This window comes from Streptomyces sp. NPDC058534 (assembly GCF_042717365.1).
GTDB lineage: Bacteria > Actinomycetota > Actinomycetes > Streptomycetales > Streptomycetaceae > Streptomyces.
Genome location: NZ_JBHXNW010000035.1, coordinates 43994 through 85255 on the forward strand (window position 1 = coordinate 43994; position 41262 = coordinate 85255).

At 72.0% G+C, this 41262-nt stretch carries 38 protein-coding genes and 1 pseudogene; 21 read left to right on the forward strand and 18 right to left on the reverse strand.

Annotated features, from left to right (window positions below; all coding sequences use genetic code 11):
- Positions 1-148: 148 nt before the first annotated feature.
- The 11 genes and pseudogenes from ACFWR9_RS22020 to ACFWR9_RS22070 form a co-directional block, all read right to left on the reverse strand.
- Positions 149-1366 (reverse strand): FAD-dependent monooxygenase, encoded by a 1218-nt coding sequence (locus ACFWR9_RS22020; RefSeq protein ID WP_383844838.1) that lies wholly within the window; start codon positions 1364-1366, stop codon positions 149-151.
- Positions 1363-2760 carry an MFS transporter gene (locus ACFWR9_RS22025; protein WP_383844841.1) on the reverse strand — a complete coding sequence of 466 codons (1398 nt, stop codon included), beginning with the start codon at positions 2758-2760 and terminating at the stop codon, positions 1363-1365. The genes ACFWR9_RS22020 and ACFWR9_RS22025 overlap by 4 nt, the downstream gene beginning before the upstream one ends.
- A gap of 14 nt (positions 2761-2774) precedes the next feature.
- A complete protein-coding gene (locus ACFWR9_RS22030; protein WP_383844844.1) occupies positions 2775-3533 on the reverse strand; it encodes a YoaK family protein in 759 nt (252 codons plus the stop codon).
- Positions 3530-5353 carry a gamma-glutamyltransferase family protein gene (locus ACFWR9_RS22035; protein WP_383844846.1) on the reverse strand — a complete coding sequence of 608 codons (1824 nt, stop codon included), beginning with the start codon at positions 5351-5353 and terminating at the stop codon, positions 3530-3532. Before ACFWR9_RS22035 ends, ACFWR9_RS22030 begins: the two co-directional genes overlap by 4 nt.
- Positions 5354-5399: 46 nt before the next feature.
- Positions 5400-6525 (reverse strand): annotated as a pseudogene (locus ACFWR9_RS22040) (DUF3500 domain-containing protein).
- Positions 6518-7303, reverse strand: a complete 786-nt coding sequence (locus tag ACFWR9_RS22045; RefSeq protein ID WP_383844848.1) for an alpha/beta fold hydrolase — start codon at positions 7301-7303, stop codon at positions 6518-6520. Before ACFWR9_RS22045 ends, ACFWR9_RS22040 begins: the two are co-directional and overlap by 8 nt.
- Before the next feature lie 234 nt (positions 7304-7537).
- Complete coding sequence (locus ACFWR9_RS22050; protein WP_383844850.1) at positions 7538-8155, reverse strand: TetR/AcrR family transcriptional regulator; 618 nt, start codon at positions 8153-8155, stop codon at positions 7538-7540.
- Positions 8156-8237: 82 nt separating this feature from the next.
- Positions 8238-9386, reverse strand: a complete 1149-nt coding sequence (locus ACFWR9_RS22055; RefSeq protein WP_383844852.1) for a pyridoxal phosphate-dependent aminotransferase — start codon at positions 9384-9386, stop codon at positions 8238-8240.
- Positions 9383-10042 (reverse strand): RraA family protein, encoded by a 660-nt coding sequence (locus tag ACFWR9_RS22060; RefSeq protein WP_383844853.1) that lies wholly within the window; start codon positions 10040-10042, stop codon positions 9383-9385. Before ACFWR9_RS22060 ends, ACFWR9_RS22055 begins: the two co-directional genes overlap by 4 nt.
- Positions 10043-10132: 90 nt before the next feature.
- Positions 10133-10849, reverse strand: coding sequence for a DUF998 domain-containing protein (locus tag ACFWR9_RS22065; protein WP_383844855.1), 717 nt, complete (start codon positions 10847-10849; stop codon positions 10133-10135).
- 454 nt (positions 10850-11303) lie between these two features.
- On the reverse strand, positions 11304-12002 hold the full coding sequence (locus ACFWR9_RS22070) for a TetR/AcrR family transcriptional regulator (protein ID WP_383844857.1): 699 nt from the start codon (positions 12000-12002) through the stop codon (positions 11304-11306).
- A 135-nt stretch (positions 12003-12137) separates the two neighbouring features.
- Between ACFWR9_RS22070 and ACFWR9_RS22075 the strand changes: the two genes are divergently transcribed.
- A complete protein-coding gene (locus ACFWR9_RS22075; protein ID WP_383844859.1) occupies positions 12138-13274 on the forward strand; it encodes an FAD-dependent oxidoreductase in 1137 nt (378 codons plus the stop codon).
- Between the two features lie 65 nt (positions 13275-13339).
- Here ACFWR9_RS22075 and ACFWR9_RS22080 read toward each other — a convergent pair whose 3' ends face one another.
- Positions 13340-13621, reverse strand: coding sequence for an HPr family phosphocarrier protein (locus ACFWR9_RS22080; protein ID WP_383844861.1), 282 nt, complete (start codon positions 13619-13621; stop codon positions 13340-13342).
- Positions 13622-13830: 209 nt separating this feature from the next.
- Here ACFWR9_RS22080 and ACFWR9_RS22085 point away from each other — a divergent pair, with 209 nt between their 5' ends.
- The 4 genes from ACFWR9_RS22085 to ACFWR9_RS22100 all read left to right on the forward strand — a co-directional run bounded on the left by ACFWR9_RS22085 (position 13831) and on the right by ACFWR9_RS22100 (position 19355).
- Positions 13831-16743: a GNAT family N-acetyltransferase gene (locus ACFWR9_RS22085; RefSeq protein ID WP_383844863.1), complete on the forward strand. Its 2913-nt coding sequence runs from the start codon at positions 13831-13833 to the stop codon at positions 16741-16743.
- A 62-nt stretch (positions 16744-16805) separates the two neighbouring features.
- Positions 16806-17402, forward strand: a complete 597-nt coding sequence (locus tag ACFWR9_RS22090) for a DUF5998 family protein (protein WP_161330192.1) — start codon at positions 16806-16808, stop codon at positions 17400-17402.
- Positions 17402-18649: an alkaline phosphatase family protein gene (locus ACFWR9_RS22095; protein ID WP_383844865.1), complete on the forward strand. Its 1248-nt coding sequence runs from the start codon at positions 17402-17404 to the stop codon at positions 18647-18649. The genes ACFWR9_RS22090 and ACFWR9_RS22095 overlap by 1 nt, the downstream gene beginning before the upstream one ends.
- 55 nt (positions 18650-18704) lie before the next feature.
- The gene (locus ACFWR9_RS22100; protein WP_383844867.1) at positions 18705-19355 is read left to right on the forward strand and encodes a thymidine kinase; all 651 of its coding nucleotides are present in this window, start codon (positions 18705-18707) and stop codon (positions 19353-19355) included.
- On the opposite strand, the gene ACFWR9_RS22105 is transcribed toward ACFWR9_RS22100, so the two are convergent.
- On the reverse strand, positions 19344-20183 hold the full coding sequence (locus ACFWR9_RS22105) for a VOC family protein (protein WP_383844868.1): 840 nt from the start codon (positions 20181-20183) through the stop codon (positions 19344-19346). The two genes, ACFWR9_RS22100 and ACFWR9_RS22105, sit on opposite strands and share 12 nt — an antisense overlap.
- A 237-nt stretch (positions 20184-20420) precedes the next feature.
- Here ACFWR9_RS22105 and ACFWR9_RS22110 point away from each other — a divergent pair, with 237 nt between their 5' ends.
- Positions 20421-21272, forward strand: a complete 852-nt coding sequence (locus ACFWR9_RS22110; protein ID WP_383844870.1) for a sulfurtransferase — start codon at positions 20421-20423, stop codon at positions 21270-21272.
- Positions 21273-21546: 274 nt separating this feature from the next.
- Here ACFWR9_RS22110 and sepH read toward each other — a convergent pair whose 3' ends face one another.
- Complete coding sequence (gene sepH / locus ACFWR9_RS22115; protein WP_383844872.1) at positions 21547-22608, reverse strand: septation protein SepH; 1062 nt, start codon at positions 22606-22608, stop codon at positions 21547-21549.
- Positions 22609-23080: 472 nt separating this feature from the next.
- On the opposite strand from sepH, the gene ACFWR9_RS22120 reads away from it, so the two are divergent.
- A complete protein-coding gene (locus ACFWR9_RS22120) occupies positions 23081-23935 on the forward strand; it encodes a hypothetical protein (RefSeq protein WP_383844874.1) in 855 nt (284 codons plus the stop codon).
- On the opposite strand, the gene ACFWR9_RS22125 is transcribed toward ACFWR9_RS22120, so the two are convergent.
- Positions 23859-25196, reverse strand: coding sequence for a D-arabinono-1,4-lactone oxidase (locus tag ACFWR9_RS22125; RefSeq protein WP_383844875.1), 1338 nt, complete (start codon positions 25194-25196; stop codon positions 23859-23861). The genes ACFWR9_RS22120 and ACFWR9_RS22125 overlap by 77 nt on opposite strands.
- Positions 25138-26394 (reverse strand): MFS transporter, encoded by a 1257-nt coding sequence (locus ACFWR9_RS22130; RefSeq protein WP_383844877.1) that lies wholly within the window; start codon positions 26392-26394, stop codon positions 25138-25140. The genes ACFWR9_RS22125 and ACFWR9_RS22130 overlap by 59 nt, the downstream gene beginning before the upstream one ends.
- Positions 26395-26583: 189 nt before the next feature.
- On the opposite strand from ACFWR9_RS22130, the gene ACFWR9_RS22135 reads away from it, so the two are divergent.
- Together ACFWR9_RS22135 and ACFWR9_RS22140 are read left to right on the forward strand one after the other, a co-directional pair.
- On the forward strand, positions 26584-27711 hold the full coding sequence (locus ACFWR9_RS22135) for a ferrochelatase (protein ID WP_383844879.1): 1128 nt from the start codon (positions 26584-26586) through the stop codon (positions 27709-27711).
- Between the two features lie 8 nt (positions 27712-27719).
- Positions 27720-28538 carry an inositol monophosphatase family protein gene (locus tag ACFWR9_RS22140; protein ID WP_383844881.1) on the forward strand — a complete coding sequence of 273 codons (819 nt, stop codon included), beginning with the start codon at positions 27720-27722 and terminating at the stop codon, positions 28536-28538.
- Between the two features lie 520 nt (positions 28539-29058).
- Here the strand turns inward: ACFWR9_RS22140 and ACFWR9_RS22145 are convergent.
- Positions 29059-29232 carry a hypothetical protein gene (locus tag ACFWR9_RS22145; protein ID WP_383844883.1) on the reverse strand — a complete coding sequence of 58 codons (174 nt, stop codon included), beginning with the start codon at positions 29230-29232 and terminating at the stop codon, positions 29059-29061.
- Positions 29233-29669: 437 nt separating this feature from the next.
- Here ACFWR9_RS22145 and ACFWR9_RS22150 point away from each other — a divergent pair, with 437 nt between their 5' ends.
- From ACFWR9_RS22150 to ACFWR9_RS22165, 4 genes are all read left to right on the forward strand, one after another.
- A complete protein-coding gene (locus tag ACFWR9_RS22150; protein ID WP_003993508.1) occupies positions 29670-30323 on the forward strand; it encodes a response regulator transcription factor in 654 nt (217 codons plus the stop codon).
- 6 nt (positions 30324-30329) lie between these two features.
- Positions 30330-31574, forward strand: a complete 1245-nt coding sequence (locus ACFWR9_RS22155) for a sensor histidine kinase (protein WP_383844885.1) — start codon at positions 30330-30332, stop codon at positions 31572-31574.
- Between the two features lie 405 nt (positions 31575-31979).
- A complete protein-coding gene (locus ACFWR9_RS22160) occupies positions 31980-32276 on the forward strand; it encodes a DUF4193 domain-containing protein (RefSeq protein ID WP_003993510.1) in 297 nt (98 codons plus the stop codon).
- Between the two features lie 13 nt (positions 32277-32289).
- A complete protein-coding gene (locus ACFWR9_RS22165) occupies positions 32290-33219 on the forward strand; it encodes a hypothetical protein (RefSeq protein ID WP_383844887.1) in 930 nt (309 codons plus the stop codon).
- A gap of 45 nt (positions 33220-33264) precedes the next feature.
- Here ACFWR9_RS22165 and ACFWR9_RS22170 read toward each other — a convergent pair whose 3' ends face one another.
- The gene (locus ACFWR9_RS22170) at positions 33265-33726 is read right to left on the reverse strand and encodes a DUF3093 domain-containing protein (RefSeq protein ID WP_383844889.1); all 462 of its coding nucleotides are present in this window, start codon (positions 33724-33726) and stop codon (positions 33265-33267) included.
- A gap of 57 nt (positions 33727-33783) precedes the next feature.
- Between ACFWR9_RS22170 and ACFWR9_RS22175 the strand changes: the two genes are divergently transcribed.
- The 8 genes from ACFWR9_RS22175 (at position 33784) to ACFWR9_RS22210 (ending at position 41209) form a co-directional block, all read left to right on the forward strand.
- The gene (locus tag ACFWR9_RS22175; protein WP_383844890.1) at positions 33784-34368 is read left to right on the forward strand and encodes a PaaI family thioesterase; all 585 of its coding nucleotides are present in this window, start codon (positions 33784-33786) and stop codon (positions 34366-34368) included.
- Positions 34365-34916 carry a dUTP diphosphatase gene (gene dut / locus ACFWR9_RS22180; protein ID WP_383844892.1) on the forward strand — a complete coding sequence of 184 codons (552 nt, stop codon included), beginning with the start codon at positions 34365-34367 and terminating at the stop codon, positions 34914-34916. Before ACFWR9_RS22175 ends, dut begins: the two co-directional genes overlap by 4 nt.
- Before the next feature lies 1 nt (position 34917).
- Complete coding sequence (locus tag ACFWR9_RS22185) at positions 34918-35670, forward strand: DUF3710 domain-containing protein (protein ID WP_234958510.1); 753 nt, start codon at positions 34918-34920, stop codon at positions 35668-35670.
- 206 nt (positions 35671-35876) lie between these two features.
- Positions 35877-36572 carry an ABC transporter ATP-binding protein gene (locus tag ACFWR9_RS22190; protein ID WP_383844894.1) on the forward strand — a complete coding sequence of 232 codons (696 nt, stop codon included), beginning with the start codon at positions 35877-35879 and terminating at the stop codon, positions 36570-36572.
- A gap of 120 nt (positions 36573-36692) precedes the next feature.
- Positions 36693-39242, forward strand: coding sequence for an ATP-binding protein (locus tag ACFWR9_RS22195; RefSeq protein WP_383844896.1), 2550 nt, complete (start codon positions 36693-36695; stop codon positions 39240-39242).
- Positions 39236-39952 carry a response regulator gene (locus tag ACFWR9_RS22200; RefSeq protein WP_383844898.1) on the forward strand — a complete coding sequence of 239 codons (717 nt, stop codon included), beginning with the start codon at positions 39236-39238 and terminating at the stop codon, positions 39950-39952. The genes ACFWR9_RS22195 and ACFWR9_RS22200 overlap by 7 nt, the downstream gene beginning before the upstream one ends.
- A gap of 60 nt (positions 39953-40012) precedes the next feature.
- On the forward strand, positions 40013-40411 hold the full coding sequence (locus tag ACFWR9_RS22205) for an OB-fold nucleic acid binding domain-containing protein (RefSeq protein ID WP_376363427.1): 399 nt from the start codon (positions 40013-40015) through the stop codon (positions 40409-40411).
- Between the two features lie 3 nt (positions 40412-40414).
- Complete coding sequence (locus ACFWR9_RS22210) at positions 40415-41209, forward strand: DUF3159 domain-containing protein (protein WP_383844900.1); 795 nt, start codon at positions 40415-40417, stop codon at positions 41207-41209.
- Positions 41210-41262 lie beyond the last annotated feature (53 nt).

Sequence of the window (41262 nt, forward strand, 5' to 3'; positions counted from 1 at the left end):
AATAAAACCCCCCACCCCCCAACCCCAGATACATTATCGTCTCGTGGGCACGCTTTTGTCTATAAGACACAGCGGACACCCCGGTGGGGTGACCGGGGTGACCGGGGCCCCTCCGCTCGGGCAACGGCGCTGTGGAAACCGAGCGGAGTCAGTGGTCGCCGAAGGCGGGCAGGGTGAGGGCCGAATGGGCCGGGCGGGGCTCCGGGGAGGGCATGGCGCTCAGGCTGCGCAGCCGGTCGTTGCGCTGCTCCAGGGCCCGGGCGGTGGTCGGGAAGAGGGTGGCGCCGCCCTGGCCGACCAGGTTCTGGTTCAGGGTCACGAAGTCACGTGTGTCGTGTTCGTAGGCGCCGAAGCCCGCGGCGTGGTCCCGGTCGGCCAGGGAACCGGCGAGCATGTAGGCGCCGACGAGGGCGAGGCTGGTGCCCTGGCCGGTGAGGAACGAGGGCGCGTACGCGGCGTCGCCCAGCAGCGCGACCCTGCCGCTGGACCAGCGGGGCATGCGGATCTGGCCGACCGCGTCGAAGAACACGTCGTCCGCGTCATGGAGGGCCGTCAGGATGCCCGGGACCTCCCAACCGGCGTCGCCGAAGACCTTGGCGAGCAGGTCCCGTTGGGCTTCCGGGTCACCGAAGGCGTCGAAGGGCGGCTCCGGCTGGGCGAAGTTCAGGAAGGCGTGCACTTCGTCGTCGTCCCCCACGGCGTAGACGGCCGCGGCCATGCCGGGGGTGTTCCACATCACGGTCTCGTGGGAGAGGCCGAGGGTGTTGCGCATGGTGAACACGGCGAAGCAGTAGCCGAGGTATCGGTGGAACTGCTCCTCGGGACCGAAGAGCATCTCCCGGGTACGTGAGTGCATGCCGTCCGCGCCGAACACCATGTCGAAGGTACCGCTGCCCCCACCGCGGAAGGTGACGTCGACCCCGTGCTCGGACTGGTCGAGGGTGTCGATGGAGTCGTTGAAGAGGAACTCCACGTCGTCCCGGACCGCCATGTACATAGCGTCCGTCAGATCCCCGCGCCCTATCTCCAGGTCCCGTCCCGCGACACCGCCGGTGACGGCGTGCGGGTGCAGCGAGGTCACCTCGCTGCCGTCCCCGTCCAGGAAGGTGAGCCGGCGCAGGTCGATGTGCGCGTCCCGCAGTCGCGGCAGGATCCCCATCTTCTCCACGACGTCGAGTGCGGTGCCCCGTACGTCGATGGGGTAGCCGCCGCTGCGGAGCGTGCCGGCCTTCTCCACCACGGTGACCTCGAATCCGTAGCGGTTGAGCCAGAAGGCCAGGGCGGGACCGGCGATGCCGGCCCCGGAGATCAGGACCTTGCGCCCAGGTGTGGTGAGCGTGCCTGTCGGTCGGCCGGTGCGGGTCATGCCTTGACTCCTTTGCTCATGGTGCGGGTGACGAACAGGGCCAGCGACACGACGACGCCGGCTATGACGAATCCGGTGACATAGGCCGATTCGGCCGCGACCTTCGACCCGGAAGGGGTTCCGGCGGTGAGCAGCGCACCGCCGAGCTGCCCGCCGACGGCGGAGCCGACCACGCGGCTCACCAGGATCAGGCTGGTGGCGATGCCGGTGTCGCTCTGGTCGACGGCGGTGGCGGTGCTGGTCATCATCGCCGTGACGCACAGGCCGTTGGCCAGCGCGATCAGCACCTTGCCGACGACGAGGTGCCACACCTCGGTGTGTACGGTTGCCACGGCGAGCAGGCCGACGGCCATCATGACGACGCCGGTGTTGACCACGGCACGCGAGCCGAAACGCCGGTCCCCGATCCCGCCGAGCGGCCCGGCCAGCGTCGCGGCGATGGCGCCGGGCAGCAGGAAGAAGCCGATCTCGGTGGCGCCGGCCCTGAACCCGTACCCGTCGCCGCGCTCGTCGAGCAGCTGCGGAATCAGATAGACCGCCATCGTGGTACCGAGGCAGATCACGAACGTCAGCACGCACGCCTTCCATATCGCGGGCCGTGCCAGCATCCGCAGATCGATCATCGGCGAGGCCGCACGCCGTTCGGCCTTCACCCATCCGGTGACGAACGAGGCCAGAACCAGCACGAGGGCGGCGAGCACGAGCGGCTGCGAGCCGACTTCGGGCGCCAGCGCGAGGACGAGCATGAGGGTGACCAGCATCCCGCTCAGGAGCAGCAGGCCGGGCCAGTCGAACCCGGAGTCGTCCGACCGGCCTGGCGGATCGGTCGGCATCAGCCGGTTCACGAGCAGGGTGGCCCCGATGACCGCGATCGTCGGCAGCGCGAACATCCAGTGCCGGGAGAGCTGTTCCGCCACCGGACCGGCCGACAGCATGCCGACCATCGACCCGCCGACGAAGAGTCCGCTGACCACGCCGATGGCCACCTTGGACTCCCCGGCGGGGAGGTGTTTGCGGACCACGATGAACGACAGGGGCAGCGCGCCGATCATCGCGCCCTGCAACACCTGGCCGAGCAGCAGCACGGGCAGGTTCGGGGCCAGGGCGGACACCGTGCCGCCGAGCGAGACCACCGTCATCAGCCGGATCAGGACCTTTTTCCCGCCGTAGCGGTCGCCGAACTTGCCCGCCAACGGGGTGATGAGCGCGCCGGTGATCAGGAGGACGATGCTGAGCAGCGCCCCCTCGGACTGGCTCATGTCCAGTTCGCGTTCCAGGAGCGGGATCGTCGGTGACACCACCGACTCCAGGGCACCGGTGGACAGCGCCAGTATGCCGAGGGCCCCGACAGTGGCCTTCCCGATGGGGACCGGGGGAGCCAGGGTTGTGGTCATGAGCGTCCTTTCCGTCATGGCCGGATGAGGGCCGTCGAAGGAGCGGTCGAAGTCGAAGGAGCGGTCGAAGGAGATCCGGTCGTGGTCGGCGCCACCCGGCCGAGAGCGGTCACCGCGAGCACGACGCAGGCGGCCGCCGCCACCGCGAGGCCCTCGTGCACCCGGCACAGCACCGCTCCGGTGGCCGCTCCGAGGACGATGAGCGTGACGGCGGCGGCCCGGCGCAGGGCAGCTTGGCCGCGGGCCGCGCCCAGCCGGGAGTCCGCCGCGAGGCCGGTCAGCGTGGAGGTCACGACCACCGTGGTGACGTCCTTGACCGCCAGGTGGCGGGCCGTCGCCGCCTGCGCCCCCATCGCCAGGGCGAGCGACGCCGCCATCCACGCGCGTGCGCCGGAGGTGTCGGAGCCGACGACGGCCAGACCGAGTGCCGTCGCGGCCAGGACCAGTCCGACACCGGCCAGCAGCGCCGTGCACCGGCGGCTCCAGCCCGGGGCCGCGGTGCGCAGTACCCGCCCGGCCGTCGCCGCGCCGGCGAGGAAGGACGCCAGCGCCACGACCGGACCGAGCACCGGCAGCCCCGTACCGCCCGTGGCCGCCATGCCGAGGATGACCACGTTGCCCGTCATGTTGCCCGCGAACACCTGGTCGAGGCGCAGGTATCCGACGGCGTCGACGACGCCCGTCGCGAAGGTGAGGGCGAGCATCGGACCGGGCGGCGTCACATGCTGTCGCAGGGGCCGAAGGCCGCGGGTGCGGGCCGCGCGGCCGCTCATCGTCCTGCCGCGTAGCCCTGCGCACCGGGCGGGTTCGCGGCCGCGCGGAGGACGCCGCTGTCCGGATCACGCGTGACGACCGACAGGCGGCCCTGGCTCCAGGGTCCGGAGACGGTCACGTCATGGCCGCGTTCGCGCAGCTCGTCGACGACCGTCCCGCCCGCTCGTGCCTCGATCACCAGCCCCCCGGGCGTCCAGGTCCGTGGCCAGAACGAACTCGGTACCGCGGTGGTGTGGAACGCGGGTGCGTCGATCGCCTCCTGCGGGTCCATGCCCAGCGCCAGCGTGCGCACCAGGTAGATCAGTTGCCACTGGTCCTGCTGGTCGCCCCCGGGCGTGCCCAGTGCGGCCACGGGGCTGCCGTCGCGCAGCAGCAGGGTCGGAGTCAGTGTCGTACGTGGCCGCCGGCCCGGTGCCAGGCGCGACGGGGCGGCCGGGTCCAGCCAGGTCATCTGGAGCCGTGTGCCCAGCGCGAAACCGAGCTCCGGCACGGCGGGCGAGGACTGGAGCCACCCTCCCGACGGTGTGGCGGAGATGATGTTTCCCCAGCGGTCGACGACGTCGATGTGGCAGGTGTCGCCCCGGGTCTCCCCGGTCTGCCGCGCGGTGGGTTCTCCCACGCCCTCGGCCTGCCCGGCGTGCCCGCGGGTGACGAGCGGTGGTGTGTACGGTGTGACACCGATGTCGCCGGGCCTGAACGCGGTTGAGGAGACCGGGCTGATCAGGCTCGCGCGCTCCTTGCTGTACCGGGAGGACAGCAGACGGCTGACCACGACCTCCGCCTCCGCCGGGTCCAGGTGCCCGTAGAACGCCTCCCGGTCGGCCATGGCCAGCTTCATGGCCTCGGTGATCGTGTGGATGCCCTCGGCCGTGGACGGATCGAGCCGCGCGTCGTCGAAGTGGTCGAGCATGGTGAGGGCCTGCAGCAGCACAGGTCCCTGGGACCACAGGCCCGCCTTCGCCACCGTGATCCCCCGGAACTCCGCGGTGACCGCGGGCTCGAGGGACGGGTGGAAGTCGGCGAAGTCGGCGGCGGTGATCACACCGGCGTGGTCCCGGCCCGAGGAGTGCCGGTGCGGCTCGGCCGCGAACTCCGCCACGGCGGCCGCCACGAACCCGGTGCGCCAGGCGCGTCGCGCGGCATCGACCCGTGCGGCTCTCGTCCCGGACGTGCCCGCAGCTGCACCCGACATGATCAGCCGGCGCAGGGTGCGGGCGTAGGCGGGATTGACGAGAGTGGCATGCGGCCCGGGGACTCGTCCCCCCGGCATCCACAGCGCGTACGACGTCGGCCAGTGTGTGCGGAAGAGATCCTCGACCGTGGCCAGGACGCGCGCCAGCTGGGGTACGACCGGGACTCCGCGCTCCGCGTAGTCGATCGCGTAGGCCAGGACGTCGGCGAGCTCCCAGGTGCCGTACTCGGCGAGCAGCCAGAGCCAGGAGTCGACGGCGCCCGGGACGGCGGCGGCGAGGGCTCCCGCGCCGGGGACGTGGTCGAGCCCTTCGGCCCGTAAGTGCTCGATCGTGGCTCCGCGCGGGGCGTGGCCCTGCCCCGCCAGCACGAGCGGCGCCGAGTCCGCGGCGGTCGCGAGCACGGCGACGAGGTCACCGCCCGGCCCGTTGAGGTGGGGTTCGGCCACGTGCAGCACGAAGGCGCCGGCCGTGGCCGCGTCGAACGCGTTGCCGCCCCGCTCCAGTACGGACTGGGCCGTCGCGGAGGCCAGCCAGTGCGTCGACGCGCACATGCCGAAGGGGCCGCGCAGGGTGGGGCGTGTGGTGTGAGGGGGATCTTCGGTCGGTGACGGTTGTTGACCGGCCATGTCTGTCACATTCCGTTCGTAGGGCGAGGGGGTGGCCAGTGGTGGCTCATGGCGTGTGGTGGGCGGCGTGGTGGGCGGCCAGGACGTCGCCGCCGAAGTCGGTCTCCGGGTCCCGCCACACGGCGTGGGCGTGGTTGACGCCGCGGTGGATGTTGGTCCACTCGATGAGCAGCCGCGGGCCCTGCAGGCGGTAGTAGTGCGGTTCGCCCGCCGTGGTCGAGCCGGCCCAGGCGAGGTGTACGGCGTCCAGCGCCGCGGGGTCGTCGTAGCGGGCCAGCGGGGAGACTCCGTCCGGCACGCGGTCCAGGTAGGTGCCGAGCAGGGCGCGCAGCAACTCCCGCTGGTCTGGATCGAGTTCGGCGCCCGGCACGCCCTTGGGGGTCGGGGTGAGCGCCAGCGCCCGCCGGTCGGCACCGTCGAGGCCGGTGGACGGGTGCTCCGCACGGTCGGGAGTGTGCGTGCCGGGGCGCCAGAGTTCGCCGCGCTTGAGCACGCGGTCGTCGACGCGGGGGCTGTTGCCCGCCACGATGTCGTTCGGGGCGCGGGTCAGCAGTACCGCGCGAGCGGCGGACTCGGGGCGCAGGGAACGGACCAGCTCGCGGGCCATGTCCTCGGCCGTCCCCAGCGGGCGCAGTGTCGCGCCGCCCAGCAGGGGCGAGGCGGCAGGGTCGGCGCCCAGGAAGGAAGGGTGTGGTGGCGACGACGCGTCCGTCCACGACGAGGTTGTTGAGCGAGACGTGGTGGCCGCCGAACCGCCACCCCCACGGCTGCGGCCCACCGGGCTCACCGGAGACCCGCAGGTAGTACATGCCGGGGTCGCGGGTCCGCTCCCTCCCCCAGTTCACCGAGAAGTCCTCGACGTGGTCGAGCACGTTCTCCAGGCCGAGCACGGTGGCGACGGTGACGTACCCGGCTTCGGACAGTCCGCTCGCGACCAGTCGTATCGCCGACCGGTGCTGGGCCGGGCGCTGCTGGTGGAAGGTCAGACCGCCGTGGTCCGTGGGCGTGTAGAACCACCGGGTACGTTCGGCCTCGGCCTCGGCCTCCGCCGCGCCGCCGGTGCCCGGCTGTGGTCCGGCCGCCACCTTGCGCTGGTCCGCGTCCAGGGAGTCCAGCCACGCCCGGGCCGCCTCGGCCATCCGGTCCGCGACTTCGCGGACGGCGTCAGCCATGGCCATTGACCCCGAGGAACTCGCGCACCCAGTGAGCCACCGTGTCCGCGAACTCCACCGCGATCCCGTGGCGTCCGCCCTCGATCGAACGCAGCTCGGCGTTCGGCATGCGTCGCTCCATCAGGACGGCTCCGTCGTAGGGGGCCAGCCGGTCCTCCGTGCCGTGCACGATCAGGGTGGGTGCGGTGATCTCGCCGAGGCTGTCCCGGACCTCGTGCTGCCGGGCGACGTCGTGGCGGCGGGCGCTCTGCTCGGGATCGCGGCGGGTGAGCGTCCGGGTCGGCCGGGCGCGCTGCTCGGCCTGCCCCTCGGGCGTGAAGAAGTAGCCCGGGGCCGACTTCTGCCGGTCTTCGTGGGACATGTTCAGGAGCTCGTCGATCGCCTCGCTGCCCATCGCGAAGCTCGGCGTGGTGGCGACCAGGACGAGGGACGCGACCCGCGCGGGATGCCGGAGCGCGACGTGCTGCGCGACCGCGCCGCCGAAGGAGGTGCCCAGCAGGTGGGCCCGCTGGAGCCCCATCGCGTCCAGCAGGGCGACGAGGTCGTCGGCGAGGACGGCCAACGTATAGGGATTCGGCGGGTTCACGGTGATCCCCGAATCGCGTTGGTCGTAGGAGATCGCCCGGATCCCCGCGCCGAGCCGCGCGCGGAGCGTGGCGAACTGGGTGCGGTCGCTCTCGCCGCCGTGGACGAGCACGAGCGGCACACCGTCGCCGCTGTCGATGATCCCGACGTCGAGATCGCCCGCTCGTACGGTCTCTTCCTGGTGCTTGGTCACCACTGAACCTCCGATACAGATGCAGACACAGACACAGACACAGACACAGATACAGATCTCTGATTTGAGATGTATCTATCACTTCATGGGTCGCGTGATGCAAGGCTCCAACGCGGGTGCGGTGGAGCCGGGCGACGGGGTACAGAGTGGGCGGACGGCTATGCGCCGGGCGTCATACCCGGGAGCCAATGTGGGGGTGATACCGCGGTAGGGGGTGTAGGGAGGACGAGGCCGTCAGCCGGCCCGCACCCACCCGCGCAGCGCGCCGCGGTACGCCTCGGTCAGCCGGGTGATGACCTCCCGGCGGGACAGACCTGTCTCCCGCAGCAGGTCCTGGATCTCCCGCGGATCGAAGATCATGTTGCTGAGGAAAAGAGCGTGCTCAAGCAGCTCGTCCGGTAGGCCGGTGTCGTCGAGCAGCCCGCGCACGGGCTCGCTCCAGGCGTCGCGCAGGGCGACGATGATCTCGTTCCCGTTGTGCAGCCGCTCCAGGTAGCCCCGTCGGGACCGGAGTTGCACCAACGCCGGGCCGTGCTCGGCGAGAAGGTCCACCCACTTGTCCACGAGGGCGTCGAACAGCGGCCGCCCCTGCGCGGTCGACGTGGCGCTGAAATCGCGGAGCTCCTCGACGACGCTGAGCACATAGGCCGCCAGTACGTCGTCCACCGAGGAGTAGTAACGGTAGGCGGTGGCGGGACCGATCTCCGCGCGGGACGCGACCGCCTGCATGGTGAGCGCGTCGGGCGCCTCCCGGGCAAGCTCGCCGACGGCCTGGAGGAGGCGCCGGTGGTTGCGGCGGGTGTCACTGCGCGGCTTGCGCCGCCCGCGTGGGTCGGCCTGCTGATCGGTCACGGGCCTCCTCCGCCTCATGGAAGTGCGGGCAAAGGGTATCGCCTCGGGGTGTCGGCTCCGGCTGAGGTGCCCTGCGAGCTGCTCAGGACCGCGCATCGCCGAAGTAGCCGACGATGCGTTCCAGCCCGGTCCACAGGTCGTCCTCACAGGCCGCGAACGAGATCCGGACGTGCCCCTCGCCCGAGGGTCCGTACTCGGCGCCGGCCCGGACCAGCACCTGCCGCGCGGCGAGTTCGCGGACGACCGCCTCGGAGGCCAGGCCGGTGTCGTAACGCAGGAACCCGTAGAACGCTCCCTCCGGCGGCACCAGGTGCAGGCCGGGCACGCCGGACAATCGCGCGACCACCAGCTCGCGACGCCGCCGGTACCGGTCGGCCATGGCGTCGACGACGCTGTCCGGCAGGTCGAGGGCGGCGAGGGCCGCGTGCTGGACCGCCGTGTTCAACGAGCCGTTCCAGGTTCGGTGCGCCTGCGCCGCCGCGTCCACCACCTCGCGCGGCCCGGTCAGGTATCCCACCCGCCAGCCGGTCATAGCGTACGTCTTGGAGAACGTCTGCACGTAAACCGTCCGGTCGTGCAGCGACTCGATCTCCAGCGCCGAGGTCGGTTCGTGCCCCGGCTGGACCAGCCGGTGGTACGCCTCGTCGCTGACGACCAGGGTGTCGGATCCGTCGAGGAGCTTCCCGAGGGCCTCGAGTTCCTCCTTGCGGTGCACGATGCCGGTCGGGTTCGACGGGTTCGAGAAGATCACCATCGCGGCACCGGGGAGCGCGGCGGCCAACGCGTCGAGGTCCCAGTGCAGGTCCGGGGCGAGCGGGACGAAGTCCACGGTGCCGCCGGCGAGGACGACCAGGTCGGCGTAGAGCGAGTAGGCGGGCTCCGGGACGACCACACGGTCACCGGGGCCGATCGTCGCGAGCACGACCGACGCCAGCGCCGCGGTGGCACCGTGGGTGACCACGACGTCGTCCGCGCTCCACGTACGGCGGGGGAGGGCCGGCAGCCTCGACGCGAGCGCCGCGCGCAACTCCGCCAGCCCCTTCTGGTCGGCATAGTGGGTGTGTCCCTCGCGCAGGGCGGCCACCGCGGCCCCGACGATCGTCGGCGGGGTGGGGAAGTCCGGCTCCCCCATGGCCAGGGAGACGGTCCCCGGCGGGGCCGGGGCGAGGGCCGGGCGGCGCGAACGGCGGCGCAGTTCCTCGATCCTGAAGGCGGGCGGCGTGGCGGTCATCGGGCAACCACCGCGCGGTCGGGGCGCGCGGCGAGGATGCGCCCGCGGAGCGTGTCCTCCTTCTCGCCGATCCCGTCGACCGCGTCCACGACCTCCGTGACGCGCCCCCGCGGGACGACGACGACGCCGTCGGCGTCACCGACGAGCACGTCACCCGCCGCCACCACCGTGCCGCCGACCGCCACCGGGGCTCCGACGGCGCCGGGCCCGTCCTTGAACGGTCCGGCGGGGGTGATCGCCCGCGCGTAGACGGCCAGGCCCATCCCGGACAGCGCCTGTACGTCGCGGACCGCGCCGTCGACCACGGCGCCGCTGACCCCGGCGTTCACCATGATCTCGCCGATGAGGTCGCCGATCAGCGCGCGGGTCGTGTCCCCGTGTCCGTTGACGACCAGGACGTCGCCCGGCCGGGCTTCGTCGAGCGCCCTGTGGATGGCGAGGTTGTCACCCGACCGCACGTCCACCGTGAGGGCGTTCCCCAGGAGGGCGGCGCGCTCGGTGAACAGCCGGATGCCGCCGTCCATGACGGTCATCCGCTCCAGCGCGTCGCCGACGTGGGCGGCCGGCACCTGCCCCAGACGGCGCGTCTCGGCCGCGGGAGCGCGGTCCCAGCTCGGAGCGATGGACACGCTGTCCGTCGTCGCAGCAATGAACACGATGACACTCCATTCTTAAATGAGTTATCTCTCTCAGATAAGAAGGACCATAGCCGCCCCGCCGCCCGGCCACAATGCTGGGAGCCGCCGTCACCGGCGCCGCTTCCAGATCGATGCGCCGGTGCAGAGGAGGCCGATCAGGAACGGATGGACGGCGCCTCGTTCGATGAGGCCGATGATGCCGATGGGGTCGTCGCCGGCGGTGAAGATCATCGCGAGGTAGAGCACCATGGAGATCAGGCCGATCACGCCGACCGTGATCAGTGCTCGTCCCATGCGCTGCGAGACGCCGATGCGCCGCCACCGGCATCCGAGCACGATGGCGAGTACGTTCCCGCCGACGAAGCCGGCGAAGGCTCCCATGCTGTGGTACTCGCCGGTGCCGTCGTCGAGCGCCTCGCCGGATCCGGGATACAGCGCGAGCAGGACGCCGCCGACGGCCAGCAGCGTCGCGGGGATGAGCGTTGCCCAGCGGCGCCCTCCCGACAGCTCTCGCAGGGTGGCCACGCCGGCCAGGATCGTGATCCCGAAGAGGAGGAATCCGGTGTTCATCACCCAGGCCAGGGGTGAGTACATGTACTGCCCGAACAGGGTCGAGGGCCCGTGGACGCCGAGGTTGCTGATGAAGTGGTACGTGTAGCTGTAGGCGGGGTCGGTCCACGCTGCGGCGGAGATGAACTCCCCGAGCAGGAAGATCGCCGGCCCGGCGATGAGTAACGCTCCCGCCACTCGCCGCCGCGTCGACGTGCGCGCGCCGGAGGCGGGCATCTCACGCTCTTCGGGCCGCGAGTCGATGCTTTCGGACATGTCGTGTCCCTTTCTGATAGCCGGGGTTGGCGCCTGAGCCGCCGAAGAGGACGGGGCTCGGCGATGCGCACCTCCCGCACAAGGAGGCGCTCGTCTGCGGTGAGCGGCCGCTCGGCGGGGACCTCGAGATGTGGTTGCGCCACGAAGATGCCTTGGTGTCGGCGATCACCGAGGAAGTCGCGCTGGAGGAGGCCGATCCGGCGCCCATCGGTGCAGGGTTCCGGCTCCTCGACAAGGGGTGGGCACCCTACGGCGAGGCCGGAAGGGATAAAGGGAGCGGCTTGGTTTCCCGGGGTGGCGAACCACTGGGCAGCGGCTGTCGATCCGAGAGGGAGCGCCTTCAACGGCGGGTTGGGGTCCTGGTCCCGCTCGAGTACGAGGACGGAACAGCCGGACAGGACCGGCTCGTTGGCCTGAAACCAATACGTGGGGCCGCCCCGGCCGGATGAGGCGGTCAGTGCAGACGGGTGAGGCCGTCGAGGACGACGGCGACGCCGGTGAGGAACTGCGCGCGGTCGTCGTGCTCTCTCATCTGGCCGACGACGGCGTGCATGAACGGGTGATCCCCGGGGTCGAGTTCCTGCCACGCCGCCGAGGTCGCCTCGAAGAACTTCTCGCGATCCGCCTCGGGGTCGATCCCTGAGGTGTCCCCCTCGATGCGGGCGTTCTGGCTGACCGCTCCGAGGATGTAGTGCACGAGCGTCGAGGCCGCGTCGAACCAGCGGGCTGGCGGCACGCCCAAGGCGTCCACCTGCCGGCCGATCCGCTCGAAGATCCCTACCGTCACCGGGCCCACCGGGTTGCGGATGATCTGGAGCGTCAGCCGCGTGGCGAGCCACCGGTGCTCCGCGATCGCGTCGAACAGAGCCAGCGCGACGACGCGGATCTCGTCCCCCGGCGCCGCTCCCGCCCGGGCGGGCTTCGTCGCCAGAGCGGCCATGACGACCGTCTCGGTCGCCGCGTCCAGGAGATCGTCCCGCTTGCCCACGTGATAGGAGATCGCCCCGGACCCGGTGGACAGACGCTCACTCAACGCCCGGACGGTCAGCGCGCCCTCGCCGCCCGCATCCAGCAGCTCGATGGCGGCCTCGATGATCTGCTCCCGGGAGAGCACCTGGTTACGCCGCTGAGACCGGCGCGCTGGCGTTGTCATGCGGCCATGCTGACACATTTGGTGCACCGTGCCAACTTGGCGCGACGTACCAAAGTGAGTAGTGTCCATCTTGGCACGCTGTACCAAATCGGGTCGGCGAACACGCCGCGCCGCCCGGCCCACGAGGGAGTCGACTTGGAAACCGTCACGATCATCGGCGCCGGACTCGGCGGACTGACTCTGGCCCGCGTCCTGCACGTCCACGGCATTCCTGCCGAGGTCTACGAAGCCGAAGTCTCCCCCGAGGCGCGCGCCCAGGGCGGAATGCTCGACATCCACGACTACAACGGACAGCTCGCCCTCAAGGCGGCCGGCCTGATGGGGGAGTTCCGCGCGATCACCCTCGAAGGCCGCCAGGCGATGCGCGCCCTGGGACAGGACGGCGGAGTCCTGTTCGAGAAGGCCGACGACGGCACCGGGGGCCGCCCGGAAGCGCAGCGCGCGGACCTGCGGCGGATGCTGCTCGACGCCCTGCCCGAAGGCGCCGTTCGCTGGGGCCGCAAGGTCTCCGGCGTCAGGAGCCTCGGCGACGGTCGCCACGAGGTGACGTTCGCCGACGGCGCCACCCTCACCACGAGCCTGCTGGTCGGCGCCGACGGCGCCTGGTCACGCATCCGCCCGCTGCTGTCGGCGGCGATACCCGCCTACGTCGGCACGTCCTTCGTGGAGACATGCCTGTTCCACGCCGACACCAGGCATCCGGCCGCTGCGAAGGCGGTCGGTGGTGGCTCGATGTTCGCCCCGGCACCGGACAGGGTGATTACCGCGCACCGTGAACGCGGCGACACCCTGCACGCCTACGTGTCGCCCACCAGGCCGCTGGAGTGGTTCGAGGGCATCGACTTCTCCGATCCGGCCGCGGCCGCCGCCCGCGTCGCGTCCGAGTTCGACGGCTGGGCGCCCGAACTGACCGCGCTGACCACCGACACCGACACCCCGCCCGTCCTGCGCCCGCACTATGCCCTGCCCGAGGGGCATCAGTGGCAGCGGACGCCCGGGGTCACCTTGGTGGGTGACGCCGCCCACCTGCAGGCCCCCAATGGTGAAGGAGCCAACTGGGCCATGTGTGACGGCGCCGAACTCGACAATGCCCTCGCGGCCCACCCCGACGACATCGAGGCCGGCCTCGGCACCTACGAGCAGGCCATGTTCACCCGCATGAGCCACGCCGACGACGAGACGGCCAAGCACCTGGAGGAAACGTTCGGAGACTCCCTCCCCGAAAGGCTTCTCGCCCTGATGCCCGAACACCAGCAGGACCAGTCGACCTGACCACGACGACGGCCCGCACAACCCCGACCGGGCAGTGCGGGCCGTCGTCGCGCGGCTGCTGTCCGTCAGACGGTCTCGGGAAGCTCCTCGAGCCCCTCGGCGACCAGCTTCGCCAGCCGGTCCAGGGCGATGTCCGCGCCCTCGGCGTCGGCGGTGAGGACGATCTCCTCGCCGCCCTGCGCGCCGAGGCCGAGGACGGCCAGCATGGAGGCCGCGTTGACGGGGGTCCCGTCGGCCTTGGCGATCGTCACCGGGACGCCTGTGGCCGTGGCGGCTCGGACGAAGATGGAGGCGGGACGGGCGTGGAGACCCTCGGCCCAGCCGACGTTGACGCGGCGCTCAGCCATGTGATGCTGCCCTTCAGGTGTTCAGAGGGTGAGTTGTCTAGACCAGTGTTGTCTAGACCAGTTTCCCACATCGTGAAGCATGCCGGGACGGCCGTGTGCCGCCCCGTGTGATGGTCGGACCGCGGCCTCGGTCCGAGCTTGTGTCGTCGCTTGTGTCCCCCACAGACTGCCCCGCGCCGTTGTCGTACGCGAGCCGTACTCTGGGGCCCATGCAGACCTCGTCGGACCGGCACGAGTACCCCGCCCACTGGGAAGCCGACGTGGTGCTGCGCGACGGCGGCACCGCGCGCGTCCGCCCCATCACCGTTGATGACGCCGAGCGCCTGGTCAGCTTCTACGAGCAGGTTTCCGACGAGTCGAAGTACTACCGCTTCTTCGCGCCGTACCCTCGCCTGTCCGCCAAGGACGTCCACCGCTTCACGCACCACGACTTTGTGGACCGGGTGGGACTCGCGGCCACCATCGGCGGCGAGTTCATCGCCACCGTACGCTACGACCGGATCGGCCCCGGCGGAACACCTGCTTCGGCACCGGCCGACGAGGCCGAGGTCGCCTTCCTCGTCCAGGACGCCCACCAGGGCCGCGGCGTCGCCTCCGCGCTCCTGGAGCACGTCGCCGCCGTCGCCCGCGAGCGCGGGATCCGCCGCTTCGCGGCCGAGGTGCTGCCCGCCAACACCAAGATGATCAAGGTGTTCATGGACGCCGGGTACACCCAGAAGCGCAGCTTCGAGGACGGCGTGGTCCGCCTGGAGTTCGATCTCGAACCCACCGACCGCTCCCTCGCCGTGCAGTACGCGCGCGAGCACCGCGCGGAGGCCCGCTCCGTCCAGCGCCTGCTCCAGCCGGGTTCGGTGGCCGTCATCGGCACCGGCCGGACACCGGGCGGCGTCGGCCGCAGCGTCCTCGGTAACATCCGCGACGCGGGCTACACCGGCCGGCTGTACGCCGTGAACAGGTCGTTCGCCGACGACCTGACGGACCTCGACGGGGTCCCGGCCCGCCGTTCCGTGCGCGCCATCGACGGCCCCGTCGACCTCGCCGTGGTCACCGTCCCCGCCGAGCAGGTCCCCGAGGTCGTCGCCGAGTGCGGCGAGCACGGCGTGCAGGGACTGGTGGTGGTCTCCGCCGGATACGCCGACAGCGGCGCCGAAGGACGCGAACGCCAGCGGGCCCTCGTACGGCAGGCACGCACCTACGGCATGCGGATCATCGGGCCCAACGCCTTCGGGATCATCAACACCTCACCGGACGTGCGGCTCAACGCCTCCCTCGCCCCTGAGATGCCGCGTCCCGGACGGATCGGCCTCTTCGCCCAGTCCGGCGCCATCGGCATCGCCCTGCTGTCCCGGCTGCACCGGCGCGGCGGCGGCGTCACCGGCGTCACGGGCGTGTCGACCTTCGTCTCCTCCGGCAACAGGGCCGACGTGTCCGGCAACGACGTCCTCCAGTACTGGTACGACGACCCGGAGACCGACGTCGCGCTGATGTACCTGGAGTCCATCGGCAACCCGCGCAAGTTCACCCGCCTTGCGCGCCGGACGGCGGCCGCCAAGCCGCTGGTCGTGGTGCAGGGCGCACGACACGGCGGAGTGGCCCCACAGGGTCACGCCGTCCGGGCGACACGGCTGCCGCACGCCACGGTCTCCGCGCTGCTGCGGCAGGCCGGCGTGATCCGGGTCGACACGATCACCGACCTCGTGGACGCGGGGCTGCTGCTCGCCCGCCAGCCGCTGCCCGCCGGGCCCAGGGTCGCCATCCTGGGGAACTCCGAGTCACTGGGGCTCCTCACCTACGACGCGTGCCTCTCCGAGGGGCTACGACCGCACCCTCCGCTGGACCTCACGACGGCGGCCTCGGCGGACGACTTCCACGCGGCGCTCTCCCGGGCGCTCGCCGACGACACGTGCGACGCGGTGGTGGTGACCGCCATCCCGACGGTGGGGGAGGGGCCGGCCGGGGACGCCGCGCTGGCGGAGGCCCTGCGGTCGGCGGCGGCCGCGGTGCCCGCCAAGCCGGTCCTGGTGGTCCACGTGGAACTGGGCGGCCTGGCGGAGGCGCTCTCGGCCGCGGCCAGCACCGCGCCGCAGGCGCCGCCAGCCGCGGAGCCCCGGAGGCCGACGCCCGCCGAGCCCGGAGCGGCCACGGCCCCCGAGCGCACCGAGCCCCGGGAGGACCCCGGCACCGAGCCGCAGACCGCCGCCCCCGCCGCCCCCACAGCCCCCGAACACCCGCCCGCCGTCCCCGCCCCCGGCGACGGCACCCGGCTCATCCCCGCCTACCCCGCCGCCGAACGCGCCGTCCGCGCGCTCGCCGAGGCCGTCGCCTACGCCCAGTGGCGGCGCGACGCCGTGGACCCCGGAAAGGTGCCGGAGTACGAGGACATCGACGAGAAGGGCGCCGCCGAGCAGATAGCCGGGTACCTCGCGCGCGGGCAGGGGCTCACCCTCGGCGCGGCGGAGACCTGCGAGCTGCTCGGCAGGTACGGCGTCGACGTCCACCGCGCGCTGCCCGCCCCCGGCCCCGACGAAGCCGCGTCCGCCGCGCGGGTCATCGGTTACCCCGTCGCCCTCAAGGCCACCGCCCCCCACCTGCGCCACCGCGCCGACCTGGGCGGCGTACGCCTGGACCTCGCGGACGAGGAGCAACTGCGCCGGGCGTACGCCGAGTTGACCGAGCTGTTCGGCAAGCCCGCGGAGCTTCGCCCGGTGGTGCAGGGCATGGCACCGCGCGGCGTCGACACCGTCGTACGGGCCGTCATCGACCCGGCGGCCGGCGCGGTGCTCTCCTTCGGGCTCGCCGGCGCCGCCACGCAGCTGCTCGGCGACACGGCGCACCGGCTGATTCCGGTCACCGACCGCGACGCCACCTCGCTCATCCGCTCGATCCGGACCGCGCCCCTCCTCTTCGGCTGGCGCGGCTCGGCGCCGGTCGACGCCCCGGCCCTGGAGGAGCTGCTGCTGCGGGTCTCCCGGCTGGTGGACGACCACCCGGAGGTCGTCGCGGTCACCCTGGAACCCGTGGTGGTGGCCCCGCACGGCCTGAGCGTCCTCGGCGCCTCCGTCCGCCTCGCGCCCCCTCCCGCCAGGGACGACCTCGGCCCGCGGACCCTCCCGGCGTACTGACCGCCCACGGCCCGGACCGGGTACCGCGGGAGCGTGCCGCACAGTCAGTGGGCCCCCTTAGGATGGAGGGCATGGCCAAGACCAGTACGACGACCCAGGGGCTGCGAGCGGCGATCGAGCGCAGCGGCTACTACCCGGCCCTCGTGGCCGAGGCGGTGGAGGCCGCCGTGGGCGGCGAGCCCGTGCGGTCGTACCTGGTCCACCAGGAGACGACGTTCGACCAGAACGAGGTGCGCCGGCACGTGACCGTGCTCGTGCTCACCGGCAACCGCTTCATCGTCAGCCACACCGACGAGCAGGCCGCCGACGACACCTCCCCGACGCCGTACGCCACGACGTCCACGGAGTCCGTCAAGCTCGGCCGGATCTCGTCCATCGTCGTCAGCCGTGTGGTCGCCAACCCGGAGCAGTACAAGCCGGGCACCCTGCCCCGCGAGATCGTGCTCACCATCGGCTGGGGCGCCGTCTCCCGCCTCGACCTGGAGCCGGCCGCCTGCGGCGACCCCAACTGCGAGGCCGACCACGGCTACACGGGCAGCTCGACGGCCGACGACCTCAGCCTGCGCGTCAGCGAGGCCGGGGACGGCCCCGAGACGGTGCGCCAGGCGCTCACCTTCGCGCAGGCCCTCTCCGAGGCGACCGCGGAGACCGGCCGCTGATGGCCCACCCGCCTCCCCCCGCCGCCCAAGACCGAGGGCGATTCGCGCCCACCCCTCTCGATTCCGCCGCCTGGGACACCGACCCGGAACCCCTCCCCGTCGGCTCCGCCCCCGTGCCCGAGTACGGCAGGGGCTCCCTCGCCGACCTGCTGCCCACCCTGGCCGCGGGACTCGGCGTCCCCGGCATGACCGCGGGCATCACCGAACTGACCCCGGCCGACCGGAACTGCGTGTTCCTGATCGACGGCCTCGGCTGGGAGCAGCTGCGGGCCCACCCGGATGAGGCCCCCTTCCTGTGCTCGCTCCTTGGCACCTCGCGCGGCGGCACCGGGCGTCCGATCACCGCCGGCTACCCGGCGACCACGGCGACCTCCCTCGCCTCCGTCGGCACCGGTCTGCCGCCGGGCTCCCACGGCCTGCCCGGATACACCGTGCGCGACCCGGCCACCGGCGCGCTGATGAACCAGCTGCGCTGGCAGCCGTGGACCGCGCCGGGCCCCTGGCAGCCGTACCCCACCGTCTTCCAGCTCGCCCAGCAGGCGGGCGTGCACGCGGCGCAGGTCTCCTCCCCGACCTTCGCGAACACCCCGCTGACCAAGGTCGCGCTGAGCGGCGGCACGTTCCTCGGACGGCTGTCCGGCGAGGAACGGATGGACTGCGCCGCCGAGCAGCTGGCCGGCGCCGACCGCGCCCTCGTGTACACGTACTACGCCGAGGTCGACGGCGCCGGCCACCGCTTCGGCGTCGACTCCGACACCTGGCGCGGCCAGCTCGGGCACGTCGACCGGCTCGTCCAGCGCCTCGCCGAGCAGCTGCCGCCGCGCAGCGCCCTCTACGTCACCGCCGACCACGGCATGGTCGACGTGCCCTTCGACGAGGACCACCGCATCGACTTCGACGAGGACTGGGAGCTGAAGGCGGGCGTCGCCCTCCTCGGCGGCGAGGGCCGCGCCCGGCACGTGTACGCCGTCCCCGGTGCGCGGGGCGACGTGCTGACCTGCTGGCGCGAGGTGCTGGGCGAGCAGTTCTGGGTGGCGTCCCGGGACGAGGCGATCGAGGCGGGCTGGTTCGGCCCCCGGATCGACGACCGCGTGTACGACCGCATCGGCGACGTGGTCGCCGCCGCGCGGGACGACGTCCTGCTCATCGCCTCCGAGCGCGAGCCGAAGGAGTCGGCGATGGTCGGCAACCACGGTTCGATGACCCCTGCCGAGCAGCTCGTGCCCCTGCTCGAAGTACGCTCCTGACGCCTCCGACACACCGCAGCCCTCCGCCCCGTTGCCGAAAGGTGCCCAACCCCTCATGCCCGAGCTGGTGTTCTTCTCCGGAACGATGGACTGCGGGAAGTCGACACTGGCTCTCCAGATCGAGCACAACCGCTCGGCCCGAGGGCTCGCCGGGATGATATTCACCCGCGACGACCGCGCCGGCGAGGGCAAGCTCTCCTCGCGCCTCGGCCTGGTCACCGATGCGGCGGAGGTCAAGGACGGACAGGACCTGTACGCCCACGTCGTCGACCACCTCTCGCAGGGCGGACGCGTGGACTACGTGATCGCGGACGAGGCGCAGTTCCTCGCGCCGGACCAGATCGACCAGCTCGCGCGCGTGGTCGACGATCTCGACATCGACGTGTACGCCTTCGGCATCACCACCGACTTCCGCTCCAAGCTCTTCCCCGGCTCCCAGCGCCTGGTCGAACTCGCCGACCGGGTCGAGGTGCTCCAGGTCGAGGCCCTGTGCTGGTGCGGCGCCCGCGCCACGCACAACGCCCGCACCGTGGGCGGCGTCATGGTCGTCGAGGGCGCCCAGGTGGTCGTCGGCGACGTCGCCCAGTCCCCCGACGAGATCGGCTACGAGGTGCTGTGCCGGCGCCACCACCGTCGCCGTACGACCGCGGCGACGACCCGCGCGGCGGCACTGTCGCCGGACGTGCTGCCGGTGTCACCCGCCTGAGGGACCCGTGGGGCTCGGAGCCCCGCCCCGCCGGTTCTGGAGCAGCGAGAACCGCGCCCCCTCCGGATCCGCGACCATGGCCATCCGCCCCTGGGGCGAGTCCTGGACCGGCTCGACCACATGCCCGCCGAGGCCGACCAGCCGATCCAGGGCCGCGTCCGCGTCGGCCACCTCGAAGTACGTCAGCCAGTGCGGCCCCCGGTCCCGGGGGAGCGCGTTGCCCACGCCGTGGATGCCGGCGACCGGGCGTCCGTCGAGGCGCAGGGTCACGTAGTCGAAGCCGGCCGAGGCCTGCGGCTCCAGCTCGAAGCCGAACACCGTCTCGTAGAACTTGGCGACGTTCGCCGTCTCGAAGGTGATCAGTTCGTTCCACGCCGGTGTACCGGGCACGCCCGTGACGGCGGTGCCGAGGTGTTCCGCCGCCTGCCAGATGCCGAAGACGGCGCCCGAGGGGTCCGAGGCGATGGCCAGCCGGCCGGCCTCGCCCGCGTCCAGCGGGCCGACGCCGACCGTGCCACCGCACAGGCGCACCGTCTCGGCCGTGCGGTTCACGTCGGCGGAGGCGAAGTAGGGCGTCCACGCGATGGGGAGCTGGCGGTCCGGCGGCAGTTGGCCGATTCCCGCCACCTCGTACCCGTCGAGCAGGGCCCGCGCGTAGGGGCCCAGTTGCTGTGGTCCGGGCCGGAACTCCCAGCCGAACAGGGCCCCGTAGAAGTCATGGGTCGCGGCCGGTCCGTGCACCATCAGACTCACCCAGCAGGGTGCGCCGGGTGTGCGCCGGGCGTTCGTCTCGCCGTTCCGGCCGGCCGACCCCCGTGCGTCCGTCATCGTCACTCTCTTCTCGGCCCTTCCGCGGGCCGTGCGTCCGCTTTCGCTCCGACGGACCCCGCGCCGATGCCGGCACCGGTCCCGGCGCCGTGCGCCTGGGGTGCGCTCATGGGGCAGCCCGCCTGCCCGGGTGGTACAGCATGTGCCCGAACCCGCACGCCTCGTGATCGGTACTGTCCGGCGGGCAGAGTAGCCCGACATCGACGCCTCGGCCACTCGGTACGCCAGGATGGGGCCATGAACGCCATCATCTCCGCATCCGAACTCCTGAAGGAGCTGGCGGGCGCCCATCCGCCCGTCCTGCTCGACGTCCGCTGGCAGTTGAGCACGGCCAGGGCGGCGGGCGCCCCGCCCTTCGACGGCCGGGCCGAGTACGCGGCCGGGCATCTTCCCGGCGCGATCTACGTCGACCTGGACCGGGAACTCGCCTCCGCGCCCGGTGGGCGCGGCCGGCATCCCCTGCCGGACGTGGCGGAGTTCGGCGCGGCGATGCGCCGGGCGGGCGTGTCGTCCGGCCGGCCGGTCGTCGCCTACGACGGCGGACAGGGGTGGGCGGCGGCCCGCGCGTGGTGGCTCCTGCACTGGACGGGTCACCCGAACGTGCGGGTTCTCGACGGCGGGTTGCCGGCCTGGGAGGCGCCGCTGTCGACGGACGTCCCGGCCCCCGAGGAGGGCGACTTCGCCCCGTCGCCGGGCGCGGCGGGGCTGCTGGACGCGGACGGTGCCGCCGCGCTGGCGCGCTCCGGGGTGCTGTTCGACGCCCGCGCGGGGGAGCGTTATCGGGGTGAGGTCGAGCCGATCGATCCCGTCGGCGGCCACATCCCGGGTGCCGTGTCCGCACCGACGACGGACAACGTGGCGGCGGACGGCCGCTTCCTGCCCGCCGGGGAACTCCGGGCGCGTTTCAAGACATTCGGCGCCACGGAGGACGGCGAGGTCGGCGCCTACTGCGGCTCGGGCGTGTCGGGTGCCCACGAGGTGCTCGCCCTGGCGGTGGCGGGCATCCCGGCGGCGCTGTACGTGGGTTCGTGGTCGGAGTGGTCCTCGGACCCGTCCCGACCGGTCGCGGTGGGACCGGACCCGCAGTAGGGCCGCGGAGGCGTACCGGGCGGGGCCTGGTCGCCGGGCCTCGGAGCGGTGGGCGGACGTCGGGCTCCGGGGCGCCGGTGACGCCTGTCGGCGCCGACAGGCGCGAACGGGCGGCGCACGCGCGCCCGGCCGGGGTCGGCGGACGCGGGCGACGCGGCCGGGGCGCACCCGACGGGTGACCGGTCGGCCCCGACCGAACAGCACAAGGGGTCCCGCACACGGCACCGGGGCCGCACCCGCGTGGGTACGGCCCCGGTCCCGGACGTAAGAGTGTCTAGTCCTGCTTCTTCCGGCGGGTGCCGAAGACGATCTCGTCCCAGCTCGGCACCGCCGCGCGGCGGCCCGGGCGGACGCCGTCGGCCTCCGCCTGGCGGTCGGTGGAGCCGGTGAGCCGGTCGCGGTGGCTGGCCACCGAGCGCGGCATCAGCACGTCGGCGTAGGCGGAGCCGGCCGACGCGGCGGGCGCCGGGGGCTCCTCCACCTCGGGCTCCTCGGCCGGTTCCTCCACCACCGGTTCCGGGGCGCGCTCGGGCACCACCAGGTCGCCCCGGAAGCTCGGCACGGCCTCCAGGAGGCTGGTGAGCGAGTCCCGTTCGCGTTCGGCGGAGGCGGTGGCCGTGGTCTCCTCGGCAGGCTCGGACGGCGGCGGGGGCAGGCTCGGCCGCTCCCGCAGCTCCCGGTCGAGGGAACGGTCGAGCGGCCGGTCGCGCGGCAGCCGGGCGATGCGCGGCACGAACGGGAAGCTGGGCTCGGCCGCGGCGAGGTCGTCGGACTCGCCGATCAGCGCGCGTGCCTCCGAGTCGACGGCCTGGACGAGCCGCCGGGGCGGGTCGTACGTCCAGCTCGCCGAGTGCGGTTCGCCCGCCACCACGTAGACCAGGAGAACTTCCCAGGTGCCGTCGTCGCGGCGCCAGGAGTCCCACTGGACGGTGTCCTTGTCGGCGCCGCGCAGCAGCAGCCGCTCCTGGACCGCCTCGCCGAGGGGCGGCCCGGAGTTCTCGCCGGGGCGGCGGACGGGGGTCTTGCGGGCCCGCTCCGCCATGAAGGCGCGCTCGGCCAGCACGGGACCCTCGAAGCGCCGTACGCGGTCGACGGGGATGCCGGCCATCTGGGCGACCTCTTCCGCGGTCGCGCCGGCACGAATACGCGCCTGGATGTCGCGGGGGCGGAGATGACTCTCCACCTCGATCTCGATCTGGCCGAGGCGGGGACGGTCGCCGCGCACGGCGACCCGGAGTCGCTCGTCGATCGGAAGCGTGTACTCCGTGCTGTCCGCAGCCTTCAGCACCAGCCGTGTGCCGTCATTCGAGACGGCCACGACACGCAGTTCGGGCATGGGGACCTCCCGGGTGGTGCCTGCCGACGTCACGTGCGTCGCTGCTTCCGCTCTGTCGAGTGTGGCCTGCCCGGGTGCAGCCTGCCACAACCTTGCCGAGTTGCCCGGCGTGTCGGGCTCGGGCCCTGGATCGCCGTTATGGCACGGTTACCTGTTCGCAACGCTAAGTGACCAACTCCGTCACCCTGTGCAACTAGCCCCCTCCCGGCGGTCCTTCAAGGCACCGAACCCCCTGTCGGGAGACCGGACCCAGGGCTCGCAACAGTACTCCATTCGGGCCACGTGCGTGGATTGGCACGCCGCCCAACTTCTGGCAAGAGGGGGCACTTGGCCGTCCCTGTCGCGATTTCCGCGATCTTGGACGTGGCGTACTTCACGCAATCACCAGAAACGGAACTAATGGTTTCGTCCGCACGTCCCTTTCTCGTGCAGTTGATCGGTCCCGTAGGGGAAAGGCAGGCAAGGTCAGAGGATGCGTGAAAAGTCCGATGGCGCCGGTGAGGCGGACGTGCGTACGGAGGGGGAGGCCAGGAGGATCGAGCTGAGCGTGGCCCAGGTCGCGGGCAGCGCGCTGGCCGCGGTGGTGGCCGCCAAGCTCGCCTCTTCGTTCGGCGTCTACGGCACGATCCTCGGCGCCGGTGTGATCAGTGTGGTCGCCACCTGCGGGGGCTCGGTCCTCCAGCACTTCTTCAAGCGCACCGGGGATCAGCTCCGGGTGAAGCGCACGGCCGCCGTCGCGCCGGGGACGGGGTACGGAGCAACACCGGCTCCGGGCGAGTTCTCCAAGGGCACCGTCTACCGCGCGCGGACCACGGGCTGGAAGCGCCCGGTGCTCGCGGCCGCCCTCGTCTTCGGGGTCGCCATGGCCGGGATCACCACCTACGAGGTCGCCTCCGGCGAGAGCCTGAGCGGCGGCCACCGCACCACGGTCGGCAACGCCCTCGCCGGCCACAGCAAGTCCGCACCGGATGCGGGGAACCCGGACGACTCCGGCGGTTCCGGGAACTCCGAGAACTCCGAGAACGGCAAGGGCGACCCGGGCGGTTCCGGGACCTCCGGCGACGACGGTTCCGGGAGCGACACCCCGGTCGCGACCCCTTCCGGCACCCCGAGCGGAACCGGCGACGGCACGTCCTCGGGCGGCGACGCCGGGCAGGATGGCGGTACGGCGGCCAGTCCGACGCCGACCCCGGACGCCACCGGGGACGAGGGCTCCGGCGACTCCGGGAGCCCGGCCCCCGACGACTCGGCTACGACCCCAGAACCCGGCGCAAGTAGTCGTTCAGGAACAGACGGTCAGGGTCAAGGCGGTCCCGCAGCGCCGTGAACTCGCCGAAGCGCGGGTAGACCCGGGAGAAGTACTCGGCGTCCCGGGTGTGCACCTTGCCCCAGTGCGGCCGCCCCTCGTGCGCCGTGAAGATGCGCTCGGCGGCGGTGAAGTACGCCTGGTAGGGCGTGCCCCGGAACATGTGCACGGCGATGTACGCGCTGTCGCGGCCCGAGGCGGTGGACAGCGTGATGTCGTCGGCCGGGGCCGTGCGCACCTCGACCGGGAAGCTGATCCTGAGCCGTGACCGGTCGACCATCGCCTTGAGTTCACGCAGCGTCTCGACGACCGCCTCGCGCGGCACGGCGTACTCCATCTCCACGAACCGCACCCGGCGCGGCGATGTGAAGACCTTGTGGGGGGCGTCCGTGTACGTCCGCGCGGAGAGCGCCTTGCTGGAGAACCGGGCGATCGCCGGGATGCTGGCGGGGGCGGCGCGGCCGAGCCAGTTGGCGGCGTGGAAGGCGCCGTTGGACAGGAACTCGTCCTCGAACCAGCCCTGGAGCCGGCCCACCGGCTGCTCCGGGCCGGCGCTGCGGTTGTTGCGCTTGGTGTTGGTGTTGCCGGTGTGCGGGAACCAGTAGAACTCGAAGTGCTCGTTCTCGGTCCACAGTTCGTCGAAGTCGGCGAGGACCCGCTCGAACGGCATCGGTTCCTCACGCGCGGTGAGCAGGAAGAGCGGCTCCACGGCGAAGGTGAGGGCGGTGACGACGCCCAGCGCGCCCAGGCCGATCCGGGCGGCGGCGAACACGTCGGGATTCTCCCGCTCGGAACAGGTCAGCACCGAGCCGTCCGCGGTGACCATTTCCAGACCCCGGATCTGGGCGGCGATCGAGGCCGACTCGCGGCCCGTGCCGTGGGTGCCGGTACTGGTGGCCCCGGAGACGGTCTGCTCCGTGATGTCGCCCATGTTGGTCAGCGACAGCCCCTCACGCGCGAGGGCCAGGTTGAGCCGCTTGAGCGGGGTGCCCGCCTCGACCGTGACCGTCATGGCGGCACGGTCGATGTCGCGGATGCCCGTCAACAGTTGAGGGCGGATCAACAGGCCGTCCGTCGCCGCTATGGAGGTGAAGGAGTGCCCGGTGCCGACCGCCTTGACCCGCAGCCCCTCCCCGGCCGCCGCGCGAACCGCGTCGGCCAGCTCCTCGACGGAGGCGGGAGTGACCTCCCGCGCGGGGCGCGCGGAGACGTTGCCGCCCCAGTTACGCCATGTGCCGTTCCGGCCGTTCGTCCTGCCGCTCGCCGTGCGTGTGCTGCTCAACGGTGCCTCCCCGACGCGGATCCGGCCGCTTGAGCCGGCGGTACCCGAGGAAACCGACCGCGACCGCGACGGCCCCGGCCACCGCAGGAACCCAGTACCCCGCACGCGCCCCGGAGGCGTCGATCACCCAGCCGCCCCCGGAGGAGCCGAGCGCGACCCCGACCGCGAGTCCGGTGCTCACCCAGGTCATGCCCTCGGTGAGCTGCGCGCGTGGTACGTGCTCTTCGATGAGGGACATCGTCGTGATCATCGTCGGAGCGATGGACAGACCCGCAACGAACAGCGCCGCGGCCAGAAACAGCAGGTTTCCGACCAGTAGCAGGGGGATCATACTCACGGCCATCGCGCACACGCCCAGCAGCCAGCGGCGCTCGGGCGGACCGGCGAAGCGCAGCAGGCCGAAGATCATGGCCGCCGTGCACGATCCCGCCGCGTACAGGGCGAGGACGAGGCTGGCGGCGGCCTTGTGCCCCTCCTCCTCGGCGAACGCCACGGTGACGACGTCGATGGCCCCGAAGATCGTCCCCGTGGCCGCGAACGTGCCGACCAGGACCTGGAGCCCGCGCGAGCGCAGTGCGGTGCCGCCGCCCTTGGGCTCGCGCGGGTGCGGTGCCGGCTCGGTGGCGCGCTGCGCGGTCAGCCAGAAGACGCCCGTCGCCAGGAAGCAGGCGGCGAGCAGCGGCCCGGCCTCCGGGAACCACGCCGTGGACAGGCCGATGGAGATGATCGGCCCGAAGATGAAGCAGATCTCGTCCACCACGGACTCGAAGGAGTACGCGGTGTGCAGCTGCGGGGTGCCCCGGTACAGGGCCGCCCAGCGGGCCCGGACCATCGCGCCGAGGCTCGGCACGCAGCCGATGCCGACGCAGGCCACGAACAGCACCCAGTCCGGCCACCCGTAGTGCGCGGCCGGCAGCAGCACCGCCGCCGCGGTCAGCGACACCAGGGTCGCCGGGCGCAGCACCCGCCGCTGTCCGTACCGGTCCACCAGACGGGAGACCTGCGGTCCGGCCACGGCGGCGGCGAGCGCGATGGTGGCCGACAGCGCCCCGGCCAGTCCGTACCGCCCGGTGAGCTGCGAGATCATCGTCACCACGCCGATGCCCATCATCGACAGCGGCATCCGGCCGAGGAGGCCCGCGGCGGAGAAGCCCTTGGAGCCGGGGGCGGCGAACAGGGCGCGGTAGGGGCTGGCCAACGAGGTCTCCGGAAACGGCTCAGTAAGACGGCTCAGTAACACGGTCAGTAACACGGTCAGTAAGGTGCGAACACAGTCGATACAGATTACTCGCCCAAACGCCCGGAAACACCCCCGCGGACCTGGTGAAACGCACGGCCGGTACCCCACCGTTTCCTCGCTGTCAGTGCCGGGTGGCAGGATCGAGACATGCCAGACGTGCTCGATGACAGTCCGTACGACGCCCTGCTCCTGCTCTCGTTCGGCGGCCCGGAGGGCCCGGACGAGGTGGTCCCCTTTCTGGAGAACGTGACGCGCGGGCGGGGCATCCCGAAGGAACGCCTCCAGGAGGTCGGGCAGCACTACTTCCTCTTCGGTGGCGTCAGCCCGATCAACGACCAGAACCGCGCCCTGCTGGACGCCCTCCGCAAGGACTTCGCCGAGCACGGCCTGGACCTGCCGGTCTACTGGGGCAACCGCAACTGGGCGCCGTACCTGACGGACACCCTGCGCGAGATGGTCCGCGACGGCCGCCGCCGGGTCCTGGTCCTCGCGACCAGCGCCTACGCCTCGTACTCGGGCTGCCGCCAGTACCGCGAGAACCTCGCGGACGCGCTGGCCGCCCTGGAGTCCGAGGGGCTGCAGCCGCCCCGGGTCGACAAGCTCCGGCACTACTTCAACCACCCGGGGTTCGTGGAGCCCATGGCCGACGGAGTGGTCCGGTCCCTCGCCGAGCTGCCCGAGGAGGTCCGCGACGGCGCGCACATCGCGTTCTCGACCCACTCGATCCCCACCTCGGCCGCGGACACCTCCGGTCCCGTCGAGGCACACGGCGACGGCGGGGCCTACGTCCGCCAGCATCTCGACGTCGCGCAGGTGATCGCCGAGGCCGTCCGCGAGCGCACCGGCGTCGACCACCCCTGGCAGCTCGTCTACCAGTCGCGCTCCGGCGCCCCGCACATCCCGTGGCTGGAGCCCGACATCTGCGACCACCTGGAGGAGCGCCGCGCGGCCGGTGCCCCCGCGGTGGTGATGGCCCCCATCGGGTTCGTCTCCGACCACATGGAGGTCCTGTACGACCTCGACACCGAGGCCACCGCCAAGGCCGCGGAGCTGGGGCTGCCGGTGCGCCGCTCGGCGACCGTCGGTGCCGACCCGCGGTTCGCCGCGGCGGTCCGCGACCTCGTTCTGGAACGTGCGGCCGACGAGCGCGGCCAGGACGTCGCGCCGTGCGCCCTCGGCGCGCTCGGCGCGAGCCACAACCTGTGCCCGGTCGGCTGCTGCCCCGCCCGTGCCCCCCGGCCCGCCGCCGCGGGCGCCGACAGCCCCTACGCGTGAGGAAGCCCGTGACCGACCTGACGACCGACCCGCGCCACGCCGAGCTGCTGAAGATCGCCCGGGAGGCCGCCCACCGCGCGGGCGTGCTGCTGCGGGACGGCCGTCCGGCCGACCTCGCGGTCGCCGCCACCAAGTCCAGCCCGATCGACGTGGTCACCGAGATGGACATTGCCGCGGAGAAGCTGATCACCGGCCTGATCGCGGACCGCCGTCCGGACGACGGCTTCCTCGGTGAGGAGGGCTCCGCCACCGAGGGCACGAGCGGCGTCCGCTGGGTCATCGACCCGCTCGACGGCACGGTCAACTACCTGTACGGGCTGCCCACCTGGGCGGTCTCCATCGCCGCCGAGCAGGACGGCGAGCGGGTGGCGGCGGCGGTCGTGGCCCCGATGCGGGGCGAGGCCTACCACGCGGTGCTGGGCGGCGGAGCCTGGGCGACCGGAGCCTGGGAGGGCGAACGCGCGCTCGCCTGCCGGGCCGCGGCTCCGCTGGACCGGGCGCTGGTCTCCACCGGCTTCAACTACGTCGCCGACGTCCGCGCGGAGCAGGCCGAGATCGCGCGGCGGCTCATCCCGCTGGTGCGCGACATCCGGCGCGGTGGCTCGGCCGCGATCGACCTGTGCGACGTGGCCGCGGGACGCCTCGACGGCTACTACGAACGCGGGCTGCACCCCTGGGACCTCGCGGCGGGCGACCTGATCGCCCGTGAGGCGGGCGCGGTGACCGGCGGACGCCCGGGTGAGCGCCCGTCCGGCGACCTGACCATCGCGGCCACCCCAGCCGTCTTCGAACCCCTCCAGCGCCTGCTGACGGACTTCGGAGCGTAGGCCTCCGGCGGTGGATCAGGGGGTTGGCGGTCGGTCCCCCGGGCCCATCGGCGCGGCCGGGCGAGACCCCGGTGGGACGAGCGAAGATGCCCGGGACGGCGGCCCCCGCCAAGCGCTCCACCACCCGGCACCGGGGCCGGGGGAGCGGTGGCCTCGCCGCTCCCCGCCGAGCGGGGGCCGTGGCGGGTCGTGGCGAGGCAGGCCCCGATCGTGCGGGCCTCGGCCGGGCCCATGGCTCGTGCGCGGCCCGCCGGCCCAGCCGCCTCTCTGTGCGGCAGCGCACCCGCGCGGGACGAAACCCCCGCCGCTTCCCCGGGCGGCAGCGCACCCGGACACGGCGAAACCCCCCACCGCCTCGCCGGGCGGCAGCGCACCCGCGCACGACGACCCCCACCGCCTCGAAGAACCTCGCCTTCAGCACCTCAAAATCCACGATCCCCGCAACTCCCTGAACTCCAGGGTGTTGCGGGGATCAGTAGAACCGGCCTGGATCGCCGGGGCTTCGTTCTTCGTGGGCCGGTCAGGCGTGGGTCGCCCCTACCTCCACGCCGTGCTCGGCGGCGAGGCGGCGCAGGTCATCGAGCTCTCCCAGTTCCACGTCGACAAGGAACTCGTCGCCCTCGTCTCGGGCCCGGGACAGGTCGGACTCGGTCGTCTGTATGCGCTGCAGAAGTCCTGCGGTGAAAGCGTCCATGCTGCGCCCCCTCGTCCTGGGTCGTGGGTCGTTGGCACGGGGGTGTGCCGTTCGGAAGGGGCGATCACGTCTCCGGTGGAGTGCCCAGCGCTGCCCTGCTGGGCGGCGACGGTGCCGGACACCCACGCCCGCTCTGCGGAAGCGGACCGCGGCGTACCGCGCGGTAACGCGGTACAGGCAGAGCGTGATCGCGGGGTGTAAAGCCGTCCTCCCCCCGCTCCCCTTCGCGGAAACCTCAACCGTGCGAGAAAATCCCGCATTCCCGCTCACGCGACTCTCTTCGGTGCCCTGTCCCTCACCCGCACTTCACTCGCCCCTCCCCGCCTTACAGCCGACTTATGGCCGAAAAGGGCAGGATGGAGGCAACACACCCACCAGGCCCCTGCCCTCGTGCGCCGACCAGCGCTACGCGGGTGGACACAGGAAGGACAAGCGACGTGCGCGTACTCGTCGTCGAGGACGAGCAACTGCTCGCCGATGCGGTGGCCACCGGACTGCGCCGGGAGGCCATGGCCGTCGACGTCGTGTACGACGGTGCGGCCGCCCTGGAGCGCATCGGCGTCAACGACTACGACGTGGTCGTCCTCGACCGCGACCTCCCCCTCGTGCACGGCGACGACGTGTGCCGCAAGATCGTCGAGCTCGGCATGCCCACGCGCGTGCTGATGCTCACGGCCTCCGGCGACGTCAGCGACCGCGTCGAGGGCCTGGAGATCGGCGCCGACGACTACCTGCCCAAGCCCTTCGCCTTCAGCGAGCTGATCGCCCGGGTGCGCGCCCTGGGCCGCCGTACCAGCGTGCCCCTGCCGCCCGTCCTGGAGCGCGCCGGGATCAAGCTCGACCCGAACCGCCGCGAGGTCTTCCGCGACGGCAAGGAGGTGCAGCTCGCCCCCAAGGAGTTCGCCGTCCTTGAGGTCCTCATGCGCAGCGAGGGCGCCGTGGTCTCCGCGGAGCAGCTCCTGGAGAAGGCCTGGGACGAGAACACCGACCCGTTCACCAATGTCGTGCGCGTGACCGTCATGACCCTGCGCCGCAAGCTGGGCGAGCCGCCCGTCATCGTCACCGTCCCCGGCTCCGGCTACCGGATCTGAGCGGCCGTGGCGACGACACCCGCGCCCCCCGGGGCGCCCCCGAAGCCCACCTGGGACCCCCGGTCGGCCACCCCGCTGCCGTGGCTGCGTCCCACCATCCGGATAAGGCTCACGCTGCTGTACGGCGGCATGTTCCTGATCGCCGGCATCCTGCTGCTGTCGATCATCTACCTGCTCGCCGCCCAGGCGGTGCGCACCGGCAACGAACCGCTGTACAAGATCGTCGACTTCGCCGACCTCAAGGTCTCCAGCAGCGACTGTCCCGTCGTCGACAACGGCAACCTGTCGCTGTCCGCGTTCAACGCCGCGATCAGCGACTGCATAGACCACCAGCGCAAGGTCGCCCTGGACAACCTGCTCAGCCGATCGCTGCTGGCGCTCCTCGGCCTCGCCGTGATCGCCTTCGCCTTCGGCTACGCCATGGCCGGCCGCGTCCTGTCGCCGCTGGGCCGGATCACCCGTACCGCACGCGCGGTGGCGGGCTCCGACCTCTCCCGCCGGATCGAGCTGGACGGACCGGACGACGAGCTGAAGGAGCTGGCCGACACCTTCGACGACATGCTGGAGCGGCTGCAGCGGGCGTTCACCGCCCAGCAGCGCTTCGTCGGCAACGCCTCCCACGAGCTGCGCACGCCCCTGGCGATCAACCGCACCCTCCTGGAGGTGCACCTGTCCGATCCGAACGCCCCGGTGGAGCTCCAGCAGCTCGGCAAGACGCTGCTGGCCACCAACGAACGCAGCGAGCAACTCGTCGAGGGACTGCTGCTGCTCGCCCGCAGCGACAACCAGATCGTCGAACGCAAGCCGGTGGACCTCGCCGAGGTGGCCGGCCAGGCCATCGACCAGGTGCACGCCGAGGCGGAGAGCAAGGGCGTCGAGGTCCGCGGCGCCCGCGAGGCCGCGGTGGTCCAGGGCAACGGCGTCCTGCTGGAGCGGATCGCCCTGAACCTCGTCCAGAACGCCGTGCGCTACAACGTGCCCGAAGAGGGCTGGGTGGAGGTCACCACCGCCGTAGAGAACGGCCAGGCGGTCCTGGTGGTCACCAACACGGGCCCGGTGGTACCGGCGTACGAGGTCGACAACCTCTTCGAGCCGTTCCGGCGGCTGCGCACCGAGCGCACGGGCAGCGACAAGGGCGTGGGGCTCGGTCTGTCCATCGCGCGGTCCGTGGCCCGGGCGCACGGCGGACACATCTACGCACAGCCGCGCGAGGGCGGGGGACTCGTCATGCGCGTCACCCTGCCCGTCTGAGATCATGACCCCGACATCTCACCGAGACCCGAGGATGTTCGCTTTGAGCGGAATTTCCAGGCCAAAGGCCTTGGAGTCGCGTGTGTGATCGATCACAGCAGCGGCTTTCGCGCCATCTACTCTCCGTGATCATGCACCCTGTCGGAAAGCCGGGAAAATCCCGGTTTTCAGGGGCCCTGATCACGGGAAGTACACGGTGAGACGCCTTTGAAGTGCGGTATTAGGACCGTGTACGGTCCCCATCGCCATCCAAGCCGATCACTCATGAGGGGTCCGGTTGGGTGTCGATTGAGTAACAGACCTTGATGTGAGGCAAAATCTCCGCCTCAGGTCGGGCACAAGTCCGGCCTCTCACGCGTTACGTGCGCTGGAGACACCGCAGACACCCAGAGGGGGAGAGCGACCATGGCAACCGATTACGACACTCCACGCAAGACCGACGACGACGTCGACTCGGACAGTCTCGAAGAGTTGAAGGCGAGGCGGAACGACAAGTCCGCCTCGGCCGTCGACGTCGACGAGTTCGAGGCCGCGGAAGGCCTCGAACTTCCCGGCGCCGACCTCTCGAACGAGGAACTGGCGGTCCGTGTACTGCCGAAGCAACAGGACGAGTTCACCTGCATGAGCTGCTTCCTGGTGCACCACCGCAGCCAGCTGGCCCGGGAGAAGAACGGCCAGCCCATCTGCCGCGACTGCGACTGAGGCGGGGTCGGCCGTGACCGGCTCGACCCCTCCCTGGAAGCGCCGCTTCTCCAAGCGGGGAGCGGACCAAGGACCGTCCGACGGTCCGCACAGCGCGCGTGACGACGAGCGAGGCACGACCGACACCGGTACGGCCTCGCTCGAAGCAGTGGACGACCGGAGTGACCTCCCGGCGACCACGAACACCCCGGCGCCCGCTGCCCGGCGCAGGGCAGCGGCGTTCCGGGAAAAGGCCGGACAGCGCGTCCGCAACGGAGGCACCCGCGCCAGGGCCGCCCTGGGGCACCTCGCCGACCGGATCATCGACCTGGCCCCGCGCGTGCCCGTACGGGACCTGGCGACGCTGCGCAGACAGTTCCCCGGCCTCGGCCCGGAAGAGCTGGCCGACCGCCTAGTGGCCGGCGCCGCCAAGGGCACCGCGACCGTGGGAGCGGGGATCGGCGCGGCGGCGATGATGCCCGTACCGCCCGCGATGCCCACCGAACTGGCCGCCGAGGTCACCGGCGTGGCGGCGATCGAGCTCAAGATGATCGCCGAACTCCACGAGGTCTACGGCGTACGTCCGCCCGGTGGACTCGGGCAGCGCAGCACCGCGTACCTGAACTCCTGGTCGGACGAGCGTGGCGTCGACGTGTCCAAACCGTCAACCCTCGGCACGGCGATGAACAGCCACATGAAGCGCCAGCTGCGCCAGCAGATCATGAAGCGCATGGTGCGCAACCTGCCGAACCTGATGCCCTTCATGGTGGGAGCGGCCGTAGGGGCCGTCATGAACCGCCGTGACACCAGGAAGCTCGCCGACAGGATCCGGGACGACCTGCGCAGACGCCAGGTCCCCTGGAGCGCCCTCGGCGACCTCCCGGCCCTGGAACGGCCCGAGGACGCCCTGGACATGAGCCACCTCGCCAGAGGCATCGAACCCGGCGACCGGCCGGACCACTGACCGCGTGACCGCGCGCGCCCCCGCGCGCGTGCGTTGCGGCTGCGGCTACGCGGCCGCCTTCGCTGCCGTGAGGGCCTCGATCAGCCGCTCCGGCTCGCGCGTCGACAGGTACAGGTACGGAGTCGGGTCCTGCGGGTCCGTGACCATCACGCGCACGGCCCGCGGGATGTAGGCGCGCAGCAGCAGGAACGCACGGGTGTCGGCCTTGTACGTGCGCCAGGCGCGGGCCTCCTCCGGATCGAGGACCTCCGCCTCGCCCAGCGCCGAGACCGGCACCCGCGCCTCGCCCGCGATCAACGAGTCGCCCACGACACGGATGCGGACCGCGCCGTACGAACTGGCCGCCACCGCCGCCACCGCGGTGCCGCCCACGAGGCCGCCCAGCATCGGCAGCGTGCCGAAGGGCAGCACGATCAGCGCGAACGCGAGCCCCACCAGGAAGGAGACCAGCCACCAGGATCGGGGCGCGGTGAGGCGTTCTTCGTACGGGGCGGGGGAGGGCTGCATGGGCCAAGCTTGGCACGGTATCGGTGTTCGGCCGACGCGCGGGTAAGGTCTGCGCCTGTGAGTGGTACTTCCCCAGGTCTTCAGCCTCCCGCCGACGCCGTGAAGCCCGTACGGCATCCCGACGCGCCCGCCCTCGGCGAGCTGCTCGGCGCCCACTACGGCCAGTGCTTCGGCTGCGGCGGCGACCAGCCCCACGGACTGCACCTCCAGGCGCGGGCCGGCGAGGGCGTGTCGATCACCGCCGAGTTCCTGGTCCGGCCCGCCCACCAGGGCGCCCCCGGGCTGGCGCACGGCGGCGTGCTGGCCACCGCCCTGGACGAGACCCTGGGCTCGCTGAACTGGCTGCTGCGGACGATCGCGGTGACCGGACGGCTGGAGACCGACTTCCGGCGGCCGGTGCCCGTGGACACCACGCTGTACCTGGAGGCCGAGGTGACCGCGGTGGCCGGCCGGAAGATCTACTCCACCGCCACCGGCCGGATCGGCGGGCCGGACGGGCCGGTGGCCGTCCGCGCCGACGCCCTGTTCATCGAGGTCAAGATCGACCACTTCGTAAACCACGGCCGCGAGGAGGAGATCCGCGCGGCCATGGACGACCCCGACCAGATCCGCCGCACCCGTGCCTTCGAGGTGAACCCGTGACCCGCGCCGAGCTCGAGGTGCTGATCCGCCGCATCGACCCCGACGTACCGCTTCCGACGTACGCGCAGCCCGGCGACGCGGGGGCCGACCTGCGCACCACCGTCGACTGCGCGCTGGCCCCCGGTGAGCGTGCCGTGCTGCCCACCGGCGTGTCTGTGTCGCTCCCAGAGGGGTACGCGGGGTTCGTGCACCCACGTTCCGGACTGGCCGCGCGCTGCGGTGTCGCCCTCGTGAATGCCCCGGGGACGATTGATGCCGGGTACCGTGGGGAGATCAAGGTGATCGTGGTGAATCTCGACCAGCGCGAGACGGTGCGGTTCGAGCGCTTCGACCGGATTGCCCAACTGGTCGTCCAGCAGGTCGAGAAGGTCCGCTTCCGGCAGGTCGCGGAGCTTCCCGGCTCGGCGCGGGCCGAGGGGGGCTTCGGGTCCACCGGCGGCCACGCCGGGACGGACCGTGCAAGCGGCACAAGCGGTCAGGTCGCCGAGGGCGGCCCGACGGGTGGGAATCGATACGCTTCGGTCGTATCCGACCGGGAAGGACAGTGACGTGTTCGGACGTCGCAAGAAGAGGGATGCCGCCGAGGACGCGGCCGGCGAGACCGAGCAGGTCGTCGACAGCGTCGACACCGAGGCGGACGAAGAGCGCGAGCGGGTGCGGCTCGACCCCGAACCACGGCCCGACGGACCCTGGGACAGCACCGAGGTCCGCGACCCCGCCGAGGGGCGCGTGGACCTGGGCGGCATGTTCATCCCCGGGGTCGAGGGCATGGAACTGCGGGTGGAGGTCGCCGGAGACGCCATCGTCGCCGCGACCGTCGTACTGCGCGACAGCGCCATCCAGCTCCAGGGATTCGCCGCGCCCAAGCGCGAGGGCATCTGGGGCGAGGTGCGCGAGGAGATCGGCTCCGGCATCACCCAGCAGGGCGGCATCATCGACGAGGTCGAGGGTCCGCTGGGCTGGGAGCTGCGGGCCCAGGTCCCGGTGCAGCTGCCGGACGGCACGGGCGGCTTCCAGGTCGTGCGGTTCGTCGGCGTGGACGGGCCCCGCTGGTTCCTGCGGGGCGTGATCTCGGGTCAGGGCGCGGTGCAGCCGCAGGCCGCGGGTCTGCTGGAGCAGATCTTCCGGGACACGGTCGTGGTCCGCGGTGACGGACCGATGGCCCCCCGTGACCCGATCGTCCTCAAGCTGCCGGACGACGCGCAGATGGTCCCCGAGGGTGTCCAGCAGGAAGAGGGCTCCCGCTTCTCCGGAGGCATGGGCCAGCTCCAGCGCGGACCGGAGATCACCGAGGTCCGCTAGGGCACCGGTGTTCGCCGGGAGCCCAGGAGGTTCGCCGGGTAAAAACTTCGTGCGGTTTTTCCGTACGCGCGCCATGAGGGCCGCGTCCCCAGGGGGACGTGGCCCTTCGCGCTGCCGGCCCGGCGTGACGGGGGTGCCGGCCCCGTTGAATCCGGCGGCCTCCGCTGGCGATACTGGCGCCCGGTCGTCCGGCGGGGGAGGGGCTCATGAGCCAGGTGGTGGTCACCGAGACCATGGTGCGGGTCGAGGACGTGCGCAAGTCGTACGAACAGGGGACCGCCGTCGTGCACGCCCTGCGCGGCGTCTCCTTCGAGGTGCCGCGGGGCGAACTGGTCGCCCTCAAGGGACGGTCGGGGTCGGGGAAGACCACCCTGCTCAACATCGTCGGCGGACTCGACGTACCGGACGCCGGACGGGTCGAGGTCGACGGCCGTGACCTGGCGGACCTGGACGAGGACGGACTGCTCGCCCTGCGCCGGGACCGCGTCGGCTTCGTCTTCCAGTCCTTCGGGCTCATCCCGATCCTCACCGCCGCCGAGAACGTGGGCGTGCCGATGCGGCTGCGCCGGGCCGCGCCCCGCGAGCGCGAGGAGCGCGTCGCGCTGCTGCTCTCCCTGGTGGGCCTCGCCGAGCACGCCGCCCAGCGGCCCGGCGAGCTGTCCGGCGGGCAGCAGCAGCGGGTCGCCATCGCCCGCGCCCTCGCCAACAACCCCGCCCTGCTGATCGCCGACGAGCCCACCGGCCAGCTGGACGCCGAGACCGGTCACGCCGTGATGGAGCTGCTGCGGGCCGTCGTACGCAGCGAAAGGGTCACCGCCCTGGTCGCCACCCACGACGCCACCCTCCTCGACCTCGCCGACCGGGTGCTCGAACTGCGGGACGGGGAGATCGTCGGGCAGTGACGCCCGGCGTCAGGGTTCCGTCAAAGACGGCCCGCATCCGCACCCCGCCCCGTTATGTCGCGATTGTGGGCCGTAAGGTCGACGCTGCGCAGTCAGCGGTGACCGGAAGACAATGAGGCCATGGGACGCGGCAAGCTTCGGATCTACCTCGGCGCGGCTCCGGGCGTCGGGAAGACGTACGCGATGCTGGCCGAGGCCCACCGGCGCGTCGAGCGCGGTACGGACTGCGTGGTCGCCTTCGTCGAGCACCACGGCAGGGCCCGCACCGAGGTGATGCTGCGCGGCCTGGAGCAGGTGCCGCGCCGGGAGCTGGAGTATCGCGGCGGGGCCTTCACGGAGCTGGACCTGGACGCCGTACTGACCCGGAAGCCGCAGGTCGCCCTGGTGGACGAACTGGCGCACACCAATGTCCCCGGCGTGCGCAACGCCAAGCGCTGGCAGGACGTCGAGGAACTGCTGGCCGCCGGGATCGACGTGGTCTCGACCGTCAACATCCAGCACCTGGAGTCACTCGGCGACGTCGTGGAGTCGATCACCGGCGTACGGCAGCGGGAGACCGTGCCGGACGAGGTGGTGCGGCGCGCGGACCAGACAGAGCTGGTCGACATGTCGCCCCAGGCGCTGCGCAGGCGCATGGCGCACGGCAACATCTACCAGCCCGACAAGGTCGACGCGGCCCTGTCCAACTACTTCCGCCCCGGCAATCTCACCGCCCTGCGGGAGCTGGCCCTGCTCTGGGTGGCGGACCGGGCCGACGAGTACCTGCAGCAGTACCGCAGCGAGCACCGCGTCTCGAAGATCTGGGGCTCGCGCGAGCGCATCGTGGTCGGCCTGACCGGCGGTCCCGAGGGCCGCACGCTGATACGGCGGGCCGCGCGCCTCGCGGAGAAGGGCGCCGGCGGCGAGGTGCTGGCCGTGTACATAGCCCGCAGCGACGGGCTGACCTCGGCCTCCCCGAAGGAACTGGCACTCCAGCGCACCCTCGTCGAGGACCTCGGCGGCACCTTCCACCACGTCCTGGGCGACGACATACCGGCCGCCCTGCTCGACTTCGCGCGCGGCGTCAACGCCACCCAGATCGTCCTCGGCTCCTCACGCCGCAAGACGTGGCAGTACGTCTTCGGCCCCGGCGTCGGCGCCACGGTCGCCCGCGAGTCCGGCCCCGACCTGGACGTCCACATCGTGACCCACGAGGAGGTCGCCAAGGGCCGCGGACTGCCGGTGGCCAGGGGCGCGCGCCTGGGCCGCTCCCGGATCGTCTGGGGCTGGTTCACCGGCCTGGGCGGACCGGTGCTGCTGACCCTCCTGCTCAGCGCCGTGCCCCTCGGGCTCGCCAACGACGTCCTGCTCTACCTCGCGCTGACGGTGGCCGCCGCGCTGCTCGGCGGGCTGTACCCGGCGCTCGCCTCGGCCGCGGTCGGCTCGATACTGCTGAACTGGTTCTTCACACCCCCGGTCAACCGGATCACGATCGCCGACCCCAGGAACATCCTTGCGCTCGCCATATTCGTCGGCGTCGCGCTCTCCGTGGCCTCGGTCGTCGACCTCGCGGCCCGCCGCACCCACCAGGCCGCCCGGCTGCGTGCCGAGTCAGAGATCCTCTCCTTCCTGGCCGGCGACGTCCTGCGCGGCGAGACCAGCCTGGAGACGCTCCTGGAACGGGTCCGCGAGACCTTCGGCATGGAGTCGGCCGCGCTGCTGGAGCGGGAGGGCGACGTGGCGCCCTGGACCTGCGCCGGCCGTGCCGGGTCGGGGCCCCCGGTGGAGCGCCCGGAGGACGCGGACGTGGACATGCCGGTCGGGGACCACATGGCCCTCGCGCTGACCGGCCGGGTGCTGCCCGCCGAGGACCGCCGGGTGCTGGCCGCCTTCGCCGCCCAGGCCGCCGTCGTCCTTGACCGGCGCCGGCTGCGCGAGGAGGCCGACCGGTCCAGGGCGCTGGCCGAGGGCAACCGCATCCGCACCGCGCTGCTCGCCGCCGTCAGCCACGACCTGCGCACCCCGCTGGCCGGGATCAAGGCCGCGGTCACCAGCCTCAGGTCCGACGACGTCGCCTGGTCCGAGGAGGACCAGGCGGAGCTCCTTGAGGGCATCGAGGCCGGCGCCGACCGCCTCGACCACCTCGTCGGCAACCTGCTCGACATGTCCCGCCTCCAGACCGGCACGGTCACACCGCTGATCCGCGAGATCGACGTGGACGAGGTCGCGCCGATGGCGCTCGGCGGGGTGCCCGACGGGAGCGCGGAGCTGGACATCCCGGAGACGCTGCCCATGGTCGCCGTGGACGCCGGGCTCCTGGAGCGGGCGCTGGCCAACCTCGTGGAGAACGCCGTCAAGTACAGCCCGGACGACCGGAGCGTCCTGGTCACCGCCAGCGCCCTCGCGGACCGCGTCGAGGTAAGGATCGTCGACCGGGGACCCGGGGTGCCGGACGAGGCGAAGGACCGCATCTTCGAGCCCTTCCAACGCTACGGCGACGCCCCGCGCGGAGCGGGTGTCGGGCTCGGGCTGGCCGTGGCCAGGGGCTTCGCCGAGGCGATGGGCGGCACCCTGAACGCGGAGGACACCCCCGGCGGCGGCCTCACCATGGTTCTCACCCTCCGCGCGGCGGGATCACCCGCGGCGACCCCGCACCCCGCGACAGCAGAAAGTCAGGCCGCCCGATGCTGAACCCGACTGGGGGAAACCCCCAGACCCCCACGAGGGTGCTCGTGATCGACGACGAACCGCAGATAGTGCGGGCCCTCGTCATCAACCTCAAGGCGCGCCACTACGAGGTCGACGCCGCCCACGACGGGGCGAGCGCCCTCCAGCTGGCCGCCGCCCGCCACCCCGACGTGGTCGTCCTCGACCTGGGCCTGCCCGACATGGACGGCGTCGAGGTGATCAAGGGCCTGCGCGGCTGGACCCGGGTGCCGATCCTGGTGCTGTCCGCCCGGCACTCCTCCGACGAGAAGGTCGAGGCGCTGGACGCCGGCGCCGACGACTACGTCACCAAGCCCTTCGGCATGGACGAGCTGCTGGCCCGGCTGCGGGCAGCCGTACGCCGCGCGGAACCGGTCCCCGGCGACGGGGACGACGTGATCGTGGAGACCGAACGGTTCAGCGTCGACCTGGCCGCCAAGAAGGTCCACCGGGACGGGAAGGACGTACGCCTGACGCCCACCGAGTGGCACCTGCTGGAGGTACTGGTGCGCAACACGGGGCGCCTGGTCAGCCAGAAACAGCTGCTCCAGGAGGTGTGGGGCCCGTCGTACGGGACGGAGACCAACTACCTGCGGGTCTACATGGCCCAGCTGCGCCGCAAACTGGAGGCGGACCCCGCGCACCCGCGGCACTTCATCACCGAGCCCGGCATGGGATACCGCTTCGAAAAGTGAGCCTCGCCATCCCTTCCCCGGAGCGTGCGTGCCTGTCGACGGCCCCGGTACGCTTCACATATGAGTGCTGCTCCGCGTTCCGACAAGCCGGTGGGCCGGTTCCGGCGCATGTTCGACCGGCTCTCCTCGTCGCAGGAGGACCTGGAGTCGGAGGAACTGCGCGAGGACGCCGACACCGCCGGCTGCACCCGCATCTGCGACTGCCAGGACCGGCAGGTCGTGTCGGTTACTGGTACCTTGCGCACGGTCACCCTGCGACCGCGCGCGGGCGTTCCGGCCCTGGAGGCCGAGCTGTTCGACGGTTCCGCGGCCCTGGACGTGGTGTGGCTGGGCAGACGCTCCATCGTGGGCATAGAGCCGGGGCGCAAGCTCATCGCATCGGGCCGGATCTCGATGAGCCGGGGCCGCCGGGTGCTCTTCAACCCGAAATACGAACTGAGACCCCTCGGACGGGAGTAGCCGGTGACGTCGCTCGACAAGCCGACCGAAGAGAAAGAGGCGGACGACTCCCGGGCGGTGACCGAGGCCGCGCTGTTCGAGGCGTTCGGCGGCGTGCGGGGCATGGTCGAGACGGTCCTGCCGGGCCTGCTCTTCGTCACCATCTTCACGCTCAACAACGACCTGCACATGTCCGCGATCGCGGCGCTCGCCGTGTCGCTGATCCTGGTCGTGGTGCGGCTGGTGATGAAGGACACCGTGAAGCACGCCTTCAGCGGCGTCTTCGGCGTCGCCTTCGGTGTGGTCTTCGCGATGATGACCGACAACGCCAAGAACTTCTATCTGCCGGGCATGCTCTACACCCTCGGCCTGGCCACGGCGTACATCGTCACCTCGCTGGCCGGAGTGCCGCTGATCGGCCTGATCCTCGGCCCGGTCTTCAAGGAGAACCTCTCCTGGCGCACCCGCAACCCGGGCCGCAAGAAGGCGTACACCAAAGCCAGCTACGCCTGGGGCCTGATCCTGCTCGGCAAGAGCGCGATTCTCTTCCCGCTGTACTGGTGGGCGGACACCGAGCAGCTCGGCTGGGTCCTGGTCACCCTGAAGATCCCGCCCTTCCTGCTCGCCGTCTGGCTGACCTGGGTCTTCCTGGCCAAGGCGCCGGCCCCGATCGACGTCTTCGCGGAGATGGAGGCGGCCGAGGAGGCGGAGAAGGCCGAGAAGGAGCGGGCGGAGCGCGAGAAGGCCGCCGTGTGGCAGCCGGCGGACGGCGAGAGCGACGCCGCCGACACGCACGGCGGCAGACACCGCAAGAGCTGACGGTCCAGCCCCGTCCACGGGAGGCGGGCGACGCGGCGGTACGACGGTGGGGG

Coding starts and splice junctions, on each gene's coding strand:
- ACFWR9_RS22085 (WP_383844863.1), top strand. CDS start 13,831: ATGCAGACCTCGTCGGACCGGCACGAGTACCCCGCCCACTGGGAAGCC.
- ACFWR9_RS22105 (WP_383844868.1), bottom strand. CDS start 20,183: ATGACGGACGCACGGGGGTCGGCCGGCCGGAACGGCGAGACGAACGCC.
- ACFWR9_RS22030 (WP_383844844.1), bottom strand. CDS start 3,533: ATGAGCGGCCGCGCGGCCCGCACCCGCGGCCTTCGGCCCCTGCGACAG.
- ACFWR9_RS22065 (WP_383844855.1), bottom strand. CDS start 10,849: ATGTCCGAAAGCATCGACTCGCGGCCCGAAGAGCGTGAGATGCCCGCC.
- ACFWR9_RS22110 (WP_383844870.1), top strand. CDS start 20,421: ATGAACGCCATCATCTCCGCATCCGAACTCCTGAAGGAGCTGGCGGGC.
- ACFWR9_RS22090 (WP_161330192.1), top strand. CDS start 16,806: ATGGAGGGCATGGCCAAGACCAGTACGACGACCCAGGGGCTGCGAGCG.
- ACFWR9_RS22195 (WP_383844896.1), top strand. CDS start 36,693: ATGGGACGCGGCAAGCTTCGGATCTACCTCGGCGCGGCTCCGGGCGTC.
- ACFWR9_RS22055 (WP_383844852.1), bottom strand. CDS start 9,386: ATGACCGCCACGCCGCCCGCCTTCAGGATCGAGGAACTGCGCCGCCGT.
- ACFWR9_RS22200 (WP_383844898.1), top strand. CDS start 39,236: ATGCTGAACCCGACTGGGGGAAACCCCCAGACCCCCACGAGGGTGCTC.
- ACFWR9_RS22080 (WP_383844861.1), bottom strand. CDS start 13,621: ATGGCTGAGCGCCGCGTCAACGTCGGCTGGGCCGAGGGTCTCCACGCC.
- ACFWR9_RS22170 (WP_383844889.1), bottom strand. CDS start 33,726: ATGCAGCCCTCCCCCGCCCCGTACGAAGAACGCCTCACCGCGCCCCGA.
- ACFWR9_RS22070 (WP_383844857.1), bottom strand. CDS start 12,002: ATGACAACGCCAGCGCGCCGGTCTCAGCGGCGTAACCAGGTGCTCTCC.
- ACFWR9_RS22035 (WP_383844846.1), bottom strand. CDS start 5,353: ATGGCCGGTCAACAACCGTCACCGACCGAAGATCCCCCTCACACCACA.
- ACFWR9_RS22100 (WP_383844867.1), top strand. CDS start 18,705: ATGCCCGAGCTGGTGTTCTTCTCCGGAACGATGGACTGCGGGAAGTCG.
- ACFWR9_RS22160 (WP_003993510.1), top strand. CDS start 31,980: ATGGCAACCGATTACGACACTCCACGCAAGACCGACGACGACGTCGAC.
- sepH (WP_383844872.1), bottom strand. CDS start 22,608: ATGCCCGAACTGCGTGTCGTGGCCGTCTCGAATGACGGCACACGGCTG.
- ACFWR9_RS22135 (WP_383844879.1), top strand. CDS start 26,584: ATGCCAGACGTGCTCGATGACAGTCCGTACGACGCCCTGCTCCTGCTC.
- ACFWR9_RS22020 (WP_383844838.1), bottom strand. CDS start 1,366: ATGACCCGCACCGGCCGACCGACAGGCACGCTCACCACACCTGGGCGC.
- ACFWR9_RS22120 (WP_383844874.1), top strand. CDS start 23,081: ATGCGTGAAAAGTCCGATGGCGCCGGTGAGGCGGACGTGCGTACGGAG.
- ACFWR9_RS22145 (WP_383844883.1), bottom strand. CDS start 29,232: ATGGACGCTTTCACCGCAGGACTTCTGCAGCGCATACAGACGACCGAG.
- ACFWR9_RS22095 (WP_383844865.1), top strand. CDS start 17,402: ATGGCCCACCCGCCTCCCCCCGCCGCCCAAGACCGAGGGCGATTCGCG.
- ACFWR9_RS22205 (WP_376363427.1), top strand. CDS start 40,013: ATGAGTGCTGCTCCGCGTTCCGACAAGCCGGTGGGCCGGTTCCGGCGC.
- ACFWR9_RS22190 (WP_383844894.1), top strand. CDS start 35,877: ATGAGCCAGGTGGTGGTCACCGAGACCATGGTGCGGGTCGAGGACGTG.
- ACFWR9_RS22025 (WP_383844841.1), bottom strand. CDS start 2,760: ATGACCACAACCCTGGCTCCCCCGGTCCCCATCGGGAAGGCCACTGTC.